The following is a 55,538-nucleotide window of genomic DNA, read 5'->3' as shown; positions in this document are numbered from 1 at the left end:
GGCTCGGGGTCCGGGCCGTCGCCGTCTTCAAGGTCGGTGACGACCAGACCTCCATCTCCAACGCCGCCCGCCGCTTCCTGGACGAGCAGACCAGCATGGAGGAGCTGGTGGGCCGGATCTTCGCCGGTCATCTCCGGTCGATCGTCGGCGGACTGACCGTCGAGCAGATCATCCGGGAGCGCGACCGGGTCGCCCAGGAGGTCAAGGAGGGCAGCCACTCCGAGATGGAGAAGCTGGGCATCGTGGTGGACGCCTTGCAGATCCAGGAGATCGGCGATGTCTCCGGCTACATCACCAACCTCGCCGCCCCGCACGCCGCGGCCGTCGCCAGCGCGGCCCGTATCGCGCAGGCCAAGGCCGACCAGGAAGCCGCCGAACGCGAACAGCAGGCAGCGGCGCTCAAGGCCGAGTACGAGCGGGACACCGCGATCAAGAAGGCCGGGTTCCTCGCCGAGACCGAGCAGTACAACGCCCGTGCCGCGCAGGCCGGTCCGCTGTCCCAGGCCAGGGCGTCCCAGGAGGTCATCGAGGAGCAGACCGCGCTGGCCGAGCGGCAGGCAGCGCTCGCCGCCCAGCGGCTGGAGGCCGAGGTGCGCCGCCCGGCGGACGCCGAGGCGTACCGGCAGCGCACCCTGGCGGAGGCGCAGCGTGACCAGGTCCAGTTCGAGGCGGACGCCCGTGCGTACACCGAGCGGGCCGTCGCCCAGGCGCGGGCCGACGCGAACAACGTCCTCGCGGCCTCGCTGCGGGACGGCAATCAGGAGCTGATCGCCGCCAACCGCACCGTCGAGAACCTCCCGGCGCTCGCGGAGGCCGCGGCCAAGGGGATCTCCAGCTCGCACCTGACCGTCCTGAACGGCACCGACGGTATGAACGAGATCGCCTCCGGCATCGTCGGCCAGGGCCTGGCCATCCTCGACACCCTCAAGAAGGGGACGGACACCGGCAGCCCGCTCGCGAACAGGTCGGCACCGCAGCCCCCACGCCTGACGAAACTGCCCCAGGACCGCCCGGCGTCCGGCTCCTGACCGCCACGCCGGACTCCGGCCACGGCGGCCGACGGTGACGGCGGACCGCACCTGGGCAGCGGCCCGCCCGGCGTCGGCACGTACCCGCCCGGGGTCCCGCCGCCCCGGCCGGGCCCCGCCGCCTCAGCCCGGTCCGGCCGCCGCCCCCGGCCCGCCCGCCCTCGCGGCCGCCACGAGAGCTTCGGCCGCCGTCCGGGCGTACTCGGCGGCGGCCGGCTCACCGGACACCGCCGCGGTGGTGATCGCACCGTCCATGAGCAGCACCAACTGCCCGGCCAGCAGCGCCGGATCACCGACCGGCAGTGCACTGACGAGACCGGTCACATAGGCGTGGACGGCCTGCTTGTGGTGGCGGGCGACGCCGGTCACCCCGTCCGAGACGGGACCCAGCTCGCCGAACGAGTTGATGAACGCGCAACCCCGGAACCCCGGGTCGGCGAACCACGTCCGCAGCCAGTCGAACACCGCCAGCGGCCGGTCCTCGGCGGTGGCGGCGTGCCTGCTGACATGCTCGGCCAGCTCGGCCCGCCAGCGCGCGTCGCGGCGGCGCAGATACGCCTCCACCAGGTCGTGCTTGGCGGGGAAGCACTGGTACAGCCGCTTGAGCGACACCCCGGCGGCGGCCCGGAGTTCATCCATCCCGACGGCCTGGATACCCCGGCCGTAGAACAGCTCCTCCGCGGCGTCGAGTATCCGCGAACGGGCCTCTTCGTGGTCCATCGCACCTCCCACGTCCCCCCTCCCCTTCCTCCGAGAACGACCGTTCTCTACACTAGCCGACACCATGGAGAACGACCGTTCTCCATGGACTGTCCGACGCAACCACCCACCAGAACCACCCACCCGAGAAGGAGCCCGCCATGTCCCCCACGCCCGCCAGACCGCCCCTCCCGCCGTTCGACGAGCGGACCGCACTCCAGAAGGTCCAGGCCGCGGAAGACGCCTGGAACACCCGCGACCCCGAACGCGTCGCACTCGCCTACACCGAGGACTCGGTCTGGCGGAACCGGGACATCTTCGTCACCGGCCGGGCGCAGATCATCGCCTTCCTCCGCGAGAAGTGGGACCGGGAGCTGGACTACGCGCTGCGCAAGGAACTCTGGACGTTCGGCGGCAACCGGATCGCGGTGCGCTTCCAGTACGAGTGCCACGACGCGAGTGGCCAGTGGTGGCGCAGCTACGGCAACGAACTGTGGGAGTTCTCCGCCGACGGACTGATGCACCGCCGGGAGGCATGCATCAACGACCTCCCCATCACCGCCGCGGACCGACGCATCCTCGGCCCCCGCCCGCCCGCCGAGAAGGGAGCCCCGATCCCGGTCCGCTGACGGGGCGCGACGCGACGTTGGCGCCGCTGCCCGTACTCCCGGGCCGGCGCCCGGCGGCGGGGGTGACCGTCCGGCCCGGAGGGGCCGGCCACACCCCTGCCCGGGAGCGCCGAAGTCCCCTCAGGCAGTCATCCGCAACACCGCCGTCACCGCGGGGAGAGCGGCCAGCAGCAGGACGATGCTCGTCTCGATCCAGCGGTACTTCGCGCGGATGATCTCGCTGGTTCTTTGCAGAGAGGAGAGCAGCGGTCCGGTCGGGTCGTGGGCGATCCGCTCGAAGGCCCGGTTCAGCGGCTCACTGTCCGGTCTGGGTGCGAGGTCCTCGAAATAGCCGGGCGCGGCCGGGGTGGGCTGCCTGCCCCGGCGTCGTCGGGGCGTGAGGGCGCACAGGAGACTGACGATGGCCAGCAAGGTGAGCGTTACCGCGCTCCACCAGAGCGCCGTCGTCAGCCGGGACGTGTGCGGCGCTCCGACGGCCGCGGCCCGGGTCAGCGTCATGAAGGTGCCGAGCATCGCTCCCATGAAGCCCAGCAAGACGGCCGCTTTGGTGTCCGCGCGGACGATCTCGGCGCCATTGGCCGCCATGAACCGCTCCATGGCGGCCACCGTCTCCGCCCGCGGTGTGCCGACGGCGGGCCCGGCGACCCGGCGCCGGTGGTCCCGGACCGTGCGGTGCAGCTGCCGGTAAGAGCGGGGGTGGCACGGCCCACCGGGGACGGACCGACTCCGGGGTAGGGAGGTCATACGGGCCGTCCGTTCGGTGCACCGGCCGGCCGGCCATGGCCCCCGGGGCCGGTCGCACCGACGGGTGACGCCTTCTGAGTGGGCACTCGCCGGCCGAGGGAGACGAGCCGGTCCCGGAGGATCTTGGAGAGCTCCAGTTGCTCCTGCTCCGTGAGCTTGCCCAGCAGACCGGCCATCTCGTCCTGCCAGTTGGGCTCTTCCCGGACCAGACTCTGGTTGCCTGCCACCCAGGTCAGTACGTCCGGGACCTGATTGGGGTGGAGCATGAGCCACAGGGCCGCGAGCGATGCCGGCCCGCTGCGGACCGCCTGGAGGCAGAAGTCGTACTCCTCCCTGCGGTTGGCGTTCCACACATCCGGGAACCCTCCGCCGGCGGACGGGACCAGCAACAGTTCACCGTCCGCATCCCGGGCGCGAACGTCCGTGACGCGATAGGTGAGCCCGCATTCCGGCAGCTCTTGGGGCAGGGCCAGCTGCTGCGCCACGTCCGCGGCACGCAGCGGCTGCTGAGCGGAGGCATAGGCGTGCTCCAGTTCCCGCAGGCGCCGGTCCAAGTCCTTGCGTACCGCGTCCCAGCCGTAGCCGGTCTGGGTGCGGACGACCTGCGCCGGATCGTGGACCCACCACAGCACCCGCACATTGACCGGTTCGGGTCCGTACTCGTCGGGCAGGCGGACGGCCCGGGTCGCCTGATGTTCGGCGAGCGGGACGTGGAACGCACACTCGTGGTCGCCCCGCAGGCGGAGGGCGGTCACCGTCTCTCTCACGACGGTGACCTGGTCATCATCCCCGTATCCGGCGGAGAAGGAAGCCTGTTCGACGCTGTGCCGACGCCGGGGCCACAGGACGTGGTGACGGCCGTCCCGCCCCCTCAGCACCAGGGCGCGGTCCCGCCGGCCGGACCAGCGCTGGCGCAGGATCTCCCGCCATGGAGCGTGCGTGGCGAGGGTGTAGGCGGGCTCGGTGCTCTCGGTCGTCATGACGTCCTCCAGGGCTGACGGATGCTGTCGTGCAGCGGCGTGTCGTTCCGCCAGGAGTCCAGCGCCTGGCGCGCGATGCCCTTCCCGGCCAAGCGGATGTCCTCGTGCCGGTCGATCTCGACGAACAGGCGCAGGACGCCGTGCTCCATATCCGCCGCCAGGGCGCTCAGCAGAATCTCCACGGCGGGCCGCTGCCGCTCGTCCCAGGCGACCATGCGGCACCAGAAGATCACCGCGTTCATCGTCGGGTCGAACAGCTCGTCGTCGTTCAGCATCCGGCGGACCAGATCGACGATCCGCACCGCGAACTCGTCTTCCGAGACAAGCTGTTCGCCGAACCACGCGGGGTCCGTGTGCAACAGGGCCGGCAGCATCCGAAGCGAGAAGTCGGCGCCGACGCTCTCGTCATCGACCCAGGCGGACAGATGCCGGAAGACGGAGATCTGATGACCTTCCCGGAACAGCGCCAGCAGGGCCCGGCGTACAGCGCTCCCCACGACGATCTCGTGCCCCTCGTCCGAACCCCGCGTCAGCCGGCGCAGCAGTTGCAGCGCCCGGTCCGGCCGGGAGGCCCCGAAGTCGGTGCCACATGCCTGAGCCACCGTCCAGCGCAGCTGCCAGCTCTGCAACTGGCTCCATTCACCGAGGCGGTACTTGACCTCGCCTGCCAGGACGGAGTCTTCCGCCGCCATCCCCAGCGCGTAGGCGGCGATCGCACGGCTCGTCGCCAGATCGGACTCGGCGAGCTCACGGATGTGCCGGAGCGCACTACGGCCGCCACCCCAGGTCGCCGCCAAGCCCATGACACGGCCCACGGGCTGGGTCAGTTCGCTCTCGGACCGGACCTTCGACAGCCAGTCCGTCAGCAGTCCGGACAGCTGTCCGTACTCGCGCCAGACATACTTCAGTACCGCCTCCGCCTGCCCCTGCCGGGTGAACCGGACGGGTTCCACCGCATAGTTGAAGCGGGCGCCCGACCGGATCTCCTTGGGGGCGCAGTGCGCGCGCACCGTCCGCAGCAGGTCGTCCATGGACCGCCGGAAGACGAACTCCGGATTGGGCCGGGTCTTCTCCTCCTGCCCCGCGCCTTGCCCCTCATCCCGTCCTTGGCGAACGGCGTGCAGTCTGCCGTCCGCCAGCTCCAGCAACCGCTCCGCCTCCTCCCTGACGGTCCGGTGGTCGAGACCCTCGAAGACGCAGCTCGCCAGGAGGAAGGCGAGACCATCGTGATCGTCGAGCAGCTTCTTGAGCAGGTCCGGTACCTCTTCCTCCGCGAGGAAGCTGAGCCGCTGCCGGATGTCGGAGGCGTCCGCTCCGCCGTCAGCGGTCCCGGCCACGACTGCCACGAGTTCCGCGACCTGCGCGGGGACCAGTCCGGGGACCAGCAACTCGTCGAGCAGGCCGGGCTCCAGGTTCGCCAGCAGCCGGTTCCGCTCATCCGGACCAGGGACCGTATCCGCGAGACGGGCGTCGAAGACCTGGCGCGGCGGCGGAGGGTCGCACCGCACCGGGGACAGGTGGAGATCACGTTCGAGGTCACGGATCAGTCCGGGGTCATCCGGCAGGATGATCACCATGCGGGCTTCCGCGTCGGCCAGCCGGTGCCGCAGATTGTTGATGACGCCGGCCTTCAGCGTGTGCCGGGCGGGGATGCCGTCGACGAGATAGCCGCGGGCTTCGCCGGGCGTGGGCCGCCACGAGGAGAGGTCCACGTCGCTGTCGACCGCGCGCAGGGCCATGCTGCCGCCCCTGTGTCGCCGCAGCAGGTTCAGTGCGGTCGTACGTCGACCGGTTCCCGGCTCCCCGGCCAGGAAGAGAAGGCGGGTGTCGAGTGCCGCGAGACCCGCCGGGAAGCAGTCGGGCGCCACAAACCCCGCCCCCGCGTTCAGCAGTTCCTCCGGGGAGATGGGGCCCTCGTGGGATTCCACGTGCCGGGTCCCCGGGTCACCCGGAGCACCATGGCTGTACAGGTGCTGGCCGCCGCGCAAGGAGCCCGTGTTGATCACCGCACCGGGCGCGTACCACAGCTGACTCGGCCGGCCGGCGCCCAGTGGGTCGTCCAGGAGGTCGGCGACGGATTCGTCGTCCAGACCGTCGGCCACCTCTTGTGGAGCGGACTCCGGTTCGCCCTCGTCCGGCGCCGCGTCGGACGAGGAATCGCGTTCGGCACTCACCGTCCGCTACCGCCCTTGTTGCCATGGACGATGTCACCCTGGTTGCCGTACACGGTGCCGGCCTTGCTGCCGCCGACGTAATCACCCGCGAACCTGTTGAGATTCTGACCGCCTTCGACCTTCCCGGTGTTGACGATTCCCCCGTCGACATGTGTCACCGCGACCGATCGGCCGGATTCCCCGCGCGCAGGACTGTCGCCGTTGGCCGGTGCATCGCCGGCCGCGGACTTGCCGTCGTGCGCATCGGAGGTGTGCGGGCCGTCGGCCACCTGCTCGCCGAGGATGCGTCGGTCGTACAGCCCACCGGACGGGGCGGGCACGTGCAGCCAGGCCCGTTGCTCGAATCGTTTGCCCTCGACGGTGGCGGGGACCTCGATGAAGTAGTCGCTGTGCCGTCCGACATATCCGCCGGCCACCGCGTCCTGATAGCAACGGTCGGAGAGGATGGCGGCCACCTGGGTGATGTTCTCGCTGGAAGACGCCAGAATGGCCTTGACGGGCCGGGAGTCCAGCAGCCGATGGGTGTCGTTGCGCGCCGTTCCGTTGCCGTCGTACTCCTCTCCCGAATCCGGCAGCGGGCCGATGTGCAGGCTCACCCGCAGCCGGATACGTACCGCACCCGTGGAGTTCACATTGAATTCGGTGAGTACGTTTTGCAGGGTTCCCAGCCATGGGTGGATGACGAAAGGCATTGCCGCCGGATCGAATCCGAAGACATAGCCGTCCCCGGTCGAGTTGGGGAATCGCCGGTCTGCCCACACATAGCCGAGTTCGGCGCGCTGGAAGGACTCCTGAAGGAGCTGCGGAATGAGGCGGCTGATCGCTCCGTGCTCGATCGCCGGATAGCCGGTGAAGTCCTTGGCATCGACGGCGACGATGCCCCGGTACGGAGGAAGCCGACGGCTGGCGGTGTGGGGACCGGCGGTGACCTCGGGCAGCGGCTGGCGGGACTCGGACATCGGGATTCCTTTGCGGAGTTCGCGGACAGGGTGCCGTGCGGTGACCGGTTCGGCGTCGGGGCTGCCGAACCGGTCACCTGAGATTCGCGTGAGCGCGCCTTCCCGTGTGCCTTCTCAGTGCAGATACGGCGTGACGCGCACCACATCCGGCGGTGCCGGCATCACCCGCCGAGGGCCTCCGCTGTGCGGCGCAGCGCGCGCAGATCGGTGATCACAATGCCCATCCGCCGGGTCTGGACCTGCTCGGGCCCCAGTTCCGCGAGCTTCGCGCTGATCGTGTTGCGGGACGTCCGCAGATGCTGGGCCAGCTCATGACGTGTCAGGGCCAGTTCCAGTGGCTGGTCGGCGCGGTGTGCGGCATGGCCCGAGATATCGGCCAACCGCACCAGGGCCGCTGCCAGCCGGGCCAGCGCGTCGCCGCCCCCGCGCGCCTGGTCCGACTCCCGCAGCCGGGTGAAGGCGTAGCGCAGCAGCACGGGGAACAGGTCATGCCCGGCAGCGAAACGGGTGAACTGAGCCTTGCTCAGGACGGCGACAGCGCAGTGCGACAGCGCCTCGACACTCGCCAGCCGCACCCCGTCGTCCAACACCGCGATTTCGCCGAGGAGTTCGCCGGGGCCGCGGAATGCCAGCAGGGTGAGCTCGCCGTTCCGCTCGCGCCGGATCACCTTGACCACTCCGCTGAGCACGGCCAGCACATGCGTACCGGGTTCGTCCTGCCGCAACAGCACGTCCCCGGCCTGGTGCCGACGCTCGACGGCGGGCTCCAGCAGGTCGGCCCAGACCGCCTCCCCCACAAAGCCACGCAACGTCCGGCCGGCCGGGTCCGCCGTTCCACCCACGTGGTCACTCATACCGTGACCCTAGAAAAGACTCCGTCGGCCGCGCAGAGAAACCGGATGAACAGGCACCGCCGTAAGTGCGTGCAGCCGTGGTTCCCAGGGGCTGTTCATGGACGTCGGCCCCGGTGTGGCCGGCGATTCACGCCCGCCGCAGCGCCAGTACCGCGTTGTGCCCGCCGAAGCCGAAGGAGTGACTGATGGCGCGTTCGACGGGGTGGGACAGCGGCAGCTTGGTGACGCAGTTGATGTCGAACCCGGGGGCCGGGGCGTCGAGGTTGGCGATGGGCGGTACGACGCCGTGCTGGAGGGTCAGGACGGTCAGCCCGGCCTCGATGGCACCGGCCGCGCCCATGCAGTGGCCCAGTACGCCCTTGGGGGCGGTGACCGGCGGGCCGTGCGGGTAGACCCGGCTGATCAGGGCGGCCTCGGTGGCGTCGTTGAGCGGTGTGGAGGTGCCGTGCGCGTTGACGTGTCCGACGTCGGCGGCCTGCCAGCCCGCGTCGCGCAGCGCCGCCCGGACCGCCGCCTCGGCGATGGCGCCGGAGGGGTGCGGGCTGGTGGGGTGGTGGGCGTCGGTGGTGGCACCGGTGCCCGCGATCAGCGCGCGCGGGGCGGCGCCGCGGGACCGGGCGTCGGCCTCGCGTTCCAGCACCATGATCGCGGCGCCTTCGCCCATGACCAGCCCCGCCCGGTCGGCGGCGAACGGCCGGGACAGCAGCGCCGGGTCGCCGTCCGCGCGGGCCGCCGCACCGGACCGGCCGAAACCGGTCATGACGACCGGCACCACGATCGCCTCGGTGGCCCCGGCCACGGCGATGTCGCACTGTCCGGCGGCCAGCAGATCACGCGCCACGGACAGCGCCGTCACCCCGGACGAGCACGCCGTGCACGGCGCCATGCTGGGCCCGGTGGCGCGCATCTCGATGGCGATCTCGGCGGCCGGCATGTTCGGGATGGTGAGCAGCACGGCATGCGGTGAGGTGGCCTCGGGCCCGCGCCGGTCCAGCCGTACGGCCTGGTCGGCCAGGCCCACGGCCCCGCCGCTGCTGGTTCCGACGACGACCGCGACCCGGGTGCCGTCCCAGGTCGCGGGGTCGAGCCCGGCGTCGGCGACGGCCTCCCGCGCGGCGAGCAGCGCGAGCTTGACGTAGCGCCCCATCCGGAACGCCGACCGGCCGCCGACCGCGTCGTCGAGGTCGATACCGTCGACCGTGCAGGCGAAGTCGACGGCGCTGCCGCGGAGTTCGGGAACGGTACGGGCGAGGGAGCGGCCGGCGCACACCCCCGCCCAGGTGGCGGCGGTGTCATGGCCGGCCGGGGTGATCATCCCGAGGCCGGTGACGGCGATGGCGGGCCTGGTCATCGGCTGCCGCTCATCGCGGCGCCGCCGATGAACGCGCTGATCTCGGCGAGCGTGGCGTCCTTGTAGAGCTTGTCGGCGTCCGCGTCGACGCCCAGGTGCTCCTTGATGATGACGGCGAACTCGGCGACGGCCAGGGAGTCCATCTCCAGGCTGTCCATCGTGGAGTCCGGGCGGATGTCCTCCGCGGGCACCTTGAAGGTCTGGGTGAGCACCTCGGCGATCTTGGGGTGGAGCGTGTTCATGACGTCCCTTGTCCTCTCGTGGCCTTCGTAGATATATATGGAAAGTTGAATAACTTCGGCCGGAGCCCGGATGCCCGACACGCCAGGACATTCCGTATATTCCGGATAACTGGATTCGGATCCGCCGGTTACGGGATGCGGTGCCCTGTGGGCGCGGCTGTCCCCGGGGCGCGGCGCCCCGGACCGGTGGCCCGCCCGCACGGCTTCCCCAGCCAGTGCACGACGGCGTACGTGGTGCCCCAGTACGCCAGCAGCACGGCGCGCACGCCGGCTCCCGCCGCTGCCTCGTACATGCGGCAGGCGCCCCTCGCGCCCCTCATCGCGCCCCCCGTGAATGCGCCGCACCGCCCCGGCCGGACACCCGGGTCACGTCGGACACACCGGCCACGTCGGACGCGCCCGGTGCACCCGGCAGCGCCGGTGTGTCAGCCGCACCGGCCTCCGTGTGCCACGCCGCCTCCGGGTCGTCGTACGCGTCGACGTACCCCGGCTGCGTGATCGGCCAGCCGGCCAGCAGCTCTTCGGGCAGCGCGAACGACTCGACCACCGTGGGGGCGTGCCCGGCCACTTCGCCGATCAGCTGCTCGATGGCCTCGGGGAGTAACTCGACCTGGGCGGCGGTGAGATGACCGGCGGCCAGGAGGTCGCCGGTGTTGCGGTCGAGCCACTGGAGGGCGAAGAGCCGTTCCATGGCGTGCAGGAGGTCGCGGGCCGGCCCGGCGAGCAGACCGGCCACCGCCCCGGCGAACGCCTCGGCGGCCTGCCGGTACGCGTACGCCTCGACGGCGCGCAGCGCGGGCCCGGACGCCGCGTTCCACCGCGCCAGCGGGTCACCGCCCGGCGCCTGGCGCATCCGCTGCTGAGCGCGGACGAACCAGATGCGTTCGACGGCCGCCGCCAGCCGGCCGAGGAAACGGGTGTCGGCGAGATCGCCGGGCGCCGGACGGGCGGCCGGGGGGGCCGGCGGCGGCGTGGCGCCGAAGAGCATCGCGGCGGCCGCCTTGGCCTGTACGGCGATGTTGTCGCCCTCCGCGGTGATGGTGCCCTCGATGGCGGTCACCAGGCGGCTGATGCCGTTGTTCTCCAACAGCCCCTGCGCACCGCAGCGTTCGCGGCACTCGATGATGATGTCCCGGGCCCGCCAGGTGATCCACCCCTTGGCGATGGCCACCAGCCGCTCCGCGTCGTCCCGGTCCGCCGCGGTGTGCGCCTCCCACCGGGCGAGGGCCCTGCGGTGCAGCAGGCTCATCGCGAAGACGGTGGCCAGCGCCCCGGCGAGCGGCCCGTGGTGGCTGCGGTGCGCGGACACCGGCACCCGCTGCGTGGCCCAGGCCCCGGAGATGTGGCGGTGCCCGCCGTAGCGGACGGCGATGGCGAGCGCCGCGCGGGCGCCACCGACGGCCGAGGCGCTCATACAGAGTTTGCCCGGGGTGACCCGGCCGATCGACAGCAGGAAGCGGCGGCGGCGGTTGCCGAGGCCGCTGCGGAACTCCCCGTCGGCGCCCAGCCGTCCCTGGTCGCCCGCCAGCAGCGCGTCGCGCCCCACGAAGACCCGGTCGAACGAGGTCAGGCAGTGGTCGACCGGGCTGCCCAGCCGCGCCGGCAGTCTGCGCACCCGTACGCCCGGCAGGGCCCGGGTCCCGTCGGTCAGCGGCGTCAGGAAGAGGAACGCCCCCTGGTCGGTGCCGTCGACGAGCAGCCGGGCCGCCACCACACCGGACTTGGGGCCGCCGGCCGGGCTGGTGTTGGGCATGAACTTCTGCGCCCCGGCGTTCGGCGTGTGCAGCACGAACCCGTCCCGTCCGGCGTCGTAGGTGGCCGTGGTCTCCAGGGCCGTCGCGTCGTTGCCGTGCGCGACCTCCGTACACAGGAAGGTGCCCACCTGCCGCATCGTCAGGAAGTCGGTCAGGTCCCGGCCGCCCCCGCCGTCGGAGCCGGGCGGGAGGCCGGGACCGGGGTGGCCGGCGTGGGCGGCGGGGCCCGGTCCGTGGTCGAGGAGGCTGCCGAGGAAGAGGTTGTAGTGGATGCCCGCGACGGTGGTCAGGGCCGGGTCGACCGGGCCGAACCACTCGTGCAGCGCCGCCAGCGCGCGGGGGTCGGCGGCCAGTCGCGCACCGTTGTCGAGCGCGTCGTTGAGGGCTCTGAGCCGCCGGTACACGAGCGTGAGCCGGTCCTCGGAAGAGCCGCCCGGCATGCGGCGGAACGATTCTGTTGCGATCAGCCGCTGCCAGGGTTCGTGCTCCGTGGCGAAGTCGTCACCGAACAGCACACTCGTCAACCTGCGGGCCGTGGGCACCGCCACCGAGTTACTTTTGGTCATTAAGGTCACGCCGGGAGGAACGACCAAGGGACGGCGAGGACACTCCTCACGGTCCCTCGATCAGATCTCCGATCGGAGACCCTCGCCGACCGCCGGTGAGCGCGTCCGCCGGCCCCGCCCGGGGCCCGGTTGCGGCCGGACTCAGGCCCGTTGGAAGGCCAGCGCGACATTGTGTCCGCCGAAGCCGAACGAATGGCTGACGGCGGTCTCGGTCTGCTGCACACGCGGCTCCTTGGTGACGCAGTCGAGGTCGTAGTCGAACGGCAGCGCGTCGAGGTTGGCGATCGGCGGGATGACCCCGCGCTCCAAGGTCAGCACGGTCGCCACCGCCTCGATCGCCCCGGCCGCCGCGAGCGTGTGCCCGACCACGCCCTTGGGCGCGGTGACCGGCGGGCGGTGCGGAAAGAGCCGGGAGATCAGCCCGGCCTCCATGGCGTCGTTGAGCGGGGTCGAGGTGCCGTGCGCGTTGACGTGCCCGACCTCGTCGGGCCGCCAGCCCGCCTGGTGCACCGCCGCCGCCACCGCGGCCTGGGCGGCGGTGCCCTTCGGGTCGGGCGCGGTGGGGTGGTAGGCGTCCGTGGTGGACCCCGTCCCGGCGAGCAGCGCGCGCGGCCGCCCGCCGCGGGCCCGGACGTCGGCGGTCCGCTCCAGTACGACCACGGCGGCGCCCTCGCCGATGACGAACCCGTCCCGGTCCGCGGCGAACGGCCGCGACGCCCCGGCCGGGTCCGCCGTCCGCCGGGACAGCGCCCCCATCCGCGCGAACGCCGTCACCACCAGCGGCGTCAGCACCGCTTCGGCACCGCCGGCCACCACCACATCGCACTGCCCGGTGGCCAGCAGGTCCCGGCCCAGGGCGATCGCGCCGGCCCCCGAGGCGCAGGCGGTGGCGGGCGCCAGGCTGGGGCCGCGCGCGCCGAGCGCGATGGCGACCTCTCCCGCGGCCGCGTTGGGGATCATCATCGGCACCAGCAGCGGGGAGACCGCGTCCGGTCCCTGGGCGTCCAGCTTCCGTGCGCCGTCGATGAGTACGGAGACCCCGCCGACGCCGACGCCGAGCACCACCCCCACCCGCCCGCCGTCCCAGTCCGCCGGCGAGAGTCCGGCGTCCGCCACCGCCTGCCGGGCGGCGATCAGCGCCAGCTTCACGAACCGCGCCATCCGCCACACCGAGCGCCCGCCCACGGCCTCGTCCAGATCCAGCCCCTCGACGGCACAGGCGAAGTCCACCGGCAGCCCGGCCAGTTCGTCCTGCCGGCGGGCGGTGGAACGCCCGGCGCACAGCCCCGCCCAGAAGGTCTCCTCGTCCGCGCCGGCGGGGGTCACCAGCCCCATTCCCGTCACCGCGACGCCCGTCTCAGCTTGCGTCATGTCCTGCTCCTTTCGTCATTTCCGTTCTTGGTGTGCTTGTTGTTTCTGTCGTGCTTGCTGCTTCTGTCGTGCTGCTCGCTGCTTGCTGCTTCTGTCGTGCTTGTGGTGCTTGTGGTGCTTGCTGTGTCCGTCATTCCTGTGGTGGCTGTGGTTCCACGCGCACCGGTTGACCCACCCGTCCCGGCCGCCCCGGGCTTCCCGGGCCATCGGAACGCGGCGGAACCCCAGGTCAGCCCGCCGCCGAACGCGGTGATCAGCACCCGGTCACCCGCCGCCAGGCGCCCCGCGCCGTCCGCGTCGGCCAGTGCCAGCGGGATGGACGCCGCACCGGTGTTGCCCACCCGCTCCAGATGCGTCAGGCAGCGCTGCGCGCCGATACCCACCCGCTCGGCGACCGACCGCAGGATCCGGGCGTTCGCCTGGTGCGGGACGAAGTGATCGACCTCGGCGGCGTCCCAGCCCGCCTTCGCCAGCAGCGTCCGGCAGGAGTGGGTCATCCGCTCGACCGCGTGCTGGTACACCGCGCTCCCCCGCATCCGGAAGTACGCGTCGTCCGCGGCCGGGACACCGGCCGCCGCCCGGGACCGCGCGCCGCCGCCCGCCACCTTGATCAGGTCGTATGCCGTGCCGTCGCTGCCCAGGTCGAAGGCGAGCAGCTCGCCGGGGGCCCCGGCCGGACCCGCCGCGATCAGCGCCGCCCCCGCGCCGTCGCCGAACACCACACCCGCCGACCGGTCCGCGGGGTCCAGCCAGGTCGAGTACACATCCGCGCCCACCAGCAGCACCCGCTCGTACAGACCGGAGACCACCAGCCCGTGGCAGACCGCGAGTCCGTAGACGAAACCGCTGCACACCGCGGCGATGTCGAACGCGGGGACGGTCCCGAGCCCCAGCCGCGCCGCCAGGGCGGGCGCCGTCCCCGGGCAGAGGTGGTCCGGAGTCGCGGTGGCCAGGACCACGGCGTCCACGCGGGGCGGGTGGTCCGGGCCGCCGGGGCCCGCCGCGAGTCCGGGCAGCAGCCGGGCGGCTTCGTAGGCCAGGTCCCCGGTGGACATGTCCGGCCCGGCCCGGTGCCGGCTGACGATGCCCGTCCGGGCCCGCACCCAGGCGTCGTCCACGCCCCAGCCGGCGGGCAGCGCCTCGTTATGCACCGGCGCCCCCGGCACCCACCCGGCCACCGCCTCCAGCAGAGCGCTCCGTCCGCCGCCCTCGTCTCTCCTGTCCACCCGCTGCCCCGATCCGTCGGCCGACTCACCACGACCTGCTGACGAACGGCCCGCCCGGCAACGGGGTTGCGCCATTTCCTCCGAACGAGTGACACCTCGGGCTGACTTGAGGTTCCGGGCCCATCCCCCGGGCTTCGCCCCGTCGATGGCGGATCCGCCGGGACCGGGCGGCGGCCCCGTACGGCCCGACAGCGGGGTGCCCTGCCAGCGGAGTGCCCTGCCAGTGGGGTGCGTCGAGGGGATGAGGCGTCGGGTTGGTGACGTATCGGGGTGGCTGCGCGTCGAGTTGGTGAGGCGTGGAGTCGGTAGCGCGTGCAGTCGGTGACGCGTGACGCCTCGGGCGGACGAGTGGGAGTGGGAGACGGAGTCGGCGGCCGGGGTGGCGGCTCTGGGACAGCGGGCGCCGGACGGCGAGTTGGCGGCCGAGCCGGTACCCCAATCGGGTGTCCCGGCGGGTGACCGGGCAGGCCGTCCGACGGGTGACCCAAGTCGCAACCGCCCGAGGATAGGCCGCCGGTCGTCGTAGCGCTAAGGTCGGCTTTCCGGAATCGGACAGGATCGAAATGGCAGGGGGGGCAGCCGTCGATGGTGCGGGACGAAGCGGTCGTCGGCTGTCAGGGAGTGCTGGTCATCGCCACTCGCGGGGCGGCCGGCCCAGGTGAGGTCCTGGTGCGGATCAGGGGTGGTTCCGAGACCTTTCTCGCCTGGTCCGCCGAGCCCCTCCCGGTAGGGGCGACCGTACTCGTGATCGAAACCCGTGGCACCCGCCAGGTCGATGTCGCCGAGTGGGCCGATCCGTTGGACGCGTTGCCCGGCGCTGCCGGCGACGCCGGCTGAGGAGACGAAGGATGTTCGGTTACCGCGTTCCCGCCCCGGACGAGGCCATGCTGATCTCGGGAGGCAGGCGTGGCCAGGGGGGCGCGCCGTTCCGTGTGGTGACCGGTCACGGCAAGTTCGTGCTGCCGGTCTTCCGCAAGGTCCGTTTCCTGACCCTGGCGATGTGTGAGGCGGAGGTCGCCGAGACCTGTGTGACCCGGCAGGGCATCGCGCTGACGGTGCGCGCCGTGATCGCCTTCAAGGTCGGCAACGACACCGAGAGCGTCGTCAACGCCGGTCAGCGCTTCCTCTCCGACCAGGACCAGATGTCGGTGCTGACCGGCCGGATCTTCGCCGGACATCTGCGCTCCATCATCGGTTCGATGACGGTCGAGGAGATCGTCACGGAGCGGCAGAAGCTCGCCACCGAGGTCCTGGAGACGTCGAAGACCGAGATGGCGAAGATCGGTCTGATCGTCGACTCGTTGCAGATCCAGTCGATCGACGACGGCGACACCGGCTACATCGACGCGATGTCCGCCCCGCACAAGGCCGCCATCCAGCGGCAGGCCCAGATCGCGCAGGCGCAGGCCACCCAGGCGTCGGTCGAGGCGCAGCAGGAGGCGGCGCGCAATCAGGCCGAGTACTCCCGGCAGACCGCCATCGTGCAGGCCCAGTACTCGGCCGAGGTGGACCGCGCCCAGGCCCAGGCCGCGCAGGCCGGCCCGCTGGCGCAGGCGCACGCCCAGCAGGAGGTGCTCGCCGCGCAGACCGAACTCGCCGAGCGCGCGGCGCTCCTGCGCCAGCAGCAGTTGGTCGCCGAGGTCGTCAAGCCCGCCGAGGCGGAGGCCGAGCGGATCCGGCTGCTGGCGCTGGCCGAGGCGGAGCGGATGAAGATCCAGGCCGCGGCCGCGGCCTCGTACGACCGGGTCGCGCTGGACCGGATGCTGATCGACCAGCTGCCGCAGATCGTCAAGGAAGCCTCCGCGGGCCTCCAGGGCGCCAATGTCAATGTGCTCAACGGCGCCGACGGCCTCGGCGAGATCGCCGCGGGCCTGGTCGGCCAGGGCCTGACCATCCTCGACTCGGTCCGCCGCAACCTCGGCGCCCCGGAGGGTGCCACGGGCGGTACCCCGGCGGGCACTCCGGCAGGCGCCCCGGCGGGCCTCGCGAACGCGGACGGCGGTACGCGCAAGGCACCCGGCCGGCCCATCGAGATCGACTGACGCCCGCTCCCCGGCCCACGGGATTCCGCCCCCGGGCCGGGGACTTCTCCACCAGGAGGGGACTTCTCCACCGGCGGGGGATTCCGGCTGCTGGCCGGGGACTTCGCCGGCTGTCCGGCTCACCAGGTGGCCGAATCACATACGTCCCGGGGCCGGATCACCCCTCCGGCTGGGGCGTGCGGGGGCCCTCCGCGTCGCGCCGGCGGGCGTGGTCCACCAGACGGTTGAGTACGGCGACGGTGGTGGCCACGGCCTCGTCGTCGATACCTTCCAGGGCCTGGTGCAGGTTGGCCTGAGCGGCCTGTTGAAGGCGTTCGAGAACGGCCTTGCCGTGCGGGGTGATGGCCACCTTGCGGGCCCGGCGGTCGAGGGAGTCCGGGGTCCGTTCGACCAGGTTCTGGGACGCCAACTGGCTGATCTGGCGGGTCACATGAGGGGGTTCGACCATCAGCAGGGCGGCCAGGTCGCCGACCCGGCTGACGCCTCCGTTGGCGTCCAGGGCCATCAGCAGCCACAGGTCGGAGCGTCCCGCTTTCACACCGGCCCGAGCCGCCTGGCGTTCGTGCGCCTGGGAGCGGGTGAGGAGGTAGGACAGCGTGGCCAGCACTTTTTGCAGCGCGACGGTGGGGTCCTGGTCTCTCGCGGGGTCCGGCATGGGGGAACTTTAGCCGCCCTGTTCCGGACCGGCGGAGGGCCGTCGGAGGACTGCCCGAGGACCGGCGGGGGCCGCACGGGACGCGTGGTCGGGATGTGGCGGGCATCCGGCGGACGGGGACGACGTGGCGGCACCCGCCAGGATTGAGCCAACCTGTGGACGGCCCGGAACACCCCTTCCCCGCCACCTCGCGGTGAGTTAGCGTGTCGATAACTTACTTGCTTTAGTTAGGTAATTAAGTCGATCCCCGAGGCAACCAGTCGGTGGGACCGCGGCCGCGACTCCGGCTCACCGGCCCCCGCGTCGGTGAGCCGGCGGTATCGGGACGCCGCGGTATCGGGACGCCGCGGTGCCGGGCGAGCGGCACCGCAGTGCGGCCCGCGCCGGCTGCCGACCGCCAAGAAGTGGCGCCACCCGCACCGTTCGGCACGGCAGAGCCGTGTCCCGTTCGTGGAAGGACCAGCACCATGACGACCGCAGAACGCACAGCCGCAGCACCCACCGGCACGGAGACCGCGGGTCACCCCGGCTCCCTCACCCTCCCGGCCACGCGGGCCGCGGGCTGCCCCTTCGACCCGGCGCCCGCCGTCGACCAGGCCCGGCGCGAACAGCCGGTCACCCGGGCCACGTTGTGGGACGGCTCCCCGTGCTGGCTGGTCACCCGCCACCAGGACGTACGGGACGTACTCGGCGACCCGCGGTTCAGCTCCGAGGCCACCCGCCCGGGATTCCCCTTCCTCACCGCGGGACTGCGGGAGTTGATCACCCGCACCAGCTCCAGCTTCATCCGCCTGGACGACCCGGAGCACGCCCGGCTGCGCCGGATGCTCACCGCCGACTTCATGGTCAAGAAGGTCGAGGCGATGCGTCCCGAGGTGCAGCGCCTCGCGGACGACCTGGTGGACCGGATGACCGACGGCCGGACCTCGGCCGATCTGGTCAGCGAGTTCGCGCTGCCGCTGCCGTCCCTGGTGATCTGCCTGCTGCTCGGCGTCCCGTACGAGGACCACGAATTCTTCCAGGAGCGCAGCCGGTTGCTGCTCAGCCTCCGGTCGGCCCCCGAGGAGGTCCGTACGGCCACGGACGAACTGCTCGACTATCTGGTCCGCCTGGCAGAGTCCAAGCAGCGCGAGCCGGACGACGGCATCGTCAGCCGGCTGGTCGCCCGCGGCGAGCTCGACTTCGAGGAAGTCGCCAGCATGGGGCGGCTGTTGCTGATCGCCGGGCACGAGACCACCGCCAACATGACGGCACTGTCGACGCTCGCCCTGCTGCGCAACCCCGCCCAGCTGGCCAAGCTGCGCGAGGACCCCTCGCTGATCAAGGGGGCCGTCGAGGAACTGCTGCGCTATCTGACGATCGTGCACAACGGCGTCAGCCGGGTCACCACCGAGGACGTCACCATCGGCGGGCAGACGATCCCCGCCGGGGAGGGCGTGCTGTGCACGATCAACACGGCCAACCGCGACGACGCCGTCTTCCCCGGGGCCGACGCCCTCGACGTCAGCCGCGACGCCCGCCGCCATGTCGCCTTCGGCTTCGGCGTCCACCAGTGCCTGGGCCAGCCGCTCGCCCGGGTGGAGCTCCAGATCGCCGTGGAGACGCTGCTGCGCCGGCTGCCCGGCCTGCGGCTCGACATCCCCTTCGAGGACGTCGCGTTCCGTCATGACATGGCGATCTACGGGGTGCATTCGCTGCCGATCGCCTGGTGAGCACCCCGGCGAGGGGCCCCGCGCCCCTCGCTTCACCCCTTCATCCCCTAGCCCCTTGTATCCCTCCACCACCGGCCTCCGGGGGCCGGACCCACGATGGGAAGAGCCATGCGCGTGCACGTTGACCAGGAGAAGTGCTGCGGCGCCGGAAGCTGTGTGCTGTCGGCACCGGACGTTTTCGACCAGCGCGACGAGGACGGCATCGTCGTCGTCCTCGATGCCCAGCCGCCCGCCGAACTCCACGAGGCGGTGCGCGAGGCCGCGGCCATCTGCCCGGCCGCCGCGATCCTGCTGGAACAGGCACCGGAGCGGGTGTGACGGACCGGCACGTCAGGCACGTCCGGCGCAGCCGATACGGCCGACGCGGCTGACGCGGCCGGACCCGATAGCCGTCACGCTGCCCCGTCGCCCTGTCCCGTCCCGTGACCGCCCCGCAGGGGCCGGTCACGGGACGGACGGCTGACCGGCCGGCGCCCGGGACCGACCGGACGAGCGGGACTATTTGAAAACGAGACCCATTTCCATATAGCCTCTGGCCTCCGGCGGCGCCCGTCCGCCCCGAAGGAGGCCCCACCATGGCCGTACCCAAACGCAAGCTCTCCCGCAGCAACACACGGCATCGTCGCGCCCAGTGGAAGGCGACCGTGCCGCAGCTGGTGCCCGTCACCGTCGACGGCTCCGTGTACCAGGTCCCGCGCCGCCTGGTGAAGGCGTACCGGCTCGGCCTGATCACCCCGGAGGACTGACCGGTCATGGCGCACCCCCGGCTGCCGGTCACCGTGCTCTCCGGCTTCCTCGGCGCGGGCAAGACCACCCTGCTCAACCACGTCCTGGGCAACCGGGAGGGGCTGCGGGTGGCCGTCATCGTCAACGACATGAGCGAGGTCAACATCGACGCGGCGCTGGTGCGCGGCGGCGGCGCGGCGCTGTCCCGCACCGAGGAGCGGCTGGTCGAGATGACCAACGGGTGCATCTGCTGCACTCTGCGCGACGATCTGCTGGACGAGGTCGGCCGACTGGCCCGCGAGGGCCGCTTCGACTACCTGCTGATCGAGTCCAGCGGCATCTCCGAGCCGATGCCGGTCGCCGCCACCTTCGCCTTCCCGGCCGACGACGGCACCACGCTCGGCGAGCTGGCGCGCCTGGACACCATGGTCACCGTCGTCGACGCCGCGAACTTCCACGCCGAACTCTCCGGCGGCGACGGGCTGGCCGAGCGCGGCCTCGACCAGTACGCGGACGACGAGCGCACGGTGAGCGATCTGCTGATGGACCAGATCGAGTTCGCCGACGTCATCGTGGTCAACAAGACCGACCTGGTCGACACGGACACCGCCGTCCGGCTGCGGGCGGCGCTGACCCGGCTCAACCCGGCCGCGCGGATCCTCACCGCCACGCACGGCCGGGTGGCGCCCGCCGAGATCCTGGGCACCCGCCGGTTCGACCTGGAACGCGCCCAGCAGGCGCCCGGCTGGGTCCGGGAACTCAACGGCGACCATGTGCCGGAGACCGAGGAGTACGGCATCTCCAGCACCGTCTTCCGCGCCGACCGCGCCTTCCACCCGGGCCGTCTCTGGCGGTTCGTCACCGAGGAGCTGGACAGCGGCGCGTACGGCGAGGTCCTGCGCTCCAAGGGCTTCTTCCGGCTCGCGAGCCGCCCCGGCGTCACCGGGCTGTGGTCCCAGGCCGGCGCGGTCGCCCGGTTCGAACCCTCGGGCATGACGGCCGGGGACGGCGCCGACGCCGCGGCGGGCGACGAGGTCCAGGTCCAGGAACTGGTCTTCATCGGCACCGGCCTGCACTCCGAACGGCTGCGCACCGCCCTCACCGCCTGCCTGCTCACGGCCGGCGAACCCACCCCCGCACCCGCCGACGACCCCTTCCCGGCCTGGGACGTCCACGACACGGACGACCGCTGCGCGCACGAGCATGAACACGAGCACGAGCACAGTCATGCTCAACCGGTAGCTGTCGCAAGCTAGTTGACGGTTCGGGTGCGGCTGCCGCCGGTCTGCGGGCGGCGGGCGGCCCGTCGCGGCCACGTCGTACAGCCCGTCGTTCCGGACAGCCGTGGCCCGCCGCCCACGCGGAAACCCGGTGGAAGAGGCGGCGGGCCCGGTGCTGGGATGGCGCGATGCGGCAGGACGCGTCGGAGGTTCCGGAGAGTGTGGACCGGGGGCGGTACCCGGGGACGGTGACGCCCTGGGAGCGAGCGGGGTGGCGGGCGGCCGCCCTGGGGTGGGCGGAGCGGGAGCTGACGGCGCACGGGCTGCGCGTCACGGGCCTGCGGACGGTGCGGGTACGGCCGTGGTCCGTGCTGGTGCGGATGTCCGTCGAGGGCCACAGTGACGCGTGGTTCAAGGCCGATCCGCCCGCCAGCGCCTTCGAGGCGGGGCTGGGCGAGGCGCTGGCCCGCTGGGTCCCGGGGCATGTGGGGAGGCCGCTCGCCGTCGACGCCGGCCGCGGCTGGTCGCTCTTCCCGGACGGCGGCCCGCTCTTCAGGGACGTACTCCACCGCGCTCCCGCCGGCCCGCGTGCCTGGGAAGCGCCGCTGCGCCAGTACGCCGAGATGCAGCGGGCACTGGTGCCGTACACCGAGGAGCTCGCGGCGCTCGGTGTCCCCGACGCCCGTACGGCCGCACTCCCCGGGACCTTCGACCGGCTCGTCGGCACGAACGCCGTACTGGAGCCCGGCGACCGCACGGCGTTGCGCGAGCTGCGGCCGCGCGTCGTGGACTGGTGCGCGGAGCTCGCGGGCTCGGGTATCGCCGACTCCCTCGACCATGCCGATCTGCACGACGGTCAGGTATTCGCCCCGGAGCCGGGCCGTTTCACCTTCTTCGACTGGGGTGACGCGGCCGTCGCCCACCCCTTCGGCAGCTTGCTGGTCCCCGCCCGAGCGGCCCGCGAGCGGTACGGGCCCGAGGTGCTGCCGCGGCTGCGGGACGCCTATCTGGAGCCGTGGACGGGTGGCGGCCGTACGCCCGCCGAACTGCGGCGCGCGGTGAGCCTGGCCGGCCGGCTCGGGGCGATCGGCCGGGCCTGCTCCTGGGGACGCCTCTTCCCCGGGGTGTCCGGCACCGTGGGCGCGGTCTGCGCGGCCGAGAGCGCCCGCTCGCTGCGCGAACTCTTCGCCGCGCCACCGCTCTGAGGCACTACCGGTGACCGGCCGTCCACCGGCCGACCGCCGACCGTCCACCGCCGTACGCCCGCCCTGTTCGGACGTCGGCCACGTCCGTCCGCCGCCTCTCCGTCCCCCGTCCTCGAAAACTTTCTGGGACCGGGCGGCAACCCCGGCCCCCGCCGCACGTCGTCAGAGGTGAGGGCGCCATCAGGCGCCGTCCCGCCGAACGTGGAGCAGCCCACTGTGAACTTCTCACGCACCCCGCACCGCATCGAGTCGTCCGTGGCCGAAGGCATCGCACCGCGCCCCGCCGGCCGCATCCGCCGGCGCGGCGCGGCCGGCGCCGGACTGCTGGCGGCGGTCGCGCTGGCGGCGCTGACGGCGGCCGGCACCGCGCACGCCGACTCCTCGGCTCCGAAGGTCGCCGAGCGCCCCTCGGTCAGCACCTCGGGCGGTGCCCCCGCCCAGGCCGCCGCACCCGCCGCGCCCCGCCCCGCCGGCCACGGCAACCCGGCCGTCACCCCCGCGGCACCCCAGCCCGCCGGCCACGGCGCCTCGGCCGCCGCGCCGAAGGTGGTGAGCCCCGGCCACGGCGCCCCGACAGCCGCGCCCGGCAAGGGCGCCGAGCCGAGCCAGGCGCCGTCGGAGGGCCGCCCCGCGGTCCGTGGCGCCGGCAGCAACGGCGCACAGCCCAGCGCCGGGGTCCGCCACGACTCCGCGAAGCCGGCCGTGGAGGCCGACAGCCAAAAGCAGCTCGCCCACACCGGTGCCTCCCCCGCCGCCACCGTGGCGATGAGCGGCACCGCCGCCGGGCTGATCGCCGCGGGTGGCGGCACCATCTTCGCGGTCCGCCGCCACCGCGCCTGAGCCACGGCGCGGCGCCCGCCCGAGGAAGAGATGGATTACTCCGCCGCCTCGCACACCGCCCCGGCACGGTTCACCGTGCCGGGGCTGCGGCCTGCCGTGACACCCGGGCCGGCCCAGGGCTGGACGCCCCCGGTGCGGCGTCCGTCGCCCGGCCGGTGGCAGCGACTGCTGCGCACCGTCCGCCCGGTGTCCGCCCTCGCACCCACACCCGCACCGGCACACCACGTCGGTCCGCACCCCGGCTACACACCCGATACACCCGGCGCACCCGGCAGGCATGGCACCCCCGACGCGTCCGGCACCCCGCAGCCCACCATCAGCGAGCTCTACCATGCGCACCGGCTGAACATGGTCCGGCTGGCCGTCATGCTCGTCGACGACCGGGCGACCGCCGAGGACGTCGTCCAGGACGCGTTCACCGCGCTCTACAAGCGCCACGGCGAGCAGCTCGGCGACGTCGACAACGCCCTCGCCTATCTGCGTACCGCCGTCGTCAACGCCGCCCGCTCGGTCCTGCGGCGCCGGCGGACCGCGCGCGGCTACACCCCGCCGCACGAGGCAAACGCGCCCTCCGTCGAGGAGCTGATCGTGCTGGACGAGGAACACCGCGAGGTCTTCGCCGCCCTGAAGCAGCTGACCGCCCGCCGCCGGGAGGTCCTCGTCCTGCGGTACTGGGGCAACCTGACCGAAGCGCAGATCGCGACGGCCCTCGGGATCAGCCGCGGCTCGGTGAAGTCCCTCGCCAGCCGTGCCCTGGACTCCCTGGAGAAGATCTTGGAGGCGCGGCCGTGAACGGCAGCGGCAGCAGAACAGGCCCCGACGGCCCCTTTTCCCCCTATGGCCCCGACGGCCCCGCCCCCCACGACCCCACCGATGACCTCCCCGCCGGGAATCGCCCCACCGAGGATCACTCCGCCGGAATCCGCCCCGTCGAGGACCGGCTCCGCCGGGCGTTCGCGGCCCGCGCCGAATCGATCGACATCCGTGACCTGCGGCCCGCCGAGCCGCCGGGACCGTATCCGCGCCGCGACCGCCGTCCCGGCCCCCTGGCCCGGCTGCGCCGCTTCGGGCTGCGGCGCTTCGGACTGCCCCTGGCGGCCGCCGCCACGGCCACCGCCGCCGCGGCCGGCTATCTCGCGCTCGCCCCTGGCGACCCGCCGGCCCGCCCCGTGCCCGCGTCGTCGCCGAGCCCGGTGAGCCCGTCCCCGTCGCCCCCCGCACCCACCGGCCCGGCCCTGCGGCACACGCCCGGCGAACCGTCCACCGGCCCCGGCCTGAGCGGCAGGCCCGTCGGCCCGCGGCCCTCCGACCCGGTCCGGGTCCGCCCGCCCCGGCGCCCTGCGCAGAACACCCCGACACCGCAGCCGACGGATCAGACGGGACGCCAGATCGCCCCACCGGCCACACCCCCCTCACCGAAGACGGGCACCCCCATCCCGGCGCATTGACCCGGACGGTGTCCCCGCCCCCCGCGCCCCTCCCCCGTGCGCGCCCGCTCCGCCGACGGCCGGGGCGGGCGCGGCGAACAGCCCCCGGCCCGGGCCGGACGGCGGCGCCCCGTGCACGTCGGCCGGCGCGCCGCCAGGGTCAGCTTCCGGCAGCCGCACCGCGCGGACGCAGCGCACCGCGCGAACGTCCGCGATGCACCGCTCGGACGCCCGCAAGGGGTAACCACCGAACGCAAGCAGCAGCCCCCTGCCCGGGTCCCCGTCACCACCGGCACTCCCACCAGGCGACTCCTCCCGTCATATGGCCTTTGATCGCCTTCGTACTCCACGGCCTGGCTGCGCCCGGCGCCGCTCGCCCGGTAGGCTTTCCGTGTGATCTTCAAGCGCATCGGAAATGGGCGGCCGTATCCCGACCACGGCCGGGAGAGCACCCGCCAGTGGGCGGATGTCGCCCCGCGCCCGGTACGCCTCGACCAGTTGGTGACGACCAAGCAGCAGCTCGACCTCGAAACGCTGCTCGCCGAGGACTCGACGTTCTACGGCGACCTCTTCGCGCATGTCGTGAAGTGGCAGGGCGACCTCTATCTGGAGGACGGGCTGCACCGCGCCGTACGCGCGGCGCTCCAGCAGCGCCAGGTCCTCCACGCCCGCGTGCTCGAACTGGGCTGACGGCACCGGCCCTGCCGGCGCCCTGCCGGCGCCCGGCCGCCCCGCGCGGCCCCTCCCCCGCCCTCCGTCCCGCCCCCGTGGCCGGATTGATCCTTTTGGGTTGGGTCTTGCGCCACGGGTTGATCATTTAGTAGGCACGGCCCCTGGCCCCTACTACGCTGCGCCCATGAGCATGCTGACGCCCCCAGGCATGGGCGGTAAGAAGTACCGCGTCACGGGCGGCAGGTATCCGAGGATGCGCCGTCCCCGGCACCGCCGCCGGATCGCCCTCGTCGCCGCCGTCTCGGTCTGCGTCCTCGGCCTGGCCGGCTGGGGGACCGCACAGCTCATCGACGTCTTCGGCGGCACGAGCGGTACGGCCGACGCCGCGCCGGGCAAGGGGAGATGCCGGGACGAGGGTGCCGCGGGGCAGCACAGCGCCAGACCCGTCGCCGGCAAAGCGCTGCCCAAACCGGGCTCCCTCACCGTCAACGTCTTCAACGCCACACCGCACGGCGGACTCGCCAAGCGCACCGCCGACGAGCTGAAGAAGCGCGGCTTCAAGATCGGCGAGGTGGGCAACGCCCCGGCCGCCTTCGACAAGAAGGTCAAGACCGCCGGGGTGCTGGTCGGCCCCAAGGCCGCGGTCGACGGCCCGTTGAAGGTGCTCGCCACCCAGCTGGCCGGTGCCGAGCAGAAGACCGACGACCGCGCGGACGCCGAACTCGACCTGATCATCGGCGACGCGTTCAAGGAACTGGCCCGGCCGCAGGACGCCGAGAAGTCCCTGACCCAGCTGACCCACCCGGCCCCGGCTCCCTCCGACAGCACCAAGTGCTGACACCCGCCCGCCGCACCCGCGTCCGCTCCGCGCGGGCCGGCCGCCCCTGAAGGCGTCCGGAGAAAAACCTTCGGGCCCCTCGCCGGTCTGCGGCAAGGGGCCCGAACGCGATGATCAGGTGAGAGGGCGGGGTGGGGCGGCGGGCGGTCGGCTCAGCCGGCCGTGCCGTACATCCGGTCCCCCGCGTCGCCGAGTCCCGGCACGATGTAGCGGGCCGAGTTCAGCCGCTCGTCGACCGCCGCGGTGACCACCGTCACCGGCGCACCGGCCAGCTCGCGCTCCATGACCTCGACGCCCTCCGGCGCGGCCAGCAGGCAGATCGCGGTGACATCGTCCGCACCACGCTTGATCAGCTCGCGGATCGCCGCGACGAGCGTGCCGCCGGTGGCGAGCATCGGATCCACGACGTACACCTGCCGGCCCGAGAGGTCGTCGGGCATCCGCGTGGCGTAGGTCTGCGCCTCGTACGTCTCCTCGTTGCGCACCATGCCCATGAAGCCGACCTCGGCGGTGGGCAGCAGCCGGACCATGCCGTCCAGCATGCCCAGACCGGCCCGCAGGATCGGGACGACCATGGGCCTCGGGTGCGACAGTCGCACACCGGTGGTCGCCGTCACCGGGGTCTCGATGTCGACCTGCTCGGTACGCACGTCCCGGGTGGCCTCGTAGGCGAGCAGGGTGACCAGCTCGTCGGCGAGCCGCCGGAACGTGGGGGAGTCGGTGCGCTTGTCGCGCAGTGTGGTGAGTTTGTGCGCCACCAGCGGGTGGTCGACGACGTGGATCCGCATGACATCGACAGTAACCGAGCCGGAGACCCCCGGCGCCCGGCCCGGGGCGCCCCGCGACCATCCCGGCACCGCAGCCACACCTGCACCAAACCACCAATACAAGGGAAAGTGTGGACATACGCCTTCCAGGGAAGGCGTGCACCGTGTGCACAGACACCCGGTCCGCGGCTCCGGTACGGAGCGCGGACCTCGCCCGAGGGGGTGTGCGGCGTGTCCGACCATGAGCAGGCCGACGAGGCGGCGGACGCCGCGGCGGACGCGGCGTCCGGTGACCGGAGCGCCGAGAGCGACGCGGCGCGCCGAAGGCGCCGGGCGCAGTTCCTGCGTGAACTGCACGAGGCCAAGGAGCTGCGGGACCGCGTCCAGCCGCGCCGCGCACGGGCCGCCCGGATGCGCCAGGCCGTGCGGATGCGCACGTTCCGCTGGTAGCCGCGCGGCTACGCGCCCCCGTCCGCGCTCCGGCACGTGAGCGACATCTCTCATAACGTACGCACGACGCAACGCCGAAGACCCGGCGTGGCGGCGCTGTTTCTGCCACGATTCCCAGGGGGCGGGACCTACGGCGCAGCCAGCGCCGCCCCGCCAGGCCCGGCACACCTATCCAGTGGGAGAGTCACGGTGTACTTCGCCGCACTGCTCGCGCGCACCGAAGACGGGTGGGAAGCGAGCGATACGGAGCTCGACAATGTGGAGACGCTGACCGATCTGGTCGATCTGGCCCGGGAGGCGGCGATCGACGACGACACGGTGGTGGCGTTCATCGAACAGGAGGATGCCTGGTTCGGCGTCATCCGGGTGGACGGCGAGGAGGACCCGCGGGTCTTCCTGTCCCACGCCGCCGCCGCCGCCAAAAGCTCGTACGGCGCGATGCTGACCGACGAGCTCCTCGGCCGCGATGAGGACGACATGACCGACCTCGACAGCCTCGACCTGGACGGCACGGAGGACGGCGAACCCGAATCGGACGCCAACGATGACGACAACCACCACATCCATACCGACGACTCCGCGGTGAGCGGCGCGGACACCCTCCTACCGCCGCCCGGCCCGCTCGGCGACGCCCGGCTCCTGGCCGACCTCGGCGTCAGCGAGCGGGAACTGCTCGCCCTGGACGGCGACGCGCTCTCCACCATCGCCGACGCCCTCGGCTGCACGGAAGTCCTGGAAGCCGTGCGCTAGCGGCGGCCGGCACGGAGAGCCGCCGGCCGTCCCCTGGGCCCCGCCCCGGTCACGTCCCCGACACTGGGGACATGACCGTCCCCCCATCCGCCCCACTGTCCTCCCCCGTACCCGACCCGCTGCGCGATCCCTGGACCGCGCCGATGCGGCGGGCGCTGGACGAGGCCGCGCTCGCCCCCGGGACCGGCGATGTCCCGGTGGGCGCCGTCGTGCTGTCCGCGGACGGCACGGTGCTCGGCACCGGCCACAACGAACGCGAGGCCACCGGCGACCCGACCGCACACGCCGAGGTCCTTGCCCTGCGGGCCGCCGCACGCTCCGTCGGGGAGTGGCGGCTGACCGGCTGCACCCTCGTCGTGACCCTCGAACCCTGCACGATGTGCGCGGGCGCGATCGTGCTCTCCCGGGTGGACCGTGTCGTCTACGGCGCCCGCGACGCCAAGGCCGGCGCCGTCGGCTCCCTCTGGGACGTCGTCCGCGACCGCCGCCTCAACCACCGCCCCGAGGTCATCACCGGCGTCCTCGAAGCCGACTGCGCCGCCCTGCTCACCGCCTTCTTCCGCAACCGCTGACACCGCCCCCGCCCGCCCCTCCCCCGTCACCCGATTTCGGAGCACGGCCCCCCGTGGGCTAAGCTCTCTCTCGGTAGCGTGTCCGAGCGGCCGAAGGAGCACGCCTCGAAAGCGTGTGAGGGGGCAACCTCTCCGTGGGTTCAAATCCCACCGCTACCGCTCATAAACACCCCTCTGACCTGCGGAAACGCGGTCAGGGGGGTGTTTTGCGTGCTGCTTGGGCAACACATGTGCTGCCCAAGCACTCCGACGAGACCACTTCTGTCACCAACTCCCCTACGGGCGAGGGCTTCTAAAGCAGCCCTCGGTGGGAGCGCCCCCACAGGGTCTTGCAGAGGCCAGCGGGATGTTCCCGGATGCAAGAGCAAGGCATCCGCGATGCGCCTCGGGCGCCGGGCACGCGGGATTCCTGGCAGCGGCATTGACCGGGCGGACCCGTCGGGCGGCGGTGCCGGGGCTACCAGCCGGCGCAGAGGGCCAAATCAGGTGCCGCATCGCTGTGGCTGAAATGCGCTTCCACCAGGGCGGTTGTCAGTGCTGCATGCCATGGTCGCTACGCATAGCCGGGAGCGCTGTCAGCGCTCGCAACGGTGGCGAGCACTTGGCCAAGGGGGAGGCAGAGCATGGCTGGTGAAAGCTTCGAGGTGGACACCGATCAGCTGAAGTCCGCTGCTCCGACGTTCCACCGGGAGTCCGTGGCCCTGGAGCGGGCGAAATCCAAGCTTCGGCATGCGTTAGGCGGGTTAGGGGAGCCGTGGGGCAGTGACGAGCAGGGCAAGAAGTTCGAACATGTCTATGCCCCACACCGGGCGCAGATCGAGAAGGCGGCTGAAGCTCTGGCCAAGGGCCTGTCGAGCATCACCAAGGCCATGAGCGATATGGCGGCCAACCATGAGGAAGCTGACCGCTCGGCCAAGTCCGGCTTCGACGGCGGTAAGTGATGGGGGCTGCCGACAAGGCCAAGGAGATCGTTCAGGATCTGACCGGCATGTGGTGGCCGGAGGGCGACGAGGACGAACTGCGCGAGGCCGCCCGCGCTTGGCGCACCTTCGCCGACGAGGCCGCCTGCCACAAGAAGGCCCAGGACGTCATCGACAACAACAAAGGCAAGTCGATCGAGGCGTTCGGCGGCTTCTGGAAGAAGTACCACGGCGGCGGCAAGGGGTATCTCGACGACGTCGCCTCCGCCGCACGGAACATGGCCAAGGCGCTGGACAAGTTCGCCGACCAGATCGCCGAGGCCAAGAAGAAGATCGAGCACGAGCTGGAAATCGCCGGGGCGGTCCTGGTCGCCGGAACCGTGTTGGCCCTCTTCACCGGAGGTATCAGCGAGGTCGCCGCAGCCGGCGCCATCGAAGCGATCATCGCGGCCGCCAGTACGGCGGGCGTCGCCGTTTCCGCCACCGTCGCCGAGATCGCCGGAACGGTCCTGGCCACCGCCGCCATCGGCGGCATCGAAGCCATCACCGTCGACGTAGTCGTCGCTCAAGGCGGCCGCAACCTCCTTGGCGACCAGCACGGAGTCAACCTCGCCGAGGCCAAGGACGCAGGCGTCACCGGTGTGCTCATGGGAGGCGCTTTCGGGGGCGCTGCCCGTACGGCACGGGCTGTTTCGGAAGTCGGCGGAGTCAAGACCGCGCTCCGGAACTTCGACGGAATTCACCTGGAATCCCTGGGATTCGGCGCTCCTCGATTCGCCATGACCAGCGGTGGTTCCCTGCCGCGTGGCTCCGCCTCCCGCATGTTCCGCGCCGCAAACGGCGACGAGGTCCCCGCGCTCCCGCCCCCTCCCCGACGGGGACAGCTGGCGAAGGGGAACGACGGTCCCTCACTGGAGCAGGTGCGGAAGATGCGCGACAAGCGCAAGCGCTGGTCCACAGGGGAAGACCACGTGCGCGAGATGTACGGCGGCAAGGGCGAGAAGCACTACCCCGTCCCCACGAATCAGGACCCGAAATACCCCGTCACCGCCACCGGCGGGCGAAAGGTCGACGTACCTGTCCCGCTGCCTGACGGCCGGACGCTCGGGGTCGAGGTGAAGACTTACCAGCAGTACCGCATGGTCGAGGTGGCCCCCGGCCAGCATGTACCTCAGCAAGTAGAGGTGCCGCTCAGCAAGCACATCAAAGAGCAGATCCACAAAGACATCGCGCTACGAAGAATGAATCCGGGATTCGACCCTCGGTGGGTATTCCTTCACGCAGGACCTTCGCAGGAATTACGTGAATACCTCAAGGAAGCCGGTATAATATTCGTGGAACACCACTAGGGAGAGAAGGAATGCAGATTTCCGCGTCAGACCAGGCTCGGGCCGACCTCGAACAGTGGGCTCAGGAGGCGCACGAAAATGTTCTCGGGATCGCCGACATGCTCAACGTCCCTGCCGAGCAGTACGAACAGGACGTGCTGATCCTGATCGGCCCACTACAGGATTACGTATCCAGGCTCCCGCTCGACGAATTCGAGCAGGACGACTGGTTCACCCTGCACAGTGACCTGGCAGCGTATGTGGCGGATGTCGGAATTCACGAGCACGGGGCGTCGTGGAAGGTCCTGGATGACGAGACCTCGCCCAGCGGCTTCCGCTACGTCATCGAGGGCGCGGCACTCGGCGGCGAAGTCAGCTCCGTAGACCCGTTCGATGTCGTCATGGAGGAATTCGGCAACCTCCCGATCCAGATCGCGCGAATGCTCGCCAACGCAGAAGTAGCGATCGGCGTGAACCCCCTTATCTGACGCGGTCTTGAGCAACGGCCGGGTGTACCGAGCACCGGGGCGGCTAGAAGTTGACACGGAATTGCGCGGCTCCGATTTGCAGGCCGCCGAGCGCGCGCCGCGCACCCAGGGGATAACTGGCAGAGGAATTTCCCCTTCCACCCTTGCAGGGCTTCAGCGCAGTCACCTGATGTCCAGTTCGCCATCGTGTGAGCCCGAGGAGAGCGAGGCGGCGTGCGCCGTCAGCCCGTTCTTCTGTCCGGCCCACTACCTGGAAGGCAGCCACCTGTCCAAGAGCGCCGCTCAGCTCGCGGCGGACGTCGCTGCGGCGGTACGGGAGATCAGCTACTCCACCGTCGAGCCGGCCGCGTTGCGGTATCCGCCGCAGGTCAGCGGCCTCGTGCAGCCCTTCGCGGCACCGGCCGATCAGCTCCCCCACGTCCTCGGCCGGCTGCGAGCCGCTGTCCGGCGGCGCGGTGCGGCCGGCCGGATCCGGAGGGGCGACGGCACCGGCCCCGGCCCGGCCGCCGAAGTCCCGAACGGCCAGGGGCCAGAGCACCACGTGATGACGCCAGACGCCTGCTTCACCTGGGACCACCGTCAACCGGGCGGCGGACACCACTGATTTTGCGCGGCGGACCGCGTATTTAGCGTGCGGCGGAAGTGCGCGGTTCCGGACCGGTCAGGACCCGGCCTAGCTTGTCGCTGTCGATCCACCGCATTTCCAGGGAGTACCAGGTGAGCCCCATGAAAGACCCCGGACAGTTCGAGCAGCTCTCGGTCCACCTCGACGATCTGGACCCCATGGGGATGCTCCACAACTCCCGCTACGTGGCCCTCGCCGAGCGCGCGATCAACGCGTACTGGGTTCGGCGCGGCTGGTCCCCGGACGCCGCGGTGTCCACGTTCCCCGACTTCTTCATGGCCATCCGCGAGGTCAAGGTGGTCTTCCACCAGCCGATCACCGGAATGTGCGCGCCGGTCGTCCACTTCTGGATCGAACGCGTGGGCACGACCAGCTGCGTGCACGGCTTCCGCGTGCTGTCCGCCGACCGGTCGGTGGTCCACGCGGAGGGCCACCGCGTGATCGTCAACCTCGATCCCAAGACGCTGCGTCCCGCCCCCTTCAGCGACGAGTTGCGAGCCGCCGCCGGGCTGGAGCCGCAGCCGCAGGCCGCTCTGAGCGCGGCGTGACGGGTGCTCAGGGCGTCCACCCGTCGGCTTGTAGCGCGGGCACCAGCCCGGTACGCCCCGTGATGCCCAACTTCCGGTAGGTACGCGTCAGATGCTGTTCGACCGTGCGCGGCGCCAGATGCAACCGGTCGCAGATCGCCGCGTTCGTCAGCCCGCGAGCCGCCAGGTCCGCCACCGCCCGCTCACCGCGGGTCAGCGCAGTGACCGGCCGGGTGCCCGGCCGTCGGCCGTGGGCGCGCAGCGCCTCGCGGACCGCGGGGACGACCGCCCCCCACCCGTTCTGCTCGGCGATCCGCAGCGCCTCGGTCAGTGCGTCCGGTTCGTCGAGCGCCAGCAACGCCCACATCGATGCGGCCCGAGCGGGGGTGTCCCGGGTGACGTCGACGGCCTCGCGCACCAGCGCCTTGTCGCCGTGGACGATCCCGGCCGTGCTCAGCGCGAGGCCCAGCGTGTGCGGGGTGCCCCACCGGCGGGCGAGGTGCAGCTCCGCGTCGGCCAGCCGCTGCGCCTGCGCCGGGTCGCCGAGGCCGTGCGCGGCCAGCGCCGCAATGGGCCGCCACGGTGCGATCAGCGGGTTGGCCACCGTCTTGGGCAGCAGCCGGCCGCACATGAGCGCGTCCGCGAGCGCCTCCGCCCACCGGTGCTGCGCCAGCCGCAGGGCGGCCCGGGTGGCTGCCGCGACGAACTGGTCGGACGCGCGGAGTTCACCGAGGGCCAGTGCCCCCAGCGCCGCTTCCGCCTCGTCGGGACGCCCTGCCGCGAGCAGTGCGCCCGCGACGTACCCGTTCGAGTAGGGCAACGGTTTTCCGCTCCCCAGGGCGATCCCGGACGCCTCGAAGTCCCGGGCGGCGGACAGCGCGGCGTCGGTGTGCCCGGTCAGCAACGCGCACGCGTACCGCGCCCAGGCCGCGCCCCGCAGCACCTTCGGCCAACCGCGGCGAGCCGCCAGTTCCTCCGCCCGCGCCGCCCAGGCCAGGGCCTCGTCGAACCGTTCGGCCACCAGCAGCCCCTGGACTGCCCCGAGCGGGATGGACATGTCGGCCGCCTCGGGTTCACCGGAGCCCCAGAAGAGTTCCAGCGCACGCGTCGCGCGGGCGGCGGCGGCCGCGGCGTCCGACATGATCTCTCCGGCGAGCTGGGCCCGCGCCGCGGCGACGATCGCCGGGCCGTGCGGGTGGCTGTCGGCCACGGCCTCCACCCGGTCGAGGAGCGCGCGGACCGGGCTGTCGGACAACCAGCCCGTACCCATCGAGCGGGCGATCAGGGGCAGGGCGGCGGCCAGGTCATGCTCGGCGACCTCGTCGATGACGCTGCCCACGAGCTTCGTCCCGGCGATGAACCCCTCGGTGTTCAACGTGGCGAGGAGCAGATCGGAGGCCACCTGGGCATACAGCCGGCCACTGGTCAGGGGCAGTACGTCCGTCAGCATCTCCCGCGAGGCCACGGCATCGTCGAAGATCAGGGCGGCGCCGAGCCCGGCGCGCAGCCGCAACCGCAGGTCGTCGGGCAGGCTGGCCGCGCTCAGCGCGTGCCGCAGCAGGGTGGCGGCCGACTCGAACGCGCCCACCCGGTGGGCGGCCTCCGCCGCTTCGGCCAGCGCGTCGACCTGCCAGCCCGCGTGGGGCGGCCCGGCCTGAAGCAGGTGGGCGGCGGTCCGCTCGACCGTGCGGAAATGGCGGTGGCAGAGTTCCGCCGCCTTCGCATGCCAGGCACGGGCGCGCAGCGGATTGAGCGTGGCGGCCACCGCCGAAGCGACGATGGAGTGCACGAACACGACCGCGTCCCGTTCGTACCGCACCACGCGGCCGCGGAACAGCGCGTCCAGGGCCGACGCGGCTTGCTCCGTCCCGAGCCCCGCCACCTCGACGGCCAGTTCGAGACGGCCGTGATCACCGGTCACCGTCAGCGCCTGCGCCAGCTCCAGGGCGCCGTCCACGGTCCGCAGGCGGGACGCCGTGCGGTCGACGACAGCACGCGACGTCACGGTCGCCACGTACGGGACGCCGTCCCCGGTCGGGCGTACGCCCTGTTCCCTGAGCACGGCCAGCGCCTCGGCGACCAGGAACGGGTTGCCGCCGCTCGCCGCGTGGCAGGCCCGCGCGAACTCGTCGTCCACCTCGTCGTCGAAGACCCGCCCGGCCAGTTCCGCGACGTCGGCCACTGCCAAGGGCGCCACCCACACCTGGTGCGCACGCGCGGTCAGTTCGGCGACGAGCGGCTCGCCGTTCGTGTCGTCCAGGCGCCGCCCGGCCAGCACGGTGACCGCCAGTGTGCCGATCCGGGTCGCGACGTAGTTGAGGAAGCGCAGCGAGGCGGCGTCGGCCCATTGCAGATCGTCGACGACCAGCAGCACAGGCCCGGCGACCGCGATCTCCCCGACCCGGGCGAAGAGCGCCTGAATCGCCTCGAACGGAGCCTCGGCCCGCGTCTTCAGCAGGGCTCCGTCGAGCTCCGGAAGCAGCTGCCGCGCGACGCCGAAGGCGAACTCACGCTCCAGCACACTGCCGTTGGCCCACAGCACATGAACCCCCGCGGCGCGCCCGAGATCCCCGGCCTGCCGCAGCAATGTCGTCTTGCCGATGCCCGTCTCTCCCGACAGGACGATCACCTGGCCCTGGCCTCCGGCCAACGCCCCGACGGCATCGGTCAGCACCCGGAGCTCCGAGCCTCGCCCCAATGGCGCCTCCGCCATGCCCAGAATCACCCGGACCTCTCCCCTTTGCTCTCGCAGCCGGTCAACCCTATCCCAGTCGGATATCGCTCCTTCTCGGACCGGCCGCCCGGGACTGTCCAGCACGCGGTGAGGTGATAAATGGATTCACTGTCTTTTTCCTCCCTTCCTCCCATTCCCTTCCTCTCATCCCCTTCCAGCTCTCGCTCAGAAAGATTGAGGTGAATCCACGTATGCGCAAACGCAGACCCGAGGGCATTTCAGGCACGCGGAAGGCGTTGTTCACCGCCGCGGCGGCCGTTCTCCCTGGTCGTCGGCCTCACCGCCCTGGGTCCCCGGTACCCACCGCACGCTCCGGGGCGAGACGGTACTCAAGTCCGCGATGCAGGCGAATATCGCCGAGGACGAGAACATCTTCGGCGCGTACCGGTACGTCACTCCGATCGGGTACGGCTGCGCCATAAAGCCTGCTCACCCGACAACGAATTCAATGACATGACGTTCTCCGGAAAACTGGCGGGCATCATCGGTTCCCTGAAGAAAAATCCGGAGGAATTCCGGCACGATTTCCCTTGAGGACTCCACCACTGCCGGGCAGCTCGTCGAAGAGATCGGCGACGGCCTCGCCGACGGCACGGATGCCGCCGCCATGGTGTTCCGGCCCGACCGGAAGGGGGCAGGGAGAACGGCCGGCCCACGGTCCAGGTCGTGGGCCCGTCGGCGTCGGCGTCGGCGTCGGCGTCGGCGTCGGCGTCGGCGTCGGTGTCGGTGTTCTCACGGTGCGGTCGGGCCCTTGTCCCGGTGGTGGGCGGTGGGCCGGTCCGTATGCTCCTGGTGACCTGGTGGCGCGGGAGAGGGACGGTGGTACGCGCGGGGCCGGGGCGGTCGCGGTTACCGCTGGTGCGGCGAGCGGTCCGCCGGCCGGAGCGGGGGAAGGCATGGAGCTGTTGGTCGGCCGCGAGGCCGAGTGCGAGGAGTTCAAGGGGCTGTTCGCGGCCGTCGCCGGGGAGTCCGCCGCGTCGCTGGCCTTCGCCGGGGAGCCCGGTATCGGTAAGACCGCGCTGCTGCGCGAGGTGGAACGCCGGGCACAGGAACGCGGCTTCCTCGTGCTGCGGGCCCGGTCCGGTGCCCTGGAGCGTGACTTCGACTTCGGCGTCGTACGGCAGCTGTTCGAGCCGCTGTTCCTCGCGGACCCCGTCGACGGGCGGCGCCGCATCCCTCCCCAAGAGGCGCGGGCGCTGCGTTGGATCGCCGAGGAACCGCTGCCCGCGGGGGCGCCGGAGCCCGGCCCCGGATCCTTCGCGGACCGGTCGCGGGAGGTGACCCGGCTGGTGGCGGCGCTCTGCCGCAGGGAGCCGGTGCTGCTGTCGGTCGATGACCTCCACGAGGCGGATACCGCTTCGCTGCGCTGGCTGAGGTACCTGGCGGCACGCATCGCCCCGCTGCCGCTGGCCATCGCCGTGGCCACCTGTACGGGCAGCCCGGCCGAGGGGGCGCTCGGTGAGCTGCTGGGCCGGCTCCGCACGGTACGGCTGGGCGGGCTCGGCACGCAGGCGGTGCGCACACTGGTGGAGACGGTGCTGCCCGGCCCGGACCCGGCCGCGCTCGCCGCCGCCTGCCGTGAGGTCAGCGGCGGCAATCCGTACCTGCTGCTGGAAGTGCTGCACACGCTGCGCGGGCCCGCGGCGGTGACGCCGGACGACGTCCACCGGCTCGGCCCGGCGTCGGTCGGTCGCGCCGTGCTCGCGCGCCTGCACCAGGCGATGCCCGCCGCGCCCCGGCTCGCGCGGGCGGTCGCGGTCCTCGGCGACGGCGCCGACCCGGCCGTGGCGGGCGCGCTGGCCTGCCTCACGGAGCAGCAGACGGAGGAGGCCCACCGGGTCCTCGTACGGCTGGGTGTGCTGCGCGACGCGTGCGCACCGCACTTCACGCACTCCGTCGTGCGCACCTCGGTCGCGGCGGAGATGACCGTCGTGGTCCGGGGCCTGGCCCACGCCCGAGCCGCCGGACTGCTGCACGACCGGGGCGCGCCGCCGGAGCGGGTCGCCGACCAGTTGCTGTCCGCGGCGCCCAGCACCGCTCCGTGGGCGCCGGACGTGCTTCGCGAGGCCGCCGCCACCGCCTCGCTGCGGGGCGCGCCCGGGACCGCGGTCAGATATCTGCGCCGGGCGGCGGAGCTCGCGCCCAGCCTGGAACTGCGCACCGAGCTGGCCGAGGCCGAACAGGAGGCCAACCTGCCCGAGGCCGAGGCCCGGCTCGCGGACCTGCTCGCCGAGGCCGAGGATCCGCGGCTCAGAGCGCGCGTGGCCTGGTCGCTCGGCCGGTCGATGCTGCTGCGCGACGGCTTCGAAGCCGGTATGGCCATACTGGATCCGGAGCTGCGACGGCTGGCCGGGATCGCGCCGGAGGAGGCGGCGGCCGAGGGGGGACGGGCCGTCGCCTGGGCCCGGAACCTCAACACGCCACCCCGTCTGATCCACGCCTGGCACGGCGGACCGCTACCGGAGGCGGCCGGGGCGGACCCCTGCACCGCCGCCCTGCTCGCCCACCAGGAGGCCGAGTCCGGCGGCTCACCCCAGCGGGCCGTGGAGCTGGCCCGGCGGGCACTGACCGACGGGCTGCCCGTCCGGCGCGACGAGCGGATCGTCGCCTGGACCGCGGTGGGCGCCCTGCTCGCGGCGGAGCGGCTGGACGAGGTCGAGACGTACTGCGCCGCCGCCCTGCGGATGGCGGCGGAACGGGGCTCCACCACACTGGAGTTCCTCGCCCACTCCCACCTCGCCCGAGCGGCGCTGATCCGCGGCCGGCTCACCCAGGCCGTGCGCAGTGCCCGAGCCGGGCGGGCGGCCCTTTCCCGGCTGCGGTACCTGCCGCCCGACCGGGACGACCTCGGGTTCACCCTCGATGTGCTCACCGAGTGCCTGGTCGAGCGGGGTGACCTGGACGAGGCCGGGGGCCTTCTCGCACGGCACGGCTTCGGCGACGGTCACCCGCTGGCGCGGCCGGAGCAGCACCGGCTGGCCCATGCGCGCGGACGCCTGCGGCTCGCCCGCCGGGACGCCGGGGCCGCGCTGGCGGACTTCCTCACCTGCGGCGGACAGCACGACGACGGAACCGGCCCGGCCGTGGCAGGCCCCTGGCGCGGATACGCGGCACTCGCCCACCTCCGCCTGGGCCGTCCGGACGAGGCGGCCCGGTTCGCCGAACAGGAGCTGGCCATGGCCCGCCGGTGGGGCACGCCGTACGTGCTGGGCAACGCTCTGGTCACCACGGCGGAGTGCCTGCCCGGCAGCCGGCGGGAGTTGCTGGAGGAGGCGGTGGCGCTGCTCGAACCCTCGCCCTGCCGCTACACCCTGGCCGCCGCGGTGACCGCCCTCGGCGAAACCGTCCTGGCCGGCGAACACGAGCGCGGTGTGGAACTGCTCTACCGGGGATTCGAGCTGGCCACCGCCTGCGAAGGCGCCCCTGTCCTGGGACAGGCCCGCGCCCTGCTGCGCGGCACCGGGCTGCGCCCCAAGAGGCCCCGCACCGGAGCGGCGGCGCTCACCGCCCGGGAGCGGCAGATCCTGGAGTTCGCCCTGCGCGGCCTGTCCAACGGGGAGATCGCCGACCTGCACTTCCTCACGCGCAGAACGGTCGAGCAGCACCTGACCCGTGGCTACCGCAAGCTGGGCATCACCGGCCGGAGCGAGCTGACCGACGAACTGCTCGACGGCGCTCCTTGAGCTACCGGGCGGTGGCTCGCTCCTTGAGGTCACCCCGTCTACGGCACCAGGCCCGCCGCGGCCAGCACCGGGCGCAGGCCCGCGCGTCCGCCGATGCCCAGCTTCCGGTAGACGTGGGTCAGGTGCTGCTCGACCGTGCGCAGCGTGAGCAGGAGTTCCTCCGCCACCTCCCGGTTGGTGGCGCCCTCGGCGGCACGGCAGGCGATCAGCCGTTCCTGCCGGGTCAGCGCGGGGACACCGGTGATGCGCCGGGGACGGGCGCCGGCCCCGGCCAGAGCGGACGCGGCGCGGGCGGCATGCAGCCCGGCGCCGCAGCTGACCGCGGTGTCGTAACCGCGCATCAACTGCCGTACGGCGTCGTCGCGGTGGCCCCGCTCCCACAGCGTCTCGCCCAGCAGGACGAGGCCGTGCGCGCGATGGCACTCCGCGCGTCGGTCCGTCAGCAGATCGAGCGCCTGCTCGATGGTCTCCGGCTCGCCCAGGACCCGGCCGTGACGGGCCAGCGCCTGGCTCAGGGTGAGCGGACCACCCCAGCGGCGGGCCCGCGCCACCTCCGCTTCCGTCAGGTCCCGCGCGGCCTTCCGCTCACCCAGGGCGAGCCGCACCAGGGCGGCCTCCGAACGCCATGGCATCAGCGACGGGTTGTCGGTGTGCCACTGTGTCGCGAGCGCGCCGGCCCGCTCGATCAGTTCCAGCGCCGGGTGGTGTTCCCCGAGGGCCGCGAGGTTGCGGCCGCGCTGGAGGAGGAAGGGCTGGAAGTCGTCCAGGTGGGACAGCGCGGAACGCCCGCGCGGGGAATCCCTCAGCTGGAGCAGGTGCGGGTGTTCTCCCTGGGTGACCAGGGTCTCGACGTACAGGGTGACGCGGACCGCGTACCAGGCGGTGTTGGCCTCGCCGGATATCTGGGCGTACCGGATGCCCGCTTCCAGTTCGTCCCGCGCCCGGCGCAGCGCACCGGCCCGCAGATGAGCCAGACCACGGATGTACTGGCGGCTCGCCTCGGCCGCCCCGTGCCCGAGCCGGCCGTCGGTGAACGCCTCGTGGGCCACCGCCGCCAGGGCCTCGTCCGTCTCGTCGGCGTGCAGAAGGGTCCAGGCGGCCTGGCCGAGGATCATCTGGGCCAGCCCGCCGGGGCGGCGGAAGGCGGAGCCGGTGGGGATGACCCGGTAGCGATCCGACCGGAGCAGGTCCTCGACCGCGCGCCGCGCGTGGGTGACCGCGGTCGCCGCCGAGGTGCCCTCCATCAGCGTCAGACAGGCCGTGGCCATGTCGGACAAGGGCCGCTCCCAGGGCTCGTTCCTGATCCGGGCGCGCAGGAACGCGACTCCGGCCCGATGGTCCCGGCCGGGTTTGAACCGCATCGCGCGCCCGGCCAGGGCCAGTCCGTAGTAGCAGGCCACGTCCGCCTTCTGGGACGCGTCCGCCTGGTCGAGCGCCTCCGCGAGCACGCGCATGCTGTCCTGCGGCGGTTCGGGACACCAGGCCAGGTGCGCCACCGCACCGGACCGGCCCACCGGGTCGTGGGCCAGCGCGAGGGACTCGGCCAGGTGGGCCGGGCCCTGCTCACCACCGGTATAGGATTCCAGCAGGCCCAGGTAGCAGAGCAACGGGGAGCGGTCCGGGTGGGGGCCCGTCAGGGCGTGCCGCAGGAAGCCCAGCGCGATGTCGGGAGCGTCGAGGGCGTGCGCCGACGTGGCGGCGGCGGCGAGCGTACGCGTCATCCACGGTTCTTCGGGCGGTCCCGCCTTCACCAGATGTGCGGCGACCACCTCCGTCGGCGCGCCCGTCTCGCGCAGCAGGGCCGCCGCCCGCGCGTGCGCGGCCCGGCGGAAGGGCGGCCGCACGGTGCCGTCCACGGCGTTGCGCAGCAGGGTGTGGGCGAACCGGATGCGGGAGGCGTCGGCGACGATGCCGGAGGTGACCAGTTCGGCGACCGCGTGGGCGGCGTCCGGCACATCGAGATCCGTCAGTGCCGCCAGGGTGGTGATGTCCATCTGGTCGTCGGCCACCGTCAGCGCCCTGGCCAGTGCCCTGGCCCCGTCGGACACCCGGGCCAGGCGCTGACGGATCCTGCGGGTGAGGCCCTCGGCCGTGAACCGGTTCAGGGCCTCGGTGTCCGCCGGTATGCCGTGCCGGGCGAACGAGGTGACCAGTTCCGTCAGCAGGAAGGGGTTGCCGTCGGTGAGCCGGTGGCAGGTCTGTCGCAGGGCCGGGTCGGTGTCGGCCAGTGCGGAGCGCAGCCATGCGTCGGTGGCGTCCGCGTCCAGACCGGTGACCCGCATCCGGGTCCCGGCCCTGCACACGGCGTTGACCAGACCAGGGTCGGCCGGGGACTCGGAGTCGTTGAGGCAGGCCACGATCACGATCGGGATCTGCTCGCAGCGGTGGGCGAGGTAGCTCAGCCCCCGCAGCGAGGCCGCGTCGCACCATTGCAGGTCGTCCACCGCGAGCAGCGCGCCGTCGCCGGCGCCGAGCCGGGCCACCGTGCGGAACAGCGCGTGCAGAGCGGGCTGCGAGACGTCGGTGCCGGGGCCGGTGCCTCGGGTGGCGGGTGCCCTCGCGGGCCACGCCGGTCCGTCGGGGAGCGGCTCGTGGCCCGTGCTCCCGGCGGGCGGGCCGGACGTCCTCGTACCGGACGGGTGCGACGTCAGCAGACGGTGGGCCGTGCCGAAGGGGATCTCCGCGTCCAGCGGACCGTTGTCCGCGCTGCGGACGGCCAGTCCGCGTGCCGCCGCGTACGTGCGTGCCTCGGCCAGCAGCGTGCTCTTGCCCACCCCGCTGCCGCCGCGCAGCACGAGCAGCCCGCCCTGTCCCCGGGCGGCGCGGTCCACCGCGTCCCGCAGTGCCCTGAGTTCCGGCTCCCGCCCGAAGATCATCGTCTCTCCGATCCCACTTCACCCACTGTCGCGGGATCGGCCTGGTCGGCCGGGTGCTGGGCGCGGCCCGCGCGCAAGCACCGTAAAGGAGTCGTCACGTGTGCTCAAAAGGGATGTGAAAGGAATTCCCTCGGTGCCGCGCCGCCGATGTCTCGGAGGCGGGCGGTCGCCCCGTTCCTAGCGTGAGGGTCCCGGAAGACGGACCCGGACCGTCACCACCAGCAGGAGGAACGCATATGACCGACGACGATCGAACGGTTCGCGGGCCGCTCCGTCCCGGCGCCGGCCTCGCCGTGGCCGCGTTCTGACCGGTGGGGGCCTTGGTGCGGGAGGAAGTGCGGTGTGCGGTGCTCGGGGTGGTGCGCGTATGCCGGGACGGGCGGGAGATCCCGGTGGGCTCGCCCCAGCGGCAGGCCGTGCTGGCGGCGCTGGCGCTGCGGCCGGGCCGCGCGGTGTCCCTGGCGCAGCTCGTCGACGCGGTGTGGGGTCAGGAGCTGCCGGCCGGTCCGGCCGCCACCATCCGGACCTACGCCTGGCAGCTGCGGAAGAGCTTCGAAGGGGATCCGTCCGCGCCCGGCGTGCTGCTGTCGGCGGGCGACGGCTACCGGCTGGCGGTGTCCGCGTCCGCCGTGGACGCCCTGCGGGCCGAGTCGCTCGCCGGGCAGGCCGCGCGGGCGCGGACCGCGGGACGGCCCGAGGAGGCACGGGGGCTGCTGGCCGACGCGCTGGACCTGTGGCACGGCCAGCCGCTGTCCGGGGTGCCGGGCCCCTTCGCGCACGGTCAGCGCGCCCGGCTGGAGGAGCTGCGGCTGGCGCTGCTGGAGGAGCGCCTGGAACTCGACCTCCTGCTGGGCGAAGCCCCCTCGGCCCTTCCCGGGCTCGTCGAGCTGACGGTCACGCATCCGCTGCGCGAACGGCCGCACGCCCTGCTGATGCGAGCGCTGTGCGGGACGGGCCGCCGGCCGGAGGCGCTGACGGTGTTCGCCGCGTACCGGGCGCGGCTGGCCGAGGAGCTGGGGGTCGACCCGGGCGCGCAGCTGACCCAGCTCCATCTCGGGATCCTGCGGGGCGACCTGGCACCGGCACCGCGACCGGAACCGGCGGAACGCGGCCCGGCGGGCCCACGCCCCCTGAACCTCCCGGCCACCGCGCGACGTTGGCTGGTCCCCGCGCAACGGCCCGGCCCACCGTCGGCGCGGCGGCCGGTCCGTCCCCCCGCGCAACTGCCCGCCCCACCGGCGGACTTCACTGGCCGCGAGGACGCAGCCTCCCGGCTGAGCGCCCTGCTCACCGGGGGCGAGCGCCCGGCCCCCGCCATCGTCCTGGTCAACGGGATGGCCGGGATCGGCAAGACCGCGCTGGCCCTGCGTGTGGCACACCGGGTCCGCGCCGCGTATCCGGACGGCCAGTTGTACGCGGACCTGGCCGGGCTGTCGCGGACACCGGCCGACCCGGCGGCGACGCTGGCGGCATTCCTGACGGCGCTGGGCGTCGCGCCCGGCGCGGTTCCCCCGGGGCTGGACGACCGGTCCCGGCTGCTGCGTTCGGAGCTGGACGGCCGGCGCGTGCTGCTCGTGCTGGACGATGTGCGCGATGCCGCGCAGCTCAGGCCGCTGCTGCCCGGCTCCGCGAGCTGCGGGGTCGTCGTGACGAGCCGGACGGGCCTCGGGGGCCTGCCCCTGACCGGCCGGATCGCCCTGGACGTCTTCCGCCCCGAGGAGTCGCTCGCGCTGCTCGGCGCGGTCGCCGGACCCGCCCGTATCCCCGCGGAACACGAGGACGCGCTCGCGGTGGCCGAAGCCTGCGGCCACCTGCCCCTGGCCGTACGGATCGCGGCCGAGCGGATCGCGGCCCGGCCCAACCGGACGATCGGCGACCTGGCCGGCCGGCTCGCCGACGAGGGCCGCCGGCTCAGGGAGCTGCGGCTGGACGGCCTGACGCTGGAGGCCGCCTTCCAGGCCGGCTATCGGCAGCTGAGCGCCGACCAGGCGAGGGCGCTGCGGGTGCTGGCCGCGATGACGTCCCCGGACGCCTCCGACCTGTCTCTCGTGTCCGACGTGTCCCTGGTGGCGGCTGCCACGGTCCTGGACATGGCGCGGGACACCGCCGAGGACCTGCTGGAGTCGCTGGTCGACGCCGCGTTGCTCCGGTCTCCGCGGGCGGGCCGCTATCGCCTGCACAGCCTGGTGCGGTGTTTCGCCCTGCACCGGGCGGCCGAGGACGGCGGTACGGACACCGACGGGCTCGGCCGCCTGCTGTGCCTGCCGGTCGCCGGCTGAGACGGCTGCGGCGGCTGAGACGGCTGCGGCTGCGATCGCGATCGCGGGAGGGTGCGACGGCCCGGAGCCACGGTGCTCCGGGCCGCCCGTCACCGGTCCGGCAGAGAACCGGCGCGTCAGTAGTTCAGCGAAGGGCTGGCGGTGGTGACGTAACTGGCACCGCCGTTCCAGGTCACGCGCAGCTCGCCGCGGTAGACGTGACCGTGGGTCGGGTTGGGGAGCGAGGGGCCCGCGTGGTAGTTCCCGGTCCCCCGGCCCTCGGTGTCGGGCTGGCCGTCGCCGCAGCCCTCCGAACGCGTCCAGGTGACGTTGGTCGTCATGTCCTTGAGGACCACGTCGACCCGGCAGCTGTTGTCGGCGTAGTCGGTGAGCCCGAAGGCGCGCAGGGACCCGTCGGCCTCCCACCCGACACAGGCGCTGGGGACGTCATAGTTCTGCTCGCTGCACAGGTTGTTCCCGCCGGCGGCGGCGCTGGTGGCGCTCGCCAGTCCGGCGACCCCTGCCAGCGCCGTGCCCGCCGCCAGCATCGCGGTGGCCCGCTTGAACGTGTACCGACGCATCTCTTCATCCCTCGTGCAAGCCACCGGCCCGGATGACCGGCAGCGGTCACGAGCACTCTGGCCGGTCCCGATCACCACGGAATCAGTGCGGGGTGAACGGCGGCGCGGCGGCTCGTTCATCGGCCGCTGACCGGTTCCTGATCGCGCTCTTCAACCATCTCCGCATGCACCCTCTGATCCGATCGGCCGCAGTGGCCACCACCGTCGTCGTCTCCGCCCTGGCACTGACCTCCTGCCAGGACCTCACATCGGCCTCCCAGTCGCCCGCCCTGAAGACCAGCGCCCCGGCTCCGGCCACCACGGGCACGCCCTCGGGCTCGCCGGACTCCGCCAACTCCTCGGGTTCCGCCAACTCCTCGCGTTCCTCGGGCGGGGGCGCGGCGAAAGGCGGGTCCGGCCACGCCTCGCAGACGGGCGCGCCCGCCGGGAGCATGGGCGGCAAGGTCAGCCAGGCATGCGGCAGCAACGACCTCGACCTCAGCGCCCGCTCCGAGACCCAGGCCGGCGGCTACCTCCTGATCTCCGCCAAGGCGAAGCCGGGCATCACATGCGACCTGGACGGGCTGCCGGGCGTGGCCTTCGGCTCGGGCGGCACCGAGGCCACCAACGCCGAGCAGGTCGCCGGCGATTCGATCACCCTGAGCGGCTCCACGACGGCGTACGCCGGGGTCAACCCCAAGACCACCAAAGACGACGGCGGCAAGGAGCTGGCCGACATCATCGTGCACACCGCCGGCGACGGTCCTGACGCGGTCCCGGCCTCCCTCCATGTCGGCGCCTTCGAGGTCGATCGGCCCATCGTGACCAACTGGCACACGAACCCGTCGGACGCGGTGCCCGGCGACGGCACGGACGGCTGACGACTGCCGCGGAAGGACGTCGACGGCGTCCGCGCCCGCCCGGATGTGCTGCGCGCCCTCGGCTCGGCCAGGTGCGGAAGGTCCGGCCCCGGCTGCCGTCCCCCGTCCAGAGGCGGGAGCCGGCAGCCGGGGTGGCGGCAGGTGTCAGCGGCGGCCCAGCAGCCGGCGGATCAGGCGGACGATCAGCCAGATCACCAGGATCACGATGGCCACGATGATGAGGATCAGCACGATCAGGAAGATGCCGAGCTTCTTGAAGAAGCCGGCCTTCTTCTTCTCCTTGGCCAGCGTCACCCGCGCCGGCGTCGCGGCCTGAAGGCTCGTGTCCTGGACGTGCGGGGCGGGGCGCGTGGCGTCGGCCGGCGCGGTCTGTGCGGCCGGTGCCGTACGGGCGTCCGGGGCCGTGTGCCGGACGGCGGCCGCGGCGTGCGGCGCCGGCTCGCTCTGGGCCGCCACGGCCGGACCGGCGGCCGCCGCCAACAGGCCGAACAACAGCGCCAGCACCGCCGCCGGCCGTCGCCGGGTACGCCGCGGCGTCTCCGGCGTATGCGCACCGTGCCGACGCGAACCTGCCTGCTGCCGTGCGGAGTTCATCTCACCCATGCCTATCGTGTCCTTGGTCTTCATCGTGCCCGTCGTGCCCATCGTGTCGTTCTTGCCCATCGGTCCGTTCCCCCAGTCGTGCGGTCAGCCGGTGCCGCCGTGGTACGCGGGGGCCGGCATTCCGGCGGAGGTCTCGACCTCCAGCAGCGAGGCGCTCTGCCGCTCCTCGTCGAACGCCGCCCGGCCGCCGCGCAGCCCGAACAGCCGCTTGGCGAGCGCAATGTAGAGCACCGCGAGGATATTGATCACCAGAGTGGCGATCTTGAGCCAGCTGACCTTCTCGGTCAGCTCGTAGATCTCCAGCGGCAGGAACGCCGCCGTCGCCACCACCGTCAGATACTCCGCCCAGCGCTTGGCGCGCCACAGCCCCACGCCCTCGACGATCTCCACCAGGGCGTAGACGAGCAGCAGTGTCGCCACCAGCACCAGGGTGGAGTGCCGGTAGCCGAAGGTCTTCTGGATGGTGCCGACGACCGGGGAGTGGTCCAGGTCGTAGTGGAAGTGCCGGGCCACCGGGCGGATCACGTCGAGGTTCTGGTCGAAGAACCGGCGGACCGCGTCCTGGCTGTTGCTGAACTTCCATACGGCGACCGCCGCCAGCACGACGAACACCCCGCGGATCGCGCGTTCCACGGCCAGGAACCGCAGGATGAACAGATCGCGCAGTACCTTGCCGCGCGGGACGAGCGGGGCGTCGGCGGCCGGCCCGGAGCCGTGCGGGTCGCCGAGCACGAAGTCGCCGCAGCGCAGACAGCGCCACGCCGCACCGAGCGCGGTGGCCGCGTGCAGCCGCGCGCGCAGCGCGTCTTCCCGGGGGAGGTAGGTGACGTGCCCGCGGCGTGCGCAGGTACGCCGGTCCCAGTCGATCTTCATCGTCGGTGCCCCGTTTCCCTTCCGTGGTCGGACGCGTCGCCGCGACGCGACGCTTCCCGTGCCGCCGCGCGTCCCCGCCCCCTCCGTACTGTCGCGTACATGATGCTCCCCGGAGTGGTACGGAGAAGGGGACGCCGGGCGGACACCGGAAGGTTGCACGGTGACGGGGCGGCGGGGAGACGGGGCGGCGGGCGCTCCCGGAACGAGGACGAGCGGGAGCGCGAGCGGGAGCCCGGCCGCGTACGCGAAAGAGCCCCGGTTCCGGGCCGCGTATCGGTCGGCCCGGAGCCGGGGCTCCGGTGGTTCGGTCGGGGGAAGCGGCATCGGGGGGACAACCCGCTTCCCCCGAAGAGGACCGAACCTCCAAGTCCACGCCGCATTCAGGGGGAAGCTTGCGGCGCGGACCCCGCAGTGAGGTCCTGGTCCCGGGCCCTCCGGATTCCTGCCAGATCCGTTGGGCTCGTCCCCCATCCTGCCTGCCCCGTATTCCCCAACAGCCGGGCAAAGGACCTCGCTTGGGGGGCCTTTGGTCCTTAAAGGCCGGGTGAGGGGCGGCCCGCCCGCGGGGAGCGGGGGTGTGGCGAGCGGGGCGGCACGGGGGCGGGGAAACCGGTCGTCCACGGCTCCGTGACGGCTCTGAAGTGGAACGATACGGCGATCGAACCCACCAATATCGAACACCAGTGGTTACACTCACCCGACCGCATCCGGGAACCCGCCCGGGGCGTGCGGGGACTGCCGTAGGGGGAGACGGACTGATGGCACAGGCGAAGAAGATCGTGTTGTACCTGGTCCTCATCTTCGTGCTCTACACGATCATCACGTCCCCGGCGCGGGCCGCCGGCCTGGTCCAGATAGGGTTCGAAGGCATCTCGAACGCCGCTCAGGGCGTCGGCGAATTCATGACCCAGCTGGTCAGCTGAGCGCGCCCCCGGACCCGTCCGCACCGTTCACCCGCCCGCACGGAGGCCCCAGTGATCCGCCACCTGGTCCTGTTCAAGCTCAACGAAGGTGTCTCCCGCGACGAGCCGCGCGTACAGGCCGCCGCGCGGGCGTTCCAGGAGCTGGCGGGCCGGATTCCGGAGCTGGAGTCCTGGGAGTGCGCCTGGAACATCACCGACCGTCCGATCGCGTACGACTTCGCCATCAACTCGTCGGTGGCCGACCGGGACGCCCTCAAGCGCTATGCGGAGCACCCGGCCCACCAGGCTGCGGCCGGTCAGTGGCGCGAGTTCGCCACCTGGGTGATCGCCGACTACGAGTTCTGAGCCGCGCCGCCCGTAGCGCCGCACCGCCCTTCGGCCCCGCGCCCCTCGCTCCCCTCGTCCCGTCCCCCGAGCCCCTCGCCCCGCGGCGGGGGGCTTCACCGTGCCCCCATGGGGCCGAACGGGGTACGCCGTGACACCCCTGACGGCACCCCGGACAACCCCCTGAGCGACCCCCTGAGGGCCACCCGTACCGGCACAGGTCCGTACGAGGGCGTTTCACCCCAACTCTCTGCCCAACACGGCGTTATGGGGTGCTTGCACACAGTGCACATGTCTTGTGATGCTATGACCGCTTTTGCCGGATGAATGCACTGTGAAGGGTGGCGTGACCGTGACTGCCCGTACTGCGCCCAAGGCTCCATCCCGCGAGAGCCGAAGCGCGGACACGCGGGCGCTCACCCAGGTGCTGTTCGCCGAGCTGAGCGGCCTCGACCCCGGAACCCCCGAGCACACCCGGGTCCGCGCCGCGCTGATCGAGGCCAACCTGCCGCTGGTCCGCTACGCGGCGGCCCGGTTTCGCAGTCGCAACGAACCGATGGAGGATGTCGTCCAGGTCGGCACCATTGGCCTGATCAATGCGATCGACCGGTTCGATCCCGACCGTGGCGTCCAGTTTCCGACCTTCGCCATGCCGACCGTCGTCGGCGAGATCAAGCGCTACTTCCGTGACAACGTTCGCACCGTCCACGTCCCGCGCCGCCTCCACGAGCTATGGGTGCAGGTCAACGGCGCGACCGAGGATCTGACCGTGCTGCACGGCCGCTCCCCCACCACCGCCGAGATCGCCGACCGTCTCAAGATCGGCGAGGACGAGGTGCTGGCCTGCCTGGAGGCGGGGCGGTCATATCACGCCACATCCCTGGAGGCCGCCCAGGAGGGCGACGGGCTGCCCGGTCTGCTGGACCGTCTCGGCTACGAGGACCCGGAGCTGGCCGGCGTCGAGCACCGCGACCTCGTCCGGCATCTGCTCGTCCAGCTCCCCGAGCGCGAACAGCGGATTCTCCTCCTCCGCTACTACAGCAATCTGACACAGTCCCAGATCAGCGCGGAGCTGGGCGTGTCGCAGATGCATGTCTCGCGGCTGCTCTCGCGGAGCTTCGCCCGACTCAGGTCCGCAAACAGGATCGACGCCTAACCGATACGAGCGACCCGTTCTCGCGCAGATATGTCGACTTGGCGCTACAGCGTGTTGCCGACATGTGACATTCTGCTGGAACCGCGTTTGCCGTGGCGCCGCCTCCGGTATTCAGGTGGAGGCACAATTCCTCGGTCCGCCTCGGTCCGGGGACATGCCACAGCGACCCGACCGCGACCTCAAGGGGGTGGCATGTCCGTAGAACTGGGCAGCTCGAAGGTGCTTCCCGCGATTCCCGCGCCTGCACCACACGTGCATGACGACGCCATCAACACCCGCACGCTCTCCCGCTCCCTTTTCCTGCGGCTCGCCACGCTCGACAAGGACAGCGCGGAGCGTACGTACGTCCGCGACACCCTGATCGAGCTGAATCTCCCGCTCGTGCGGTACGCCGCGGCGCGCTTCCGCAGCCGCAACGAGCCGATGGAGGACATCGTCCAGGTCGGCACGATCGGCCTGATCAAGGCGATCGACCGTTTCGATTGCGAACGCGGCGTGGAGTTCCCCACGTTCGCGATGCCGACCGTCGTCGGGGAGATCAAGCGGTTCTTCCGCGACACCTCGTGGTCGGTACGGGTGCCGCGCCGGCTCCAGGAGCTGCGTCTCGCGCTCACCAAGGCCAGCGACGAACTGGCCCAGAAGCTCGACCGCTCCCCCACCGTCACCGAACTCGCCGTGTGCCTGGGAGTGTCGGAGGAGGACGTCGTCGACGGCCTGGCGGTCGGCAACGCCTACACCGCCTCCTCGCTCGACTCCCCCTCCCCCGAGGACGACGGCGGCGAGGGCTCCCTCGCGGACCGCCTCGGCTATGAGGACACCGCGCTGGAGGGCGTCGAATACCGCGAGTCCCTCAAGCCGCTGCTGGCCAAACTCCCGCCCCGTGAGCGCCAGATCATCATGCTGCGCTTCTTCGCCAACATGACGCAGTCCCAGATCGGCGAGGAGGTCGGCATCTCCCAGATGCACGTCTCCCGTCTGCTCACCCGCACCCTGGCGCAACTGCGCGAGGGCCTGATCTCGGACTGACCGCCGGGCGGCGGCAGGCGGCCGTACCGCCCGTACCGGCGGGCCCGTCGTCGCCGTTCCGACAGCCTGTGGCGCCGTGCCACCGACAGCCTGTGTCGCCGTGCCACCGGCAGTCCGGTCGCCGTACCGCCGGCAGTCCCGCATGGGCGGGTTCCAGGGGGTGTGGGTGTACGCGGGGCCTGGTGTACGGGCAGTCTGGTGTACCGGTCCTTTCACGGGCATGTACACCTGACGTACCGTCACTCACACTGTCCCGATGCGACGGACGACGGCAGTTGCCTCCGCCTCGGCGGCCGTACTGTGCCTGGGCGCCATCCTGTTCACCGGCTGCGGGTCCACGGCCGGCCGAAGCTACCTCGCGCTGGGCGCGGCAGGCCCCGCCGACAGCCGGGCGCCGACGAAGCCCGTACCCCCGCGGGACGGGGTCGAGCTGACGCCGCTGGACGGCGGCGACAACGGAGAGAGCGACGTCAGCGGTGGTGGCGGTGGCCGTCGCGGTGATCTGGGTCCCAGGGGGCCGGGCGGGGCGTCCGGAGGCGGGGGCGGCTCGTCGGGGTCGTCGGGGGGTTCGGGCGCGCCTGGTACCTCGCCGTCGGATGCGGCGGCGGCAGCGGGGCACGGCGAGGGCACCGGTGGCGGACCGACCAGCTCCCCCAACTCGCGTCCTGGTACGCCCAGTTCACCGTCCGGAAACCCTGGGAGTTCCGGGAACCCTGGAGGCGCGAGCGGCGGCGATGGCGGAGGCGACGGCAGTGGCTCCCCGGGCACCGGACACCACCCGGGCACCCCCACTCCCACCACTCCGCCTGACACCGGCTTCCCCACCATTCCCGCCGGGCCGAACGCCCCCGCCGGCCTCCTGATCGGCAAGCCGGCCCTCGCCGGTACCGATGTGCGCTGGTGCGAGCAGGTCACCCTCGACTTCCTCAACACCGCGAAGAACCCGGTGACTTCCGGCACCGTCACCTTCGGCACCCACATCATCGGCCTCCTGGGCATCGACTGGGCCACCGTCAACTCCACCCACAGCCTGCCGCTCCCCCTGGCGCCGGGCCGACGGACAACCGGCACCTGGCGCGTCTGCGTGGACGCGTGGCGCGTACCGCTGGGGATGCACATCGAGACGCGGGACGTGACGTTCGGCTGGAAGTGACCCGGAGGCGCGCCTGAGCCTGGCCCGGCCGGGGATCTGGAGGTGGCGCAGCTGTGCCTGCCGGGTCCGGGTCGTCAGGGCCCGGGTCCGGGTCGTAAGAGCCCAGGTCCGGGTCGTCAGGGCCCAGGTCCGGGTCGTCAGGGCCCAGGTCCGGGCCCGCTCGTCCGAGCGGGATCTTGACCGGCCCGTGCGGGGCTCACGCCGCTGTAGGCGCGGTGGGGCTCACGTCGTCATGCGCGTCAGGGCTCACGGCGTCACGCGCATCGCCGGGTGGGCCTTCACATGGGTCACGTCTTCGATGTCGTGTCCGGCTTTCTCCAGCAGCGCCCAGGAGAGTTCGTTCAACGCCCGAGCCGCCGCGACCTCCTCACCGGTCCGTTGCTGTTCGGGGTCCCTGGGGTGGCGGGTGGCCTGGCCCTTGGCGCGTAGCTCGGTGCCGTCCTGGAGCCGCAGCAGGACGGCCGCCCGCGTCTTCTTCTCGACCTCTTCGAACTCCACCTCGATGTGCCATCCAACGATCGTCTGCATGCCGTCCACCTCCTGCGTTACTCCTCCAGCGTGCACCAGGTGGCACGTACGCGCAGCCGGGACGGCCCTGCTCACGCCGCCGCGCGGACCGCCGCCACGTGCCCCGGGCCGTCGGGACTCCCGGCACTGTCGCCATGTCCGGGTCACGTCCGGATCATGCAGAGACCGGTCATTGCGGCCATCGGGGAGGCGGGCGAGGCTGGTGGCCATGAGCACTCCCCGGCACCGTGTGGTGATCGCCGTCTTCCCGGGCGTGGACGCACTCGACGTGACCGGTCCCGTCGAGGTCTTCGCCATGGCCGGACAGGTCCTGGGCGGGCGCCGCCCCGGATACGACGTGCAGATCCTCGCGCACCGCGCGGAGCCGGTGGACACCTTCTCCGGGGTACGGCTCTGCGTGGACGGGACGTTCACCGACTGCGCCGGCACGATCGACACCCTGCTGATCCCCGGCCGCATGGACATCGGCCCGGAGGGTCCGGTGCCACGTATCGACCACGAGGTGGTCGCCTGGCTGCGCACGGCGGCGCCGCCGGCCGGCCGGGTCGCCGCCGTCTGCGCGGGCACGCATGTGGCCGCCGCGGCCGGACTGCTCGACGGTCACCGCGCCACCACCCACTGGGCCACCGCACAGTTGCTGGCCGCCGGTCATCCCGAGGTGACGGTCGACCCCGATCCGATCTTCATCCGCTCGGGCCGGATCTGGACCGGCGCGGGCATCACGTCCTCCATGGACCTGGCGCTGGCTCTGGTCGCGGACGACCACGGCGACGAGGCGGCTCTGGAGGTCGCCCGGATCATGGTCATGTACCTCCAGCGGCCGGGCGGCCAGAGCCAGTTCAGCGTGCAGCTGTCGCATCAGCGGGCCGGCCGCGGTGCCGCCCGCGCTGACGTCCGCACCGATGTGCGCGCCCTGCGGCTGTGGATCGGCGACCACCTGGCCGAGGATCTGTCCGTACCGGTCCTGGCCGCCCGGATGAACATGAGCGAGCGGCACTTCTCCCGCGTTTTCCAGCGGGAGACCGGCAGCACCCCCGGCACCTTCGTGGAGCGGATGCGCCTGGAGGCGGCGCGCCGCCTGCTGGAACGGACCGACCGGCCACCCACCGACATCGCCGCCGCGACCGGGCTGCGCTCCGTCGAAACGCTCTACCGCGTCTTCCGTGACCGGCTCGGCACCTCCCCCGCCGAATACCGGCGACGCTTCCGCACCGACACACAGGAGAGCACCGTGCAGAACACCACGCAGAACACCGCGCAGAACACCACCGGGGCAACCTCATGAAGATCACCGCCACGCACATCGGGACCGCCACCGCCCTGGTGGAGGCCGGCCCCCTGCGGCTGCTCACCGATCCCGTCCTCGACCCGGCGCCGGCCACGTACGTGCACGGCCCGATCACGCTGCGCAGCACCGAGCACCCCGCCCGCACGGCGGCCGAGCTGCCGCCCGTCGACGCGATCCTGCTCAGCCACGACGAGCACCCCGACAATCTGGACGCCGCCGGCCGCGCCCTGCTGCCCGGCAAGACCGTCCTCACCACCGTCAGTGGCGCGGACCGCCTCGGCGCCGGAGCGATCGGCCTGGCGCCCTGGCAGACCCACGAACTCACCGCCCACGGCCACACGCTGCGGATCACCGCCACCCCGGGACGGCACGGCCCGGTCGGCGACGTCATCGGCTTCGTCCTGGAGACGCCCGGGGTGGACGGCGCCGTCTACCTCTCCGGGGACACCGTGCACTTCCCCGAACTGGACGAGATCGGCCGCCGCTTCACCATCGGCACCGCCTTCCTCCACCTCGGCGCCGCCCGGCTGGCCGCCTTCGCGGGCGACGACCTCATCACCATGGACGGCGCCCAGGGGGCGGCCCTGGCCCGTTCCCTCGGCGCGCGCACCGTCGTCCCGCTCCACTACGCCTCGTGGGAACACTTCACCGAGGACCGCGCCGACATCACCGCCGCCTTCGCGGCCGAGGGCATCGCCGACCGCCTGCACTGGCTCACGCCGGGGCGGGCCGAGGTCCTCTGACGCCCCCGAAGTCCTCCGCCTCCCCCGCCCCTTGACGGCCCCGCCCGCCACCACCGTGGAGCCGTGCGAACGAGGCCGAGTCGCTCCCCCACCCCCGCCTTCCGGGCGGACGCGGTGTGACCTGCCCCTTCGAGGATCAGGGCAGCGGCCGCGCCGGACTCCACCGCACCGTCGGCATCGCACTGAGCCACTGGCCGGCCCCGCCGCCGTCCCCTGCGCTAGGGCCGCCGCCCCACGGCCAGGAGATGCGAGCTGGCGGACAGCAGTTCCGGGTACGGCTCGGCCATCCGTGCCGCTGCGAGCGCTGATGCGAAGAGGTCCGTACCGGCGACCGACGCGCCCGTATGCTGCTCAACGGCCTTGAGCATGCCCCACGTCGGCCCCTCGATGCCGAACACCTCGGCCCCGTCGAAACCGGCGTCGCGCAGTTCGTCCCGCAGCTCCTCGCCGCGGTGGAAGTACGCCGCGGTGAATCCCCGCTTCCCGTCATGGACGGACGAACTGAGGATGCGCCCGACCGCGCCTTGCATCCGCTCGGTGTGGAGATGGGCGAAGGCGGTGTGCTCGAACAGTGACGCGTACCGGTTGATACCCGCCGCGGCCACCAGCCCGCCCGGCTTGACGACCCGGAACGCCTCGGCGAGGGCCTGGTCCCGGTCGGCACGGTCCAGAAGGTGGTAGAGCGGGCCGAGGAGGAGCACGGCGTCGTACGAGGCGTCGGCGGCGGCCAGCTTGCGGGCATCACCCAACTCGGCTGTGCAGCCCACTGCCTTGGCCTCCGCCACGTGCCGGGGGACCGGGTCCACGAGGTGCACCCGGTAGCCGTCCTCGGTGAGCCAAGTGGCGTGTGTGCCGGGGCCGCCGCCGACGTCCAGGACCATGGCGGGCGCGGGGGGAAGGCAGCGGCGCAGCAGTTCCTGCGTGCGGAGCAGCTCCAGGCGTCCGTCAGCGGAGGTGGTCAGCCGCTCGGCCTCGTTGCCCGTGTTCGCGTAGTACTCGGTGATCTCTGGCGCTAGCTCGGGGAGGTCCATGCGCGGCATTCTGTAACTTGACCAGCTGACTAGTCCAGTAGTGAGACGAGAGCGGTACGCATGGCCATGACGAAGTACGAGCAGATCGCTGAATCGCTCCGAACCCGCATCGCGGCAGGCGAGTTCGGCCCTGGCGACCTCCTGCCCTCCGGACGCGATCTGTGCGAACAGTGGCAGGTGGCGCGCGGAACTGTCGTGAAGGCGATGGAGGCTCTGCGCAACGACGGTCTGGTGGTATCCCGCCAGGGCTCAGGGTTTTCCGTCGCCGAGGCTCCGGTCGCCCGGCCCGCCGGCGGACGACGGGCCGGGTCCACTCGGATCGGCGGCGGCTCCCCGTACCGGCGGCTGGGCACCCCTGACCGGGCCGTCCCGCCGTCGGCCGTCGCGGATGCGCTCGGGCTCGGCGAGGGCGAGGTGGCGCTCCGGCGTACCCGTCTGATGCTCCTCGATGACGGCACTCCGCAATCGCTGGTGACCGCGTGGTTCCCGGCCGAGGTGGCGGACGTGTGCCCACGGCTGTCGTCGGCGGGCCCGATCGCGGAGGGCACGACGCGCTA

The 55,538-nt window shown here is 72.4% G+C and carries 54 protein-coding genes and 1 tRNA gene (2 of these 55 only partly in view); 34 read left to right on the top strand and 21 right to left on the bottom strand.

The window, feature by feature from the left end:
* Positions 1–1,028 carry the 3' portion of an SPFH domain-containing protein gene (locus tag ACLJWH_RS29875; protein WP_411144892.1) on the top strand. Its footprint begins 199 nt before the window's first position, so the window shows 1,028 of its 1,227 coding nt (coding positions 200–1,227); its start codon lies off the left edge, out of view; the stop codon is at positions 1,026–1,028.
* A gap of 123 nt (positions 1,029–1,151) precedes the next feature.
* On the opposite strand, the gene ACLJWH_RS29870 is transcribed toward ACLJWH_RS29875, so the two are convergent.
* Positions 1,152–1,748, bottom strand: a complete 597-nt coding sequence (locus ACLJWH_RS29870; protein ID WP_411144891.1) for a TetR/AcrR family transcriptional regulator — start codon at positions 1,746–1,748, stop codon at positions 1,152–1,154.
* A 140-nt stretch (positions 1,749–1,888) separates the two neighbouring features.
* On the opposite strand from ACLJWH_RS29870, the gene ACLJWH_RS29865 reads away from it, so the two are divergent.
* Positions 1,889–2,356 (top strand): nuclear transport factor 2 family protein, encoded by a 468-nt coding sequence (locus ACLJWH_RS29865; protein WP_411144890.1) that lies wholly within the window; start codon positions 1,889–1,891, stop codon positions 2,354–2,356.
* A 120-nt stretch (positions 2,357–2,476) separates the two neighbouring features.
* Here the strand turns inward: ACLJWH_RS29865 and ACLJWH_RS29860 are convergent, their stop codons facing one another.
* The 11 genes from ACLJWH_RS29860 to ACLJWH_RS29810 all read right to left on the bottom strand — a co-directional run bounded on the left by ACLJWH_RS29860 (position 2,477) and on the right by ACLJWH_RS29810 (position 14,577).
* Positions 2,477–2,953 (bottom strand): Pycsar system effector family protein, encoded by a 477-nt coding sequence (locus ACLJWH_RS29860; protein ID WP_411144889.1) that lies wholly within the window; start codon positions 2,951–2,953, stop codon positions 2,477–2,479.
* A 143-nt stretch (positions 2,954–3,096) separates the two neighbouring features.
* Positions 3,097–4,080, bottom strand: a complete 984-nt coding sequence (locus ACLJWH_RS29855) for a hypothetical protein (protein ID WP_411144888.1) — start codon at positions 4,078–4,080, stop codon at positions 3,097–3,099.
* Complete coding sequence (locus tag ACLJWH_RS29850) at positions 4,077–6,254, bottom strand: hypothetical protein (protein WP_411144887.1); 2,178 nt, start codon at positions 6,252–6,254, stop codon at positions 4,077–4,079. Before ACLJWH_RS29850 ends, ACLJWH_RS29855 begins: the two co-directional genes overlap by 4 nt.
* Positions 6,251–7,213: a hypothetical protein gene (locus ACLJWH_RS29845; protein ID WP_411144886.1), complete on the bottom strand. Its 963-nt coding sequence runs from the start codon at positions 7,211–7,213 to the stop codon at positions 6,251–6,253. Before ACLJWH_RS29845 ends, ACLJWH_RS29850 begins: the two co-directional genes overlap by 4 nt.
* 161 nt (positions 7,214–7,374) lie before the next feature.
* On the bottom strand, positions 7,375–8,067 hold the full coding sequence (locus ACLJWH_RS29840) for a Crp/Fnr family transcriptional regulator (RefSeq protein WP_411144885.1): 693 nt from the start codon (positions 8,065–8,067) through the stop codon (positions 7,375–7,377).
* 127 nt (positions 8,068–8,194) lie between these two features.
* A complete protein-coding gene (locus ACLJWH_RS29835) occupies positions 8,195–9,418 on the bottom strand; it encodes a beta-ketoacyl-[acyl-carrier-protein] synthase family protein (RefSeq protein ID WP_411144884.1) in 1,224 nt (407 codons plus the stop codon).
* Entirely contained in the window at positions 9,415–9,660 is a 246-nt protein-coding gene (locus ACLJWH_RS29830; RefSeq protein WP_411144883.1) for an acyl carrier protein, read from the bottom strand. The genes ACLJWH_RS29835 and ACLJWH_RS29830 overlap by 4 nt, the downstream gene beginning before the upstream one ends.
* Before the next feature lie 128 nt (positions 9,661–9,788).
* Complete coding sequence (locus tag ACLJWH_RS29825; RefSeq protein WP_411144882.1) at positions 9,789–9,953, bottom strand: hypothetical protein; 165 nt, start codon at positions 9,951–9,953, stop codon at positions 9,789–9,791.
* Between the two features lie 23 nt (positions 9,954–9,976).
* Positions 9,977–11,980 carry an acyl-CoA dehydrogenase gene (locus ACLJWH_RS29820; RefSeq protein ID WP_411144881.1) on the bottom strand — a complete coding sequence of 668 codons (2,004 nt, stop codon included), beginning with the start codon at positions 11,978–11,980 and terminating at the stop codon, positions 9,977–9,979.
* 141 nt (positions 11,981–12,121) lie between these two features.
* Positions 12,122–13,351 (bottom strand): beta-ketoacyl-[acyl-carrier-protein] synthase family protein, encoded by a 1,230-nt coding sequence (locus ACLJWH_RS29815; RefSeq protein WP_411144880.1) that lies wholly within the window; start codon positions 13,349–13,351, stop codon positions 12,122–12,124.
* On the bottom strand, positions 13,348–14,577 hold the full coding sequence (locus ACLJWH_RS29810) for a beta-ketoacyl-ACP synthase 3 (protein WP_411144879.1): 1,230 nt from the start codon (positions 14,575–14,577) through the stop codon (positions 13,348–13,350). The genes ACLJWH_RS29815 and ACLJWH_RS29810 overlap by 4 nt, the downstream gene beginning before the upstream one ends.
* 585 nt (positions 14,578–15,162) lie before the next feature.
* Here ACLJWH_RS29810 and ACLJWH_RS29805 point away from each other — a divergent pair.
* On the top strand, positions 15,163–15,414 hold the full coding sequence (locus tag ACLJWH_RS29805; protein ID WP_411144878.1) for a hypothetical protein: 252 nt from the start codon (positions 15,163–15,165) through the stop codon (positions 15,412–15,414).
* A gap of 11 nt (positions 15,415–15,425) precedes the next feature.
* The gene (locus tag ACLJWH_RS29800; RefSeq protein ID WP_411144877.1) at positions 15,426–16,619 is read left to right on the top strand and encodes an SPFH domain-containing protein; all 1,194 of its coding nucleotides are present in this window, start codon (positions 15,426–15,428) and stop codon (positions 16,617–16,619) included.
* Between the two features lie 157 nt (positions 16,620–16,776).
* On the opposite strand, the gene ACLJWH_RS29795 is transcribed toward ACLJWH_RS29800, so the two are convergent.
* Positions 16,777–17,274: a MarR family winged helix-turn-helix transcriptional regulator gene (locus ACLJWH_RS29795; protein WP_411144876.1), complete on the bottom strand. Its 498-nt coding sequence runs from the start codon at positions 17,272–17,274 to the stop codon at positions 16,777–16,779.
* Positions 17,275–17,741: 467 nt separating this feature from the next.
* Here ACLJWH_RS29795 and ACLJWH_RS29790 point away from each other — a divergent pair, with 467 nt between their 5' ends.
* The 10 genes from ACLJWH_RS29790 to ACLJWH_RS29745 all read left to right on the top strand — a co-directional run bounded on the left by ACLJWH_RS29790 (position 17,742) and on the right by ACLJWH_RS29745 (position 25,914).
* Positions 17,742–18,986 (top strand): cytochrome P450, encoded by a 1,245-nt coding sequence (locus tag ACLJWH_RS29790; protein ID WP_411144875.1) that lies wholly within the window; start codon positions 17,742–17,744, stop codon positions 18,984–18,986.
* A 108-nt stretch (positions 18,987–19,094) separates the two neighbouring features.
* Positions 19,095–19,304: a ferredoxin gene (locus tag ACLJWH_RS29785; protein ID WP_411144874.1), complete on the top strand. Its 210-nt coding sequence runs from the start codon at positions 19,095–19,097 to the stop codon at positions 19,302–19,304.
* 257 nt (positions 19,305–19,561) lie between these two features.
* On the top strand, positions 19,562–19,732 hold the full coding sequence (gene rpmF / locus ACLJWH_RS29780; protein ID WP_052855605.1) for a 50S ribosomal protein L32: 171 nt from the start codon (positions 19,562–19,564) through the stop codon (positions 19,730–19,732).
* 6 nt (positions 19,733–19,738) lie between these two features.
* Positions 19,739–20,968, top strand: a complete 1,230-nt coding sequence (locus ACLJWH_RS29775) for a GTP-binding protein (RefSeq protein WP_411144873.1) — start codon at positions 19,739–19,741, stop codon at positions 20,966–20,968.
* A 152-nt stretch (positions 20,969–21,120) separates the two neighbouring features.
* On the top strand, positions 21,121–22,137 hold the full coding sequence (locus ACLJWH_RS29770; protein WP_411144872.1) for an aminoglycoside phosphotransferase family protein: 1,017 nt from the start codon (positions 21,121–21,123) through the stop codon (positions 22,135–22,137).
* A 216-nt stretch (positions 22,138–22,353) separates the two neighbouring features.
* Positions 22,354–22,977: a hypothetical protein gene (locus ACLJWH_RS29765; RefSeq protein WP_411144871.1), complete on the top strand. Its 624-nt coding sequence runs from the start codon at positions 22,354–22,356 to the stop codon at positions 22,975–22,977.
* A 30-nt stretch (positions 22,978–23,007) separates the two neighbouring features.
* Positions 23,008–23,769: a sigma-70 family RNA polymerase sigma factor gene (locus tag ACLJWH_RS29760; RefSeq protein WP_411144870.1), complete on the top strand. Its 762-nt coding sequence runs from the start codon at positions 23,008–23,010 to the stop codon at positions 23,767–23,769.
* The gene (locus tag ACLJWH_RS29755) at positions 23,766–24,425 is read left to right on the top strand and encodes a hypothetical protein (protein ID WP_411144869.1); all 660 of its coding nucleotides are present in this window, start codon (positions 23,766–23,768) and stop codon (positions 24,423–24,425) included. Before ACLJWH_RS29760 ends, ACLJWH_RS29755 begins: the two co-directional genes overlap by 4 nt.
* A 372-nt stretch (positions 24,426–24,797) precedes the next feature.
* The gene (locus ACLJWH_RS29750; RefSeq protein ID WP_003986294.1) at positions 24,798–25,094 is read left to right on the top strand and encodes a type II toxin-antitoxin system VapB family antitoxin; all 297 of its coding nucleotides are present in this window, start codon (positions 24,798–24,800) and stop codon (positions 25,092–25,094) included.
* 166 nt (positions 25,095–25,260) lie between these two features.
* Complete coding sequence (locus tag ACLJWH_RS29745; protein ID WP_411144868.1) at positions 25,261–25,914, top strand: LytR C-terminal domain-containing protein; 654 nt, start codon at positions 25,261–25,263, stop codon at positions 25,912–25,914.
* 152 nt (positions 25,915–26,066) lie between these two features.
* Here the strand turns inward: ACLJWH_RS29745 and upp are convergent, their stop codons facing one another.
* Positions 26,067–26,702, bottom strand: coding sequence for a uracil phosphoribosyltransferase (gene upp / locus ACLJWH_RS29740; protein ID WP_052855613.1), 636 nt, complete (start codon positions 26,700–26,702; stop codon positions 26,067–26,069).
* A gap of 210 nt (positions 26,703–26,912) precedes the next feature.
* Between upp and ACLJWH_RS29735 the strand changes: the two genes are divergently transcribed.
* The 9 genes from ACLJWH_RS29735 (at position 26,913) to ACLJWH_RS29695 (ending at position 32,362) form a co-directional block, all read left to right on the top strand.
* Positions 26,913–27,131, top strand: coding sequence for a hypothetical protein (locus ACLJWH_RS29735; protein WP_411144867.1), 219 nt, complete (start codon positions 26,913–26,915; stop codon positions 27,129–27,131).
* Between the two features lie 189 nt (positions 27,132–27,320).
* On the top strand, positions 27,321–27,881 hold the full coding sequence (locus ACLJWH_RS29730) for a hypothetical protein (protein WP_411144866.1): 561 nt from the start codon (positions 27,321–27,323) through the stop codon (positions 27,879–27,881).
* 71 nt (positions 27,882–27,952) lie between these two features.
* Positions 27,953–28,453 carry a tRNA adenosine(34) deaminase TadA gene (tadA, locus tag ACLJWH_RS29725; RefSeq protein ID WP_411144865.1) on the top strand — a complete coding sequence of 167 codons (501 nt, stop codon included), beginning with the start codon at positions 27,953–27,955 and terminating at the stop codon, positions 28,451–28,453.
* Between the two features lie 72 nt (positions 28,454–28,525).
* Positions 28,526–28,612, top strand: a tRNA-Ser gene (locus tag ACLJWH_RS29720).
* A gap of 464 nt (positions 28,613–29,076) precedes the next feature.
* Positions 29,077–29,394 (top strand): WXG100 family type VII secretion target, encoded by a 318-nt coding sequence (locus ACLJWH_RS29715; protein WP_411144864.1) that lies wholly within the window; start codon positions 29,077–29,079, stop codon positions 29,392–29,394.
* Positions 29,394–30,722 (top strand): hypothetical protein, encoded by a 1,329-nt coding sequence (locus tag ACLJWH_RS29710; RefSeq protein ID WP_411144863.1) that lies wholly within the window; start codon positions 29,394–29,396, stop codon positions 30,720–30,722. Before ACLJWH_RS29715 ends, ACLJWH_RS29710 begins: the two co-directional genes overlap by 1 nt.
* A gap of 11 nt (positions 30,723–30,733) precedes the next feature.
* Positions 30,734–31,189 carry a hypothetical protein gene (locus ACLJWH_RS29705; protein WP_411144862.1) on the top strand — a complete coding sequence of 152 codons (456 nt, stop codon included), beginning with the start codon at positions 30,734–30,736 and terminating at the stop codon, positions 31,187–31,189.
* 169 nt (positions 31,190–31,358) lie between these two features.
* Positions 31,359–31,793 (top strand): hypothetical protein, encoded by a 435-nt coding sequence (locus ACLJWH_RS29700; protein WP_411144861.1) that lies wholly within the window; start codon positions 31,359–31,361, stop codon positions 31,791–31,793.
* Positions 31,794–31,915: 122 nt separating this feature from the next.
* Positions 31,916–32,362 (top strand): acyl-CoA thioesterase, encoded by a 447-nt coding sequence (locus ACLJWH_RS29695; protein ID WP_411144994.1) that lies wholly within the window; start codon positions 31,916–31,918, stop codon positions 32,360–32,362.
* A gap of 7 nt (positions 32,363–32,369) precedes the next feature.
* Here ACLJWH_RS29695 and ACLJWH_RS29690 read toward each other — a convergent pair whose 3' ends face one another.
* Positions 32,370–35,054 carry an AAA family ATPase gene (locus tag ACLJWH_RS29690; RefSeq protein ID WP_411144993.1) on the bottom strand — a complete coding sequence of 895 codons (2,685 nt, stop codon included), beginning with the start codon at positions 35,052–35,054 and terminating at the stop codon, positions 32,370–32,372.
* A 917-nt stretch (positions 35,055–35,971) separates the two neighbouring features.
* Between ACLJWH_RS29690 and ACLJWH_RS29685 the strand changes: the two genes are divergently transcribed.
* Entirely contained in the window at positions 35,972–38,758 is a 2,787-nt protein-coding gene (locus tag ACLJWH_RS29685; protein WP_411144860.1) for an ATP-binding protein, read from the top strand.
* Between the two features lie 38 nt (positions 38,759–38,796).
* Here the strand turns inward: ACLJWH_RS29685 and ACLJWH_RS29680 are convergent, their stop codons facing one another.
* A complete protein-coding gene (locus tag ACLJWH_RS29680) occupies positions 38,797–41,634 on the bottom strand; it encodes an AAA family ATPase (protein ID WP_411144859.1) in 2,838 nt (945 codons plus the stop codon).
* Between the two features lie 392 nt (positions 41,635–42,026).
* Here ACLJWH_RS29680 and ACLJWH_RS29675 point away from each other — a divergent pair, with 392 nt between their 5' ends.
* Complete coding sequence (locus tag ACLJWH_RS29675; RefSeq protein ID WP_411144858.1) at positions 42,027–43,913, top strand: BTAD domain-containing putative transcriptional regulator; 1,887 nt, start codon at positions 42,027–42,029, stop codon at positions 43,911–43,913.
* Positions 43,914–44,029: 116 nt separating this feature from the next.
* On the opposite strand, the gene ACLJWH_RS29670 is transcribed toward ACLJWH_RS29675, so the two are convergent.
* Positions 44,030–44,473, bottom strand: a complete 444-nt coding sequence (locus ACLJWH_RS29670) for a hypothetical protein (protein ID WP_411144857.1) — start codon at positions 44,471–44,473, stop codon at positions 44,030–44,032.
* 164 nt (positions 44,474–44,637) lie between these two features.
* Here ACLJWH_RS29670 and ACLJWH_RS29665 point away from each other — a divergent pair, with 164 nt between their 5' ends.
* Entirely contained in the window at positions 44,638–45,333 is a 696-nt protein-coding gene (locus ACLJWH_RS29665) for a DUF4232 domain-containing protein (protein WP_411144856.1), read from the top strand.
* Between the two features lie 144 nt (positions 45,334–45,477).
* Here the strand turns inward: ACLJWH_RS29665 and ACLJWH_RS29660 are convergent, their stop codons facing one another.
* Both ACLJWH_RS29660 and ACLJWH_RS29655 read right to left on the bottom strand, forming a co-directional pair.
* On the bottom strand, positions 45,478–45,996 hold the full coding sequence (locus tag ACLJWH_RS29660; protein ID WP_411144855.1) for a hypothetical protein: 519 nt from the start codon (positions 45,994–45,996) through the stop codon (positions 45,478–45,480).
* Positions 45,997–46,020: 24 nt separating this feature from the next.
* A complete protein-coding gene (locus ACLJWH_RS29655) occupies positions 46,021–46,809 on the bottom strand; it encodes a DUF2127 domain-containing protein (protein WP_411144854.1) in 789 nt (262 codons plus the stop codon).
* Between the two features lie 758 nt (positions 46,810–47,567).
* Here ACLJWH_RS29655 and ACLJWH_RS29650 point away from each other — a divergent pair.
* The 5 genes from ACLJWH_RS29650 to ACLJWH_RS29630 all read left to right on the top strand — a co-directional run bounded on the left by ACLJWH_RS29650 (position 47,568) and on the right by ACLJWH_RS29630 (position 51,391).
* Positions 47,568–47,732 carry a hypothetical protein gene (locus ACLJWH_RS29650; RefSeq protein WP_165484985.1) on the top strand — a complete coding sequence of 55 codons (165 nt, stop codon included), beginning with the start codon at positions 47,568–47,570 and terminating at the stop codon, positions 47,730–47,732.
* Between the two features lie 51 nt (positions 47,733–47,783).
* On the top strand, positions 47,784–48,077 hold the full coding sequence (locus ACLJWH_RS29645; RefSeq protein WP_411144853.1) for a Dabb family protein: 294 nt from the start codon (positions 47,784–47,786) through the stop codon (positions 48,075–48,077).
* 325 nt (positions 48,078–48,402) lie between these two features.
* On the top strand, positions 48,403–49,212 hold the full coding sequence (locus ACLJWH_RS29640) for an RNA polymerase sigma factor SigF (protein ID WP_367432566.1): 810 nt from the start codon (positions 48,403–48,405) through the stop codon (positions 49,210–49,212).
* Positions 49,213–49,404: 192 nt separating this feature from the next.
* The gene (locus tag ACLJWH_RS29635; RefSeq protein ID WP_411144852.1) at positions 49,405–50,238 is read left to right on the top strand and encodes an RNA polymerase sigma factor SigF; all 834 of its coding nucleotides are present in this window, start codon (positions 49,405–49,407) and stop codon (positions 50,236–50,238) included.
* A gap of 256 nt (positions 50,239–50,494) precedes the next feature.
* Positions 50,495–51,391, top strand: a complete 897-nt coding sequence (locus ACLJWH_RS29630; protein ID WP_411144851.1) for a hypothetical protein — start codon at positions 50,495–50,497, stop codon at positions 51,389–51,391.
* 246 nt (positions 51,392–51,637) lie between these two features.
* Here ACLJWH_RS29630 and ACLJWH_RS29625 read toward each other — a convergent pair whose 3' ends face one another.
* Positions 51,638–51,919 carry a dsRBD fold-containing protein gene (locus tag ACLJWH_RS29625; protein WP_411144850.1) on the bottom strand — a complete coding sequence of 94 codons (282 nt, stop codon included), beginning with the start codon at positions 51,917–51,919 and terminating at the stop codon, positions 51,638–51,640.
* A 208-nt stretch (positions 51,920–52,127) separates the two neighbouring features.
* On the opposite strand from ACLJWH_RS29625, the gene ACLJWH_RS29620 reads away from it, so the two are divergent.
* Positions 52,128–53,204: a GlxA family transcriptional regulator gene (locus ACLJWH_RS29620; RefSeq protein WP_411144849.1), complete on the top strand. Its 1,077-nt coding sequence runs from the start codon at positions 52,128–52,130 to the stop codon at positions 53,202–53,204.
* Complete coding sequence (locus tag ACLJWH_RS29615; RefSeq protein WP_411144848.1) at positions 53,201–53,950, top strand: MBL fold metallo-hydrolase; 750 nt, start codon at positions 53,201–53,203, stop codon at positions 53,948–53,950. The genes ACLJWH_RS29620 and ACLJWH_RS29615 overlap by 4 nt, the downstream gene beginning before the upstream one ends.
* Before the next feature lie 218 nt (positions 53,951–54,168).
* Here the strand turns inward: ACLJWH_RS29615 and ACLJWH_RS29610 are convergent, their stop codons facing one another.
* Complete coding sequence (locus ACLJWH_RS29610; protein ID WP_411144847.1) at positions 54,169–54,981, bottom strand: class I SAM-dependent methyltransferase; 813 nt, start codon at positions 54,979–54,981, stop codon at positions 54,169–54,171.
* 60 nt (positions 54,982–55,041) lie between these two features.
* Here ACLJWH_RS29610 and ACLJWH_RS29605 point away from each other — a divergent pair, with 60 nt between their 5' ends.
* A protein-coding gene (locus ACLJWH_RS29605) for a GntR family transcriptional regulator (RefSeq protein ID WP_411144846.1) crosses the window boundary here: on the top strand, positions 55,042–55,538 show its 5' portion. The gene runs 232 nt beyond the window's last position; 497 of the gene's 729 nt are visible here — the first part of the coding sequence; its start codon is at positions 55,042–55,044; the stop codon falls past the right edge of the window.

Origin of the sequence: Streptomyces sp. x-80 (assembly GCF_046549095.1) — a bacterium.
In the GTDB taxonomy this organism is placed as follows: domain Bacteria; phylum Actinomycetota; class Actinomycetes; order Streptomycetales; family Streptomycetaceae; genus Streptomyces; species Streptomyces celluloflavus.
The sequence above is the reverse complement of the archived record's forward strand: the minus strand, read 5'-3'. Positions and strand labels throughout refer to the sequence as shown.

Bases quoted from the DNA above. Each gene is read 5' to 3' on its own strand.
- ACLJWH_RS29760 (WP_411144870.1), top strand. From the start codon at position 23,008: ATGGATTACTCCGCCGCCTCGCACACCGCCCCGGCACGGTTCACCGTG.
- ACLJWH_RS29815 (WP_411144880.1), bottom strand. From the start codon at position 13,351: ATGACGCAAGCTGAGACGGGCGTCGCGGTGACGGGAATGGGGCTGGTG.
- ACLJWH_RS29840 (WP_411144885.1), bottom strand. From the start codon at position 8,067: ATGAGTGACCACGTGGGTGGAACGGCGGACCCGGCCGGCCGGACGTTG.
- ACLJWH_RS29790 (WP_411144875.1), top strand. From the start codon at position 17,742: ATGACGACCGCAGAACGCACAGCCGCAGCACCCACCGGCACGGAGACC.
- ACLJWH_RS29845 (WP_411144886.1), bottom strand. From the start codon at position 7,213: ATGTCCGAGTCCCGCCAGCCGCTGCCCGAGGTCACCGCCGGTCCCCAC.
- ACLJWH_RS29830 (WP_411144883.1), bottom strand. From the start codon at position 9,660: ATGAACACGCTCCACCCCAAGATCGCCGAGGTGCTCACCCAGACCTTC.
- ACLJWH_RS29705 (WP_411144862.1), top strand. From the start codon at position 30,734: ATGCAGATTTCCGCGTCAGACCAGGCTCGGGCCGACCTCGAACAGTGG.
- ACLJWH_RS29825 (WP_411144882.1), bottom strand. From the start codon at position 9,953: ATGTACGAGGCAGCGGCGGGAGCCGGCGTGCGCGCCGTGCTGCTGGCG.
- tadA (WP_411144865.1), top strand. From the start codon at position 27,953: ATGACCGTCCCCCCATCCGCCCCACTGTCCTCCCCCGTACCCGACCCG.
- ACLJWH_RS29615 (WP_411144848.1), top strand. From the start codon at position 53,201: ATGAAGATCACCGCCACGCACATCGGGACCGCCACCGCCCTGGTGGAG.
- ACLJWH_RS29625 (WP_411144850.1), bottom strand. From the start codon at position 51,919: ATGCAGACGATCGTTGGATGGCACATCGAGGTGGAGTTCGAAGAGGTC.
- ACLJWH_RS29695 (WP_411144994.1), top strand. From the start codon at position 31,916: ATGAAAGACCCCGGACAGTTCGAGCAGCTCTCGGTCCACCTCGACGAT.
- upp (WP_052855613.1), bottom strand. From the start codon at position 26,702: ATGCGGATCCACGTCGTCGACCACCCGCTGGTGGCGCACAAACTCACC.
- ACLJWH_RS29710 (WP_411144863.1), top strand. From the start codon at position 29,394: ATGGGGGCTGCCGACAAGGCCAAGGAGATCGTTCAGGATCTGACCGGC.
- ACLJWH_RS29800 (WP_411144877.1), top strand. From the start codon at position 15,426: ATGTTCGGTTACCGCGTTCCCGCCCCGGACGAGGCCATGCTGATCTCG.
- ACLJWH_RS29670 (WP_411144857.1), bottom strand. From the start codon at position 44,473: ATGCGTCGGTACACGTTCAAGCGGGCCACCGCGATGCTGGCGGCGGGC.
- ACLJWH_RS29805 (WP_411144878.1), top strand. From the start codon at position 15,163: ATGGTGCGGGACGAAGCGGTCGTCGGCTGTCAGGGAGTGCTGGTCATC.
- rpmF (WP_052855605.1), top strand. From the start codon at position 19,562: ATGGCCGTACCCAAACGCAAGCTCTCCCGCAGCAACACACGGCATCGT.
- ACLJWH_RS29785 (WP_411144874.1), top strand. From the start codon at position 19,095: ATGCGCGTGCACGTTGACCAGGAGAAGTGCTGCGGCGCCGGAAGCTGT.
- ACLJWH_RS29665 (WP_411144856.1), top strand. From the start codon at position 44,638: ATGCACCCTCTGATCCGATCGGCCGCAGTGGCCACCACCGTCGTCGTC.
- ACLJWH_RS29655 (WP_411144854.1), bottom strand. From the start codon at position 46,809: ATGAAGATCGACTGGGACCGGCGTACCTGCGCACGCCGCGGGCACGTC.
- ACLJWH_RS29835 (WP_411144884.1), bottom strand. From the start codon at position 9,418: ATGACCAGGCCCGCCATCGCCGTCACCGGCCTCGGGATGATCACCCCG.
- ACLJWH_RS29870 (WP_411144891.1), bottom strand. From the start codon at position 1,748: ATGGACCACGAAGAGGCCCGTTCGCGGATACTCGACGCCGCGGAGGAG.
- ACLJWH_RS29635 (WP_411144852.1), top strand. From the start codon at position 49,405: ATGTCCGTAGAACTGGGCAGCTCGAAGGTGCTTCCCGCGATTCCCGCG.
- ACLJWH_RS29860 (WP_411144889.1), bottom strand. From the start codon at position 2,953: ATGGAGCGGTTCATGGCGGCCAATGGCGCCGAGATCGTCCGCGCGGAC.
- ACLJWH_RS29770 (WP_411144872.1), top strand. From the start codon at position 21,121: ATGCGGCAGGACGCGTCGGAGGTTCCGGAGAGTGTGGACCGGGGGCGG.
- ACLJWH_RS29660 (WP_411144855.1), bottom strand. From the start codon at position 45,996: ATGGGCAAGAACGACACGATGGGCACGACGGGCACGATGAAGACCAAG.
- ACLJWH_RS29795 (WP_411144876.1), bottom strand. From the start codon at position 17,274: ATGCCGGACCCCGCGAGAGACCAGGACCCCACCGTCGCGCTGCAAAAA.
- ACLJWH_RS29855 (WP_411144888.1), bottom strand. From the start codon at position 4,080: ATGACGACCGAGAGCACCGAGCCCGCCTACACCCTCGCCACGCACGCT.
- ACLJWH_RS29820 (WP_411144881.1), bottom strand. From the start codon at position 11,980: ATGACCAAAAGTAACTCGGTGGCGGTGCCCACGGCCCGCAGGTTGACG.
- ACLJWH_RS29865 (WP_411144890.1), top strand. From the start codon at position 1,889: ATGTCCCCCACGCCCGCCAGACCGCCCCTCCCGCCGTTCGACGAGCGG.
- ACLJWH_RS29620 (WP_411144849.1), top strand. From the start codon at position 52,128: ATGAGCACTCCCCGGCACCGTGTGGTGATCGCCGTCTTCCCGGGCGTG.
- ACLJWH_RS29715 (WP_411144864.1), top strand. From the start codon at position 29,077: ATGGCTGGTGAAAGCTTCGAGGTGGACACCGATCAGCTGAAGTCCGCT.
- ACLJWH_RS29745 (WP_411144868.1), top strand. From the start codon at position 25,261: ATGAGCATGCTGACGCCCCCAGGCATGGGCGGTAAGAAGTACCGCGTC.
- ACLJWH_RS29630 (WP_411144851.1), top strand. From the start codon at position 50,495: ATGCGACGGACGACGGCAGTTGCCTCCGCCTCGGCGGCCGTACTGTGC.
- ACLJWH_RS29650 (WP_165484985.1), top strand. From the start codon at position 47,568: ATGGCACAGGCGAAGAAGATCGTGTTGTACCTGGTCCTCATCTTCGTG.
- ACLJWH_RS29610 (WP_411144847.1), bottom strand. From the start codon at position 54,981: ATGGACCTCCCCGAGCTAGCGCCAGAGATCACCGAGTACTACGCGAAC.
- ACLJWH_RS29680 (WP_411144859.1), bottom strand. From the start codon at position 41,634: ATGATCTTCGGGCGGGAGCCGGAACTCAGGGCACTGCGGGACGCGGTG.
- ACLJWH_RS29690 (WP_411144993.1), bottom strand. From the start codon at position 35,054: ATGGCGGAGGCGCCATTGGGGCGAGGCTCGGAGCTCCGGGTGCTGACC.
- ACLJWH_RS29685 (WP_411144860.1), top strand. From the start codon at position 35,972: ATGGAGCTGTTGGTCGGCCGCGAGGCCGAGTGCGAGGAGTTCAAGGGG.
- ACLJWH_RS29700 (WP_411144861.1), top strand. From the start codon at position 31,359: ATGTCCAGTTCGCCATCGTGTGAGCCCGAGGAGAGCGAGGCGGCGTGC.
- ACLJWH_RS29775 (WP_411144873.1), top strand. From the start codon at position 19,739: ATGGCGCACCCCCGGCTGCCGGTCACCGTGCTCTCCGGCTTCCTCGGC.